Annotated in this window: 46 protein-coding genes (2 of these 46 running past the window's edge); 25 read left to right on the top strand and 21 right to left on the bottom strand. The window is 58.4% G+C overall.

The features are described from left to right. Both I2E13_RS00775 and vsr read right to left on the bottom strand, forming a co-directional pair. Positions 1-658, bottom strand: the 5' portion of a protein-coding gene (locus tag I2E13_RS00775; protein ID WP_158556493.1) for an AraC family transcriptional regulator. It extends 272 nt beyond the left edge of the window; 658 of the gene's 930 nt are visible here — the first part of the coding sequence; the start codon lies at positions 656-658; its stop codon lies beyond the left edge, outside the window. 497 nt (positions 659-1155) lie between these two features. Then, positions 1156-2145, bottom strand: a complete 990-nt coding sequence (gene vsr / locus I2E13_RS00770; protein WP_124786526.1) for a DNA mismatch endonuclease Vsr — start codon at positions 2143-2145, stop codon at positions 1156-1158. Positions 2146-2293: 148 nt separating this feature from the next. On the opposite strand from vsr, the gene I2E13_RS00765 reads away from it, so the two are divergent. After that, a complete protein-coding gene (locus tag I2E13_RS00765) occupies positions 2294-3079 on the top strand; it encodes an ABC transporter ATP-binding protein (RefSeq protein ID WP_271817554.1) in 786 nt (261 codons plus the stop codon). Beyond that, on the top strand, positions 3069-5273 hold the full coding sequence (locus I2E13_RS00760; protein WP_195403900.1) for an ABC transporter permease: 2205 nt from the start codon (positions 3069-3071) through the stop codon (positions 5271-5273). The genes I2E13_RS00765 and I2E13_RS00760 overlap by 11 nt, the downstream gene beginning before the upstream one ends. A gap of 329 nt (positions 5274-5602) precedes the next feature. Here the strand turns inward: I2E13_RS00760 and I2E13_RS00755 are convergent, their stop codons facing one another. Next, positions 5603-6568: a response regulator transcription factor gene (locus tag I2E13_RS00755; RefSeq protein WP_158558644.1), complete on the bottom strand. Its 966-nt coding sequence runs from the start codon at positions 6566-6568 to the stop codon at positions 5603-5605. A gap of 329 nt (positions 6569-6897) precedes the next feature. Between I2E13_RS00755 and ptcA the strand changes: the two genes are divergently transcribed. The 4 genes from ptcA to I2E13_RS00735 all read left to right on the top strand — a co-directional run bounded on the left by ptcA (position 6898) and on the right by I2E13_RS00735 (position 13072). After that, complete coding sequence (ptcA, locus tag I2E13_RS00750) at positions 6898-7971, top strand: putrescine carbamoyltransferase (RefSeq protein ID WP_117736104.1); 1074 nt, start codon at positions 6898-6900, stop codon at positions 7969-7971. A 132-nt stretch (positions 7972-8103) separates the two neighbouring features. Continuing rightward, positions 8104-9543, top strand: a complete 1440-nt coding sequence (locus I2E13_RS00745) for an APC family permease (RefSeq protein ID WP_117774343.1) — start codon at positions 8104-8106, stop codon at positions 9541-9543. A 367-nt stretch (positions 9544-9910) separates the two neighbouring features. Continuing rightward, positions 9911-11116, top strand: coding sequence for an agmatine deiminase family protein (locus I2E13_RS00740; RefSeq protein ID WP_117635777.1), 1206 nt, complete (start codon positions 9911-9913; stop codon positions 11114-11116). Between the two features lie 546 nt (positions 11117-11662). Beyond that, a complete protein-coding gene (locus I2E13_RS00735) occupies positions 11663-13072 on the top strand; it encodes an APC family permease (protein ID WP_117774345.1) in 1410 nt (469 codons plus the stop codon). Positions 13073-13107: 35 nt separating this feature from the next. Here I2E13_RS00735 and I2E13_RS00730 read toward each other — a convergent pair whose 3' ends face one another. Both I2E13_RS00730 and I2E13_RS11180 read right to left on the bottom strand, forming a co-directional pair. Then, positions 13108-13299 (bottom strand): hypothetical protein, encoded by a 192-nt coding sequence (locus I2E13_RS00730; RefSeq protein WP_117629864.1) that lies wholly within the window; start codon positions 13297-13299, stop codon positions 13108-13110. Positions 13300-13699: 400 nt separating this feature from the next. After that, positions 13700-14503 (bottom strand): helix-turn-helix transcriptional regulator, encoded by an 804-nt coding sequence (locus I2E13_RS11180; RefSeq protein WP_271817553.1) that lies wholly within the window; start codon positions 14501-14503, stop codon positions 13700-13702. A gap of 178 nt (positions 14504-14681) precedes the next feature. On the opposite strand from I2E13_RS11180, the gene aguA reads away from it, so the two are divergent. Together aguA and I2E13_RS00715 are read left to right on the top strand one after the other, a co-directional pair. After that, positions 14682-15803, top strand: a complete 1122-nt coding sequence (gene aguA, locus I2E13_RS00720) for an agmatine deiminase (RefSeq protein ID WP_195403899.1) — start codon at positions 14682-14684, stop codon at positions 15801-15803. A 189-nt stretch (positions 15804-15992) separates the two neighbouring features. After that, positions 15993-17543 (top strand): RNA-binding domain-containing protein, encoded by a 1551-nt coding sequence (locus tag I2E13_RS00715; RefSeq protein ID WP_195403898.1) that lies wholly within the window; start codon positions 15993-15995, stop codon positions 17541-17543. 81 nt (positions 17544-17624) lie between these two features. Here the strand turns inward: I2E13_RS00715 and I2E13_RS00710 are convergent, their stop codons facing one another. From I2E13_RS00710 to I2E13_RS00690, 5 genes are all read right to left on the bottom strand, one after another. Then, on the bottom strand, positions 17625-18269 hold the full coding sequence (locus tag I2E13_RS00710) for a GNAT family N-acetyltransferase (RefSeq protein ID WP_195403897.1): 645 nt from the start codon (positions 18267-18269) through the stop codon (positions 17625-17627). 363 nt (positions 18270-18632) lie between these two features. Then, entirely contained in the window at positions 18633-19664 is a 1032-nt protein-coding gene (locus I2E13_RS00705; protein WP_118258846.1) for a 3-deoxy-7-phosphoheptulonate synthase, read from the bottom strand. Positions 19665-20233: 569 nt separating this feature from the next. After that, entirely contained in the window at positions 20234-22090 is a 1857-nt protein-coding gene (locus I2E13_RS00700) for an ABC transporter ATP-binding protein (RefSeq protein ID WP_195403896.1), read from the bottom strand. Further along, positions 22090-24456, bottom strand: coding sequence for an ABC transporter ATP-binding protein (locus tag I2E13_RS00695; RefSeq protein ID WP_195403895.1), 2367 nt, complete (start codon positions 24454-24456; stop codon positions 22090-22092). Before I2E13_RS00695 ends, I2E13_RS00700 begins: the two co-directional genes overlap by 1 nt. Next, on the bottom strand, positions 24453-24902 hold the full coding sequence (locus I2E13_RS00690) for a MarR family winged helix-turn-helix transcriptional regulator (RefSeq protein ID WP_117821380.1): 450 nt from the start codon (positions 24900-24902) through the stop codon (positions 24453-24455). Before I2E13_RS00690 ends, I2E13_RS00695 begins: the two co-directional genes overlap by 4 nt. A 550-nt stretch (positions 24903-25452) precedes the next feature. On the opposite strand from I2E13_RS00690, the gene pflB reads away from it, so the two are divergent. The 8 genes from pflB (at position 25453) to I2E13_RS00650 (ending at position 33992) form a co-directional block, all read left to right on the top strand. Next, positions 25453-27504, top strand: a complete 2052-nt coding sequence (pflB, locus tag I2E13_RS00685) for a formate C-acetyltransferase (RefSeq protein WP_195403894.1) — start codon at positions 25453-25455, stop codon at positions 27502-27504. Positions 27505-27589: 85 nt separating this feature from the next. Beyond that, on the top strand, positions 27590-27841 hold the full coding sequence (gene grcA3, locus I2E13_RS00680; protein WP_117583521.1) for an autonomous glycyl radical cofactor GrcA3: 252 nt from the start codon (positions 27590-27592) through the stop codon (positions 27839-27841). Between the two features lie 438 nt (positions 27842-28279). Continuing rightward, the gene (locus I2E13_RS00675) at positions 28280-29134 is read left to right on the top strand and encodes a DegV family protein (RefSeq protein WP_195403893.1); all 855 of its coding nucleotides are present in this window, start codon (positions 28280-28282) and stop codon (positions 29132-29134) included. 187 nt (positions 29135-29321) lie between these two features. Beyond that, positions 29322-30140 carry a pyruvate formate-lyase-activating protein gene (gene pflA / locus I2E13_RS00670; protein WP_195403892.1) on the top strand — a complete coding sequence of 273 codons (819 nt, stop codon included), beginning with the start codon at positions 29322-29324 and terminating at the stop codon, positions 30138-30140. 580 nt (positions 30141-30720) lie between these two features. Beyond that, a complete protein-coding gene (locus I2E13_RS00665) occupies positions 30721-31554 on the top strand; it encodes a serine hydrolase (protein WP_195403891.1) in 834 nt (277 codons plus the stop codon). Between the two features lie 78 nt (positions 31555-31632). Beyond that, positions 31633-32373, top strand: coding sequence for a 5'-methylthioadenosine/S-adenosylhomocysteine nucleosidase (gene mtnN / locus I2E13_RS00660; RefSeq protein ID WP_195403890.1), 741 nt, complete (start codon positions 31633-31635; stop codon positions 32371-32373). A gap of 38 nt (positions 32374-32411) precedes the next feature. Next, positions 32412-33002 carry a ribosome biogenesis GTP-binding protein YihA/YsxC gene (gene yihA, locus I2E13_RS00655; protein ID WP_006234871.1) on the top strand — a complete coding sequence of 197 codons (591 nt, stop codon included), beginning with the start codon at positions 32412-32414 and terminating at the stop codon, positions 33000-33002. A 357-nt stretch (positions 33003-33359) separates the two neighbouring features. Continuing rightward, positions 33360-33992 (top strand): helix-turn-helix transcriptional regulator, encoded by a 633-nt coding sequence (locus tag I2E13_RS00650; protein WP_195403889.1) that lies wholly within the window; start codon positions 33360-33362, stop codon positions 33990-33992. A 237-nt stretch (positions 33993-34229) separates the two neighbouring features. Here the strand turns inward: I2E13_RS00650 and I2E13_RS00645 are convergent, their stop codons facing one another. After that, positions 34230-35243, bottom strand: a complete 1014-nt coding sequence (locus tag I2E13_RS00645) for a hypothetical protein (RefSeq protein ID WP_195403888.1) — start codon at positions 35241-35243, stop codon at positions 34230-34232. Positions 35244-35365: 122 nt separating this feature from the next. On the opposite strand from I2E13_RS00645, the gene I2E13_RS00640 reads away from it, so the two are divergent. Further along, positions 35366-35608: a helix-turn-helix domain-containing protein gene (locus tag I2E13_RS00640; protein ID WP_195403887.1), complete on the top strand. Its 243-nt coding sequence runs from the start codon at positions 35366-35368 to the stop codon at positions 35606-35608. A gap of 202 nt (positions 35609-35810) precedes the next feature. On the opposite strand, the gene thrB is transcribed toward I2E13_RS00640, so the two are convergent. Both thrB and thrC read right to left on the bottom strand, forming a co-directional pair. Then, positions 35811-36692 carry a homoserine kinase gene (thrB, locus tag I2E13_RS00635; RefSeq protein WP_195403886.1) on the bottom strand — a complete coding sequence of 294 codons (882 nt, stop codon included), beginning with the start codon at positions 36690-36692 and terminating at the stop codon, positions 35811-35813. A 203-nt stretch (positions 36693-36895) separates the two neighbouring features. Continuing rightward, positions 36896-38413 (bottom strand): threonine synthase, encoded by a 1518-nt coding sequence (gene thrC, locus I2E13_RS00630; protein WP_195403885.1) that lies wholly within the window; start codon positions 38411-38413, stop codon positions 36896-36898. 103 nt (positions 38414-38516) lie between these two features. Here thrC and I2E13_RS00625 point away from each other — a divergent pair, with 103 nt between their 5' ends. From I2E13_RS00625 to I2E13_RS11175, 3 genes are all read left to right on the top strand, one after another. Beyond that, the gene (locus tag I2E13_RS00625) at positions 38517-39905 is read left to right on the top strand and encodes an aspartate kinase (protein WP_195403884.1); all 1389 of its coding nucleotides are present in this window, start codon (positions 38517-38519) and stop codon (positions 39903-39905) included. 172 nt (positions 39906-40077) lie between these two features. Next, entirely contained in the window at positions 40078-41103 is a 1026-nt protein-coding gene (locus tag I2E13_RS00620) for an aspartate-semialdehyde dehydrogenase (protein WP_195403883.1), read from the top strand. A gap of 743 nt (positions 41104-41846) precedes the next feature. Further along, positions 41847-42425, top strand: coding sequence for a methylated-DNA--[protein]-cysteine S-methyltransferase (locus I2E13_RS11175; protein ID WP_195403882.1), 579 nt, complete (start codon positions 41847-41849; stop codon positions 42423-42425). A 144-nt stretch (positions 42426-42569) separates the two neighbouring features. Here the strand turns inward: I2E13_RS11175 and I2E13_RS00610 are convergent, their stop codons facing one another. Next, a complete protein-coding gene (locus tag I2E13_RS00610) occupies positions 42570-43805 on the bottom strand; it encodes a chloride channel protein (protein WP_195403881.1) in 1236 nt (411 codons plus the stop codon). Positions 43806-43990: 185 nt separating this feature from the next. Further along, positions 43991-44629, bottom strand: coding sequence for a GyrI-like domain-containing protein (locus I2E13_RS00605; protein WP_195403880.1), 639 nt, complete (start codon positions 44627-44629; stop codon positions 43991-43993). Between the two features lie 271 nt (positions 44630-44900). Here I2E13_RS00605 and I2E13_RS00600 point away from each other — a divergent pair, with 271 nt between their 5' ends. Both I2E13_RS00600 and I2E13_RS00595 read left to right on the top strand, forming a co-directional pair. Further along, the gene (locus tag I2E13_RS00600; protein WP_117816947.1) at positions 44901-45602 is read left to right on the top strand and encodes an ABC transporter ATP-binding protein; all 702 of its coding nucleotides are present in this window, start codon (positions 44901-44903) and stop codon (positions 45600-45602) included. A 5-nt stretch (positions 45603-45607) separates the two neighbouring features. After that, positions 45608-48373 carry an FtsX-like permease family protein gene (locus I2E13_RS00595; protein ID WP_229057753.1) on the top strand — a complete coding sequence of 922 codons (2766 nt, stop codon included), beginning with the start codon at positions 45608-45610 and terminating at the stop codon, positions 48371-48373. Between the two features lie 116 nt (positions 48374-48489). Here the strand turns inward: I2E13_RS00595 and I2E13_RS00590 are convergent, their stop codons facing one another. The 4 genes from I2E13_RS00590 to I2E13_RS00575 all read right to left on the bottom strand — a co-directional run bounded on the left by I2E13_RS00590 (position 48490) and on the right by I2E13_RS00575 (position 52877). After that, the gene (locus tag I2E13_RS00590) at positions 48490-48810 is read right to left on the bottom strand and encodes a multidrug transporter (protein WP_117635687.1); all 321 of its coding nucleotides are present in this window, start codon (positions 48808-48810) and stop codon (positions 48490-48492) included. 448 nt (positions 48811-49258) lie between these two features. Continuing rightward, positions 49259-50179 carry a helix-turn-helix domain-containing protein gene (locus I2E13_RS00585; protein WP_195403879.1) on the bottom strand — a complete coding sequence of 307 codons (921 nt, stop codon included), beginning with the start codon at positions 50177-50179 and terminating at the stop codon, positions 49259-49261. Between the two features lie 392 nt (positions 50180-50571). Continuing rightward, the gene (locus I2E13_RS00580; RefSeq protein ID WP_195403878.1) at positions 50572-51651 is read right to left on the bottom strand and encodes a 6-phosphofructokinase; all 1080 of its coding nucleotides are present in this window, start codon (positions 51649-51651) and stop codon (positions 50572-50574) included. Between the two features lie 140 nt (positions 51652-51791). Further along, positions 51792-52877, bottom strand: a complete 1086-nt coding sequence (locus tag I2E13_RS00575; protein ID WP_195403877.1) for a carcinine hydrolase/isopenicillin-N N-acyltransferase family protein — start codon at positions 52875-52877, stop codon at positions 51792-51794. A 161-nt stretch (positions 52878-53038) separates the two neighbouring features. Between I2E13_RS00575 and I2E13_RS00570 the strand changes: the two genes are divergently transcribed. The 3 genes from I2E13_RS00570 (at position 53039) to I2E13_RS00560 (ending at position 55505) form a co-directional block, all read left to right on the top strand. After that, positions 53039-54424: a M18 family aminopeptidase gene (locus tag I2E13_RS00570; protein ID WP_195403876.1), complete on the top strand. Its 1386-nt coding sequence runs from the start codon at positions 53039-53041 to the stop codon at positions 54422-54424. 216 nt (positions 54425-54640) lie between these two features. After that, positions 54641-55021: a translation repressor RelB gene (locus I2E13_RS00565; RefSeq protein WP_195403875.1), complete on the top strand. Its 381-nt coding sequence runs from the start codon at positions 54641-54643 to the stop codon at positions 55019-55021. Then, positions 55014-55505 carry a PIN domain-containing protein gene (locus tag I2E13_RS00560; protein ID WP_195403874.1) on the top strand — a complete coding sequence of 164 codons (492 nt, stop codon included), beginning with the start codon at positions 55014-55016 and terminating at the stop codon, positions 55503-55505. The genes I2E13_RS00565 and I2E13_RS00560 overlap by 8 nt, the downstream gene beginning before the upstream one ends. Positions 55506-55741: 236 nt before the next feature. Here the strand turns inward: I2E13_RS00560 and I2E13_RS00555 are convergent, their stop codons facing one another. Together I2E13_RS00555 and map are read right to left on the bottom strand one after the other, a co-directional pair. Continuing rightward, entirely contained in the window at positions 55742-56677 is a 936-nt protein-coding gene (locus I2E13_RS00555) for an NAD(P)-dependent oxidoreductase (RefSeq protein ID WP_195403873.1), read from the bottom strand. Between the two features lie 130 nt (positions 56678-56807). Next, a protein-coding gene (gene map / locus I2E13_RS00550; protein ID WP_117584149.1) for a type I methionyl aminopeptidase crosses the window boundary here: on the bottom strand, positions 56808-57671 show its 3' portion. Its footprint extends 24 nt past the window's final position; the window shows 864 of its 888 coding nt (coding positions 25-888); its start codon lies off the right edge, out of view; its stop codon occupies positions 56808-56810.

Here is a 57671-nt window from a genome sequence, read left to right as displayed (position 1 = left end):
ATGCCATCTGGGGCACATCTATAGCGGCTGCATAGTTTGCGCGGATAAAGTCCAGGATTGCCTTGAACTGTACGTCGCGGCTGGTCATCCAAGAGGCGCCGTCGGAAGAAAAGAGCGGTTCGGTCTTGGCGTTAATCTGAATCCAGAGCTCTGACAAACTATTTCGAAGCGCCATCTCGTTCTGCGGCTGTTGAAGGTCGTGGCTAAAGGAGCTCTTCAGCAAATCGATAAAGGGCATATCGTCGGGATTGGTGGGCGACCATTTGAGCACATCGACGCCTCGACATTGAAGCAATGGGTTGATGTAGCGCTTTTGGAGACGTCCCGCGGGATCGCCGAGCATCGACGGCTGAAAGATATGCAGCATTTGAATGGCTGGCGCCGAATTGGGTGATTGCAGCGTGCTGTGCAAAACGCCGCCGTTGATAAAGCCGGCGGACCCTTCCTCAAAGCGTACGTGCTCATGAGCCGCGTGCGTTCGATAGTCAATCGCTCCCTGCTCCATGTAGAAAAGCTCAACTTCGGAATGCCAGTGCCAGGGGACGGAATTGCCCGGATAGCGAGCGAATTCTGCGCGTTCGGCAATATAGGGCCAGTCTTCGGCGGTCTCGGGAAACGCTTCCTCGCGTCCTCCGCGGTGCAATTCTATGTGATCCATGTTTCGCATGACATCAGTATAAAGCGCGATGGGCTTAGATTGCTCTTGCCTGTTCGGGGAACGCCTTGTCTAGGGATGCTTGGAGCTTTTCGAAGGATGCTCGCAGGTTGAGGCTCTGATCGGCTGAGCGCTTTTGCTGTGAGGTTGGGGAGTCGAGGAGGCCGTTTCTCTGTGTCGGGGGGAAGGAGAAAAGGTTTGCATGTGTTAGGGATGGCTGCTGTGCTGCGTCATTGGAAGAATGCATGCTTATGCGGCCTCCTCGATGTCCACCAAAAGGTTGCGCACGGGGTGTGCTGCTAGGTCCCGTGCGTTGGCTGTATTATGACGCGGCTGCCGCAAAGAAGCGCTAAAGAAAGGCTTAACCTGGTTTGGTGTTACGATGAAACTGCAGGTCAGAGGTATCGAGTAACACTCTTGAAAGGTTTTGAGCTTAAGGGCTTTCTAAGGTTTGTGACGTGGATGTGGCGCGGACGTGCGGAGCGTGTGAATGCTCGCTGTTAGCGCTGCGACTCTGCGGCGCGCACCTGCTCGATGACCCTTTCCATCGTGGCGTCGATGCGGTCTTTTTTGAGCTCGCATTCCCAGATGGTTATGGGCGTCCAGCCCATTTGAGTGAGTGCAGCCACGGCAGCGCGGTCGCGCTCGACGTTGCGACGGAACTTTGCCTCCCAAAACTCAACATTGCGCTTTGGCTGGCTCGGATTGCACTTAGGGCAGCGATGCCAAAAGCAACCATTGACAAAGATGGCGATCTTGCGGCCGGGGAAGGCGATGTCGGGCTTGCCGGGAACCTTCCATTCCAAGCGATAGCCCGTAAGGCCCGCGGCGCGCAGGCGCTGGCGAACGAGCAGCTCGGGCTTGGTGTTGGCGCGCTTGTTGCCCTTCATGGACTTTTTGATGGCGGCGCGACGGCGCACCAGTTCACGCTCGTCGGCGGAAAGGTCCGAGGTATCGATGCCGTCGAGCAGACCTGGCTTGGGGCGTTTTTTGCTACGGCGCTTAGGTGCGCGCTTTGGTTTGGCGGCGGGGTGTTCGGTCGTGGCGGCCTCGGCGTCGTTGGCAGCGCCATTGGCCTCAAGCCGGTCTTCCTTCAACTCAATCAGAGCATCGATAAGCCCTTTGTCGGCGGGCATCCATTCCACCGTGGCAAGCGAGGTGCGCGGAATCCAGCGGATATCGAGCTGGCGGTCGTGCTTCTGGGGCTCATCGGATTCATCGGCGAGCGAGCAGTAGTAGCACTCCATGGAGAGATGGAAATCGGGGTAGTCGTACTCAACGGTGTAGAAGTCACGCAGGTTGGTGACCTTCACCTGCAGCTCTTCCATGAGCTCGCGGCGCACGGCGTCTTCGGGCGTCTCGCCGCGCATGAGCTTGCCGCCTGGGAATTCCCAAAGTCCCTGCATGTCGCCGTAGCCGCGCTGCACGGCAAGCAGCTCGTCGGATCCTTCCTTGCGAATGATCCCAGCGGCAACATGAACAGTTTTCAACAGGAGTCCTCTCTCAACATCAACAAGTGACAGGCTAGCTACCCGTACCTTACACAACGGTAAGGCAAGCGTAAGCCATATCGATGGTAGCCGACTCGTCTTCTTGCGACTATAGATGCCGTAGACTAATCGCAAGAAAGGACTCGGTATGCAAACCACGCACATGGCGACCCCGGTACTGGAGGTCGCGCATCTCGAAAAGGTATATGGAGCGCTGGGCAACGTGACCCGCGCGCTCAACGACGTCAGCTTTACCGTCAACCGCGGCGAATTCGTTGGCATCATGGGCGCCTCGGGCTCGGGCAAGTCGACGTTGCTCAACTGCGTCTCGACCATCGATAGCGCCACAAGTGGCACGATCCGCATCAACGGCCAGGACGTGACGCGCATGAAGCAGGCCAAGCTTTCGCAGTTTCGCCGCGAGGAGCTCGGCTTTATCTTCCAGGATTCCAACCTGCTCGATACGCTCACGGCACGCGAGAACATAGCCCTGCCGCTCACCATCGCCCGTGTGAATTCGGCCGAAATCTCGACCCGCGTGCAGGACGTGGCCGCGCGTCTGTCCATCAGTCAGGTGCTCGACAAGTATCCCTACCAGATGTCCGGCGGTCAGCAGCAGCGCGTTGCCGCGGCTCGCGCGCTCGTCACCGACCCCACTATGATTATGGCCGACGAGCCCACCGGCGCCCTCGATTCCAAGAGCGCCCGTTTGCTGCTCGAGAGCCTGGAGGCTCTTAACCGCCGTCTACGCGCCACCGTGCTCATGGTCACGCACGACAGCTTTGCCGCCAGCTACACGAGCCATGTGCTGTTTATTCGCGACGGCAAGATCTTCACCGAGCTGCGCCGCGGCGACACCGATCGCCGAGAGTTCTTCGACCGCATTATGGAGGTCGTTGCCATGATGGGCGGTGAGGGCTCCGATGCTCTGTAAACTCGCTTGGGGTAACGTCCGCCGCGCCGGCCGCGACTACCTCGTCTACCTTTTGACGCTCACCCTGGGTGTCACGGTCTTCTATGCCTTCAATACCGTCTCGATGCAGGTCGACATTGCCGGAATCGATGAAGAGGGCTTGGCGCAGGTTATGGGCAGCATGCTCGGCGACCTGACGTACTTTTTGGCCGGTGTCATGGCCTTTTTGATGGTGTATGCCAATAACTTCATCATGAAACGCCGCAAGAAGGAGTTTGGCCTGTATCAGGTGCTCGGCATGGGGCGCGGACGCGTCGCCACGATCATGGCGCTCGAGACGGTGATTGTCTCGGTCGTGGCCTTTGTCGCCGGCATTGTGCTGGGTGTGGGACTCTCCCAGCTCATGACGTTCTTTACGGCCTCGCTTTTTAAGACACAGATCGCCAATTTCCACTTCTTTTTCTCGGTGCATGCGTTCAATCTGACCCTTGCCTGCATGCTCGTAATGTTTGTGCTTACGCTACTGCTGAACCTTCGCGCCGTGCGTCGTACCAAACTCATCGAGCTTATGGGTGCCGAGCGTCGCAACGAGAGCATCAAGACGCGCAACCCCTGGATTGCGATTGCCATCTTTGCCGTGGGCGTGGTGCTTGTGGGTGTGGCCTATTACCGTCTGCTACGTGATGGGTTCCCGCTAACCGCGACGGACAGCAAGCTGCAAGAGGCCATGAACCAGTTTGGCATTACGACCGCTATGGTTACCGTGGGCACCTTTGCCCTGTTCTGGGGACTCTCGGGCATGCTCATCAAGCTGCTGCAGAGCCTGCGCGGCGTGTATTGGCGCGGCCTCAACATGTTTACCGTGCGCCAGCTTGCGGCCAAGGTCAACACGGTGTGCTTTTCGATGGGCGTCATCGCGATGCTCCTGTTTTTGGCCATCACCTCGGTGACGTGCGGTATGTCGATTGCCAATGTGATGAACGAAAACCTGGAGCGCTATAACCCTGTTGACGTGTCACAGACGTATGTCTATTACACGCCCGATACGCTCGACTACTACAAAGAGTACGTCAATCCGTCTGATGAAGCCGATCGCATGGTGCCGGCCGATACAACGGTCGATTTGTACCCCGCATGGCACGGCAGGGACAGTTCGGCGGACAACAACGACGAGACCGGCAAGAAGGTCGATATCGCCGATGTTGCCGGTGAGCATGTGCAGATCGATTCGTATCTGAGTTACCCGTTTGGCAGCTCGAATCCTTCGGTGACCCCAAGTGAGATGTGCAAGATCATGGGCGAAAAGCTTCCCAAGGCGTTCGGGGGTAGCAATGCCGATACGATGGGTCTGTTTGTGACGCCGGCGAGCCAGTACAACAAACTGCGTCAGATGATGGGTGAGGAGCCGGTGCACATCGGTCACGACCAGTATCTGCTCACGTGTGATATGGGCGGCGAGCTGGTCGACCTGTACACCAAGTATATGGCTGGTGGCCATGCCCTTACCTTGGGCGGGCATACGCTCAAGCCCGCAACCGATAAGTCGGACGAAGATACGGCGGCCATCGCCAACTCGGCGATGGGCAGTAATCCGGGTACCGTCGTCGTTGCCGACGAGCTGTTGTCCCAACTTAATCTGCAGCCGTATTCCAGTAGCCTGCTCGTTAACTACAAACAGGGGATGGATACGACCGAGGCAGACGAGAGCATTAAATACACTCTGCTCGACGATCTGCTCGTTGACGGCAAGAAGCCGGGGTCGTGGGGAACCTTCATCACACGCTCCGAGATGTACACGCAAGCAGCGCAAATGAACGGTCTTATTAGCTGCCTAGCCATCTACATCGGCTTTGTATTGGTCGTTGCATGCGCGGCGATTCTGTCGATCCAGCAACTCTCCAACGTGGCCGATGGCAGCCGCAGCTATCGTGTGCTGGCACAGATCGGCTGCGACGACCGCCAGATTCGCCATTCGGTGATGGCGCAGCAAGCGGTATTCTTCCTGTTCCCGCTGGCAGTGGGCCTAGCGCACTCCTTTCTGGCACTTAAGGTGATCATCGAGCTGGTGAGCATATTCGGAAATATGAGCATCGGCGGCACCGTGGGCCTCACCTGTGCGATCTTCCTGGCAGCCTATGGTGGCTACTTCCTGGTGACGTACCTCATGAGCGCCGGCATGGTACAAGCTGCCATCGCCACCCGCTACAGCGAGTAACAAGCGGGCAAAACCGTCGCAAAACCAACGCGAACAGCCGCCGCGAACGGGGTCCGGACCCTTTTCGCGGCGGTTTTTTGTCTATCGGATGCCTCTCAGATGCAAGTGAGTAGACTTTTTTGGACTTGTCGAGCACACCGCGCCAAACGCTCAATAAAACCGCAGGTCAGGGCGGTGGTGTTTTGGGGCGTGCTCGGCATCCCGCCAAAAGCCTACTCACTTGGTTTTACTGCTAGAAAACCGCCGCGAGGGAAAGTAGCTCCCTCGCGGCGGTTTTGGCATTTGCCCAGATAAAACCTGCCAAAATAAACCTGTCCCTTTTTGGTAGGTTATCGTTTCCAAAAGTGGAGGATGAGCGTCGTGCGGTTTTGCTGCTCAGTTTTGACCAGGATGTTGTGGATATGGGTCTTGACGGTGCCCACGGCAAGGAAGAGCTCGTCAGCGATCTCTTGGTTCGATTTGCCCAACACAACCAGACGCATGACTTCGGTTTCGCGGTTGGAGAGCTTGTAGGCGTTGCGATAGAAGGGCATCTGCTCTTCGATGTGTCGATCAAGATCGCTGACGTTCTTTTCCTCGGGCGCCTCCTGCATGCGAATCGAAAGCACGTGATAGGCATAGATGATCAGCAGAATCGCAAAGTAGCACGCAAAGATGTTCTCGCTAAAGTTGCGCTCGGACAGGTACAGCTGCAGCCAAGAGGGTGCCAGGCTCATGGGAACAACAAGGATGTTGTAGAAATCCTCGGCAACGATGCACCCGACCAGAATGGCGCCGATAATGAGGTGCTTTCGTTGATTGTTGACGCGCGCCTTAAGCTCGACCTGCGTGCTTTTATGCGCCGTCCAAAAGATATACAGTCCCACAAATACAAGGAATACCTGACGCATCGTGTAGTAGAGCCATTGATGCATGGGGCCGTAGGGGACAGCGACAATGACCAGCAGCTCGCTCAGGAAGAACGTTGCGACGGGAATAACAAACTGCTTTTTTGAATGTTTGTCGAGCAAGTCCATGGCAATGAGCCAGATAAAAGCTTGTGAAGCGGTCGCCACAAGGGTCCGCAACACAGGCATGGTAATTGAGTAATAGTCGCTGGCTGGAAAACTCTGGTTTTGCAACGTGTATTCAAAAAAGAAGATCTCGGTCATCTCGATGGCATAGCAAATAAAAACGCCGCTGCCATAGATAAAGAAGCGTCGACGAGACGAGGCATAGGCGGCAAGCGAAAGCACTGCCGTCACAATACAGATCACGAGTATCGCTAGGGTATAGAAGAACATCAGGGTGTTCATCTGCCACCGTCCCATCTCATTTCATCTATGGCCGAGCCCTGTATACCTTGTGGGATATAGACGTCTCAACCCTTCGTTCCATTGCGGATTAGGCGCCGAGATACAGCATAGCCGTATACCGTTCGCGGTTCTAGATAGTAAACCCCCTGCAAGCTGGCTACCTGCGGGTTTATATTGGTTTAGAGGGGGTGTAACTCCGTGAACGGTCTTTAATCCCGAATAAACTAGGTAAAAATTGCATACGGGTGAATGATGGTCTTGTCAACACGAGGCGTGATGTTCGAGCGCCTCATAGCAATAGTCGGCACGACCGGCGGAAAGGAATCGACATGGCGCTGCCTAAGGATTTCATCGACACCAACGACTTCACCAAAGAGCAGATCCTGGCTATCGAGGATCTTGGCCTGGCAATGAAGAAGGCCATCAAGGTTGACGGTTATTATCCGCACCTGCTCCGCAACCAGAGCCTTGGCATGATCTTCCAGCAGGTTTCCACCCGCACCCGTCTTTCCTTCGAGACCGCTATGACCGACCTCGGCGGCCATGCTCAGTTCTATGGCCCTGGCACCATCCAGCTCGGCGGTCACGAGTCCCTGGGCGACACCGCTCGCGTTATGGGCTCGCTGCTCGACATCATGATGGCTCGCGTTGACCGTCACAAGGACGTCGTCGGCCTCGCCGAGGGCTCCGCTGTGCCCGTCATCAATGGCATGTCCGAGTTCAACCATCCCACGCAGGAGATGGGCGACCTCATGACCATGCTCGAGAACCTCCCCGAGGGCAAGAAGATCGAGGACTGCACCCTGGCCTTCATCGGCGACGCCACCCAGGTCTGCGTCTCCCTCATGTTCATCGCCTCCAAGGTCGGCATGAAGTTTGTCCAGTTTGGACCCAAGGGCCACCAGATCCCCGACGGCGGCCTGCACGTTGGCACCGTTGAGGAGCGCGCCGAGTTCGGCAAGCAGATGATGGCCATCGCCGAGGAGAACTGCAAGGTCTCCGGCGGCTCCGTCGTCATCTCCGACGACATCGAGTGCATCAAGGGCGCCGACTTCATCTACACCGACGTGTGGTATGGCCTGTACGACGAGGAGGTCTCGGGCGAGAACTACATGGACGTGTTCTACCCCAAGTATCAGGTCACCATGGACATGATGAACTTCGCCGGCCCCAACTCCAAGTTCATGCACTGCCTGCCGGCCACTCGCAACGAGGAAGTCGTCGACGAGGTTATGGACGATCCCGAGCGCTCCCTGTGCTGGGTCGAGGCCGAGAACCGCAAGCACTCCATCCGTGCTCTCCTCGCTGCCCTGGGCAAGCGCACCCCGCTCAACGACGAGGGTGTCGAGTACTCCGCCAAGGCCGAGCTTCACGCCGCTCTCGAGGCTCTCGAGCAGCTCTAAGCCTTAAGCCTGCTAAACGCACGTTTGCGGGCGGCGGATGCTCGTCTCCTGTCGCCCGCTCACCGAGGCTCAGGCAATTGCCTTAGTACCTTGGGCCTCGGATCTGTCCAAGACTGAGCGAAGGAGCTCATCATGAGCGACGGAAAGAAAAAGCTTTCCTTTTTGACGGTCATTTCGACCATCATCTGCGTCGTCTTCGTTTGCGAGGCCGCCGCTCCTGCTGCTGCCATTGGCAACCAGCAGTTCTTCTGGTGGATCTTCCTGATCCTGACCTTCCTGCTTCCTTATGGCATGGTTGTTGCCGAGCTCGGCACCACCTATGACGGCGAGGGCGGCATTTACGACTGGGTACGCGATGGCCTGGGCGACAAATGGGGCGCCCGCATCTCGTATTACTACTGGGTCAACTACCCGCTGTGGATTGCCTCGCTGGCTACCATGTTCCCCGACATTTTGGGCATGGTCTTTGGCGTTGAGTTCAACTTGATCGCCAAGATGGGTATCGATCTTGCCTTTGTGTGGATCGTCTACCTCATGGGCCGCTCCAAGGCGGCCGACTCCGAGTGGGTCCTTAACGGTGGCGCCATCATCAAGGTCGCCGTCGCCGTTATCGTTGGCGCTTTGGGCATTTGGTATGCCATGGAGAACGGTTTTGCGAACGACATGTCCGCTGCCACCTTCCTGCCCGAGCTCACCAACACCAACGCTCTCGGTTACCTGTCGATCATCATCTTTAACTTCATGGGCTTCGAGGTCATCTGCACCATGACCGATGACATGGCCGATCCCGCTCGCGATATTCCCAAGGCTATCATCGTCGGTGGCCTGTCCATCGCCGTGATCTACCTGTTCGCTGGCTTTGGCATCGGCGCTGCTGTGCCGGCCGATTCCATCGACCCCGACTACGGCATGATTTATGCAGTCCAGACCATGGTGGGCGACTCCATGATCTTTAAGGTCATCTGCATTGCCTTCCTGATCACCCTGTTCGCCAACATGGCTGCTTGGTCCTTCGGCGTTAACTCCGTTGCTCGCTACGCTGCCGAGCACGGCAACATGCCCAAGGTCTTCGCCTCGATGATCTCTGATGACGACATGCCCAACGGTGCCAACCTGGTCAACGCCGTCGTTGCCTCCCTGGTGCTGTGCCTGCAGCTCGTTCCCATCGATGCCATCTCCAACGGCGTCTTCTGGATGCTCTTCGGCACCTCCGTCGTCTTCCTGCTGCTGACCTACATCCCGATGTTCCCGGCGTTCCTCAACCTTCGCAAGAACGACCCCGACCGCGAGCGCATCTTCACGTTCCCGTTTAAGGGTGCCATGATGAAGGTCATGCTGGCCATCCCTTGCATCGAGCTGATCCTGGCCATCGTTGCAACGCTGGTGCCGTTCTCTGCCGCTGAAATTGGCGACAAGCTCCCGATGATCGTTATCTTCATCGTGCTTCTGCTCATCGGCGAGGTTGTCCGCGTCGTCAGCGCTAAGGGCCGCGAGACCGAGTACAAGGGCCTCACTCCCGAGCTGGCAGCTCAGCGTCTCGCTGAGGAGGCCGCCGAGGCCGAGGAGAACTAGAGCACCCGGTTCTGGTGCTCCAACCCTCCTCGCGTACCAACGTGCGCTTCGTCGGGCTTGTCGCTCCCGACTCCAGGCACTCTAGCCTCTTCGAGGGCGTGCCCAAAGCGACAAATTTGCTCACTATTTCCTGGGGCGGGTGCGAGCGATAGCTCCGGTAACCACCGCCCGCCCCAACCTCTCTCTCGTATCCTTCGTGCGTTTGTCTCCACGCACTTGGTTACGTTGCCGCTCGTCGGTGCGGCTCCGTGAAAACCGGCACCGGGCGCCCCGACCTTTGCCGGGGGACGGGCGCCCACTATCTCTTGGTTTTAGGCTGCGGGTAATCCGCCCGCGGCAAACGATCGTTCGATTTGGAGGAAATCTTATGCGTACGATCACCGAGTCCGAGTCCACCCCCAAGGCCGACGGCTTCTTTATGCCCGCCGAGTTCGCCCCGCAGGATCGCGTGTGGATGGGCTGGCCCCACCGCACCGACACCTGGGCCCACGGCGCCAAGCCGGCTCAGAAGCAGTATGCCGCCATCGCCCGCGCCATCTCCGAGTTCACCCCGGTCTATATGTGCGCCAACCAGGTCGACTATGCCAACTGCAAGGCCGTCTTCGAGAACGACGAGAACGTCACCGTTATCGAGATGACCACCGACGACGCCTGGTTCCGCGACACCGCCGCCACCTACGTCATCAACGGCAAGGGCGAGAAGCGCGCCAACCACTGGCACTTCAACGCCTACGGCGGCCTCGTCGACGGCCTGTACTTTCCGTGGGACAAGGACGAGCAGATCGCCCTCAAGATGGCTGAGCTCTCCGGCTGCCGTCGCTATCGTCCCGACGACATGATCCTCGAGGGCGGCTCCATCACCGTCGACGGCGAGGGCACCCTTGTCGTGACCGACCAGTGCCTGCTTTCCCCGGGCCGCACCTGCTCTGCGGTTCTGGAGGAGGAAGAGGATCCCGAGTCCATCTGGCCCAAGTTCCACAAGAAGTTTGAGCCTTGGAGCGAGGAGCTTCGCGCCTACATGGACGAGCACCTCAAGGATTACCTGGGTGTCGAGAAGGTCATCTGGGTCAAGGAGGGCATCGACCCCGAGGAGACCAACGGTCATATCGACGACGTTGCCACGTTCATCGCTCCGGGCGTCATGGCCTGCATCTGGACCGACGATCCCGAGTATCCGTTCTACGAGCAGTGCCACGCTGCCTACGAGACCCTCTCCAACGCCGTTGACGCCAAGGGCCGCAAGATGAAGGTCTACAAGCTCTGCATGCCCGTGAACCCGCTGTTCATGGACCAGGCCTCCTGCGACACCATCGACGCCGACGAGAACGCCGAGCCGCGCGTCCCCGACGAGCCGCTGATCGCGTCCTACATGAACTACCTGGTCACCAACCACGGCGTCATCGTCCCGCAGTACGGCGACGAGAACGACCAGCTGGCCGTCGACACGCTCCAGAAGATCTATGACGAGGTCTGGGGCGAGGGCGTCTACAAGTGCGTCGGCGTCCAGTCCGAGCAGGTCGTCTTCGGCGGCGGCAACATCCACTGCATTACGCAGCAGGAGCCGTCCGCGTAATTGTCTGGCTTCCCGAGGCACGGCACCTTGCCCTTCAATCGTCGGGCATGACCCTTAAGGTCTATGCCCTCCTCTTTCAGGGCAATCTGCCGCACCTCGGAAACCCAGCCGATCAATCGGACAGTCGATGAATCGCACCGTGACCATCTCGGGGCATTGATGGTCGGTTTATTCGATGTCTTGGTCGGCTGGGTTTTTCTTTGGGCACTCCGTTGCCTCCACTTCGGAGTGCCCGCCTCTTTGATTGAGTACGCGTCTGATCTGGGATTTATTGCGGGTTAGGCCAATTGTTCGCTTGAATATCCCAGGTCAGACGCGTCTTCAATTGCTGATAGTTTCCGGTTGCGAGCGCGACCGTTTTGATCGGAGTATCTATGTACCAGCGTATCGTTATCTACATGCGCCTGTTCCGCGAGCGTTGGTCCAACAATTGCATCCTCTCTTCTCTTTGGGATGGCACCTGCACCGGTGACGCGGCCTGCAACCCTACCTTGGGCTGCGCCTTCGGTACAGATGCCATCCTTTTTGCTGTAGGGGGAGCGTGTCGTGGCAGGTAAAAAGTTCTCCCTGTTCGAGGTCATCCTCTCGGTTATCTGCGTTGTCTTTACCATCGAGGCGGCCGCTCCGGCATCTGCCATGGGTAACGTGCAGTTCTTCTGGTGGATCTTCCTCATCATTACGTTTTTGCTTCCCTATGGCCTGGTGGTGGCCGAGCTCGGTACGGCGTTCGATTCCGAGGGCGGTCTGTACGATTGGGTTCGCCTGGGCTTGGGCGACCGTTGGGGCGCCCGCTGCTCCTGGTGCTATTGGGTCAACTTTCCACTGTGGGTGGCAAGTATCGCTTGCATGTTCCCCAGTGTCATCAATGCGGTATGGGGCATCGAATTTTCGCTTGGGGTCCGAATTGCCATCGAGCTTGCCTTTGTGTGGGGCGTCACGGTCATGGCAATGCAGCCGGTGGCCGAGGCCGATTGGGTCATGGATGGCGGCGCCGTCATCAAGGTGCTCATTACCGCCGTGGTGGGAATCGTCGGCATCTGGTTTGCCTGCAATAACGGCTTTGCCAACGATATGTCGTTTAAGACCTTTGTCCCCGATCTGGGAGACACTAACTCACTGACGTATCTTTCAATCATCCTATTCAACTTTATGGGCTTTGAGGTGGTCGCGACCTTTGCCAGCACGATGAAGAATCCATCGCGCGATATCCCCAAGGCGGTTATCGCCGGTGGCGTTGCCATCGCGGCGATCTACATTATCTGTGGCATCGGTATTGGAGCCGCGGTTCCCACCGAGCAGCTTTCACTCGATTCGGGCATTGTGGACGCGGTTGCCGCCATGGTGGGGCGCGCTCACCCGCTGACGATGGTCGTGGGCGTGGCCTTTTTGGTGACGCTGTTCGCCAACATGATCTGCTGGAGTTTTGGCGTCAACAACGTGGCGAGCTATGCCGCGCGCCACGGCAACATGCCGCGCCCCTTTGCGCTGGTGTCCAAGAAGACCGGCATGCCCAACGGCTCAGCACTCATTAACGGTTGTTTTGCCAGCTTGGTGCTGCTACTTCAGATTCCGCTGGGCGAAGGTTCCGACGTCTTTTGGGTCTTCTTCTCGATGAACGTCGTCTTTCTGCTCATGAGCTATATCCCGATGTTCCCGGCGTTTTGGCGCCTGCGTAAATACGACGACCGCCCACGTGTGTTCCGCGCGCCCTTCGAGGGCAAGGTGCTTGCGGTAGCGCTTGCGGTGCCGGTGGTAGAGCTCGTGCTTTCGATTGTTGCGACAATCGTGCCGCTTAACAGCTCGCCCGCCGAGATGTCAAAGTTGCCGATCCTCATGGGTGTGGTGATCGGCGTGTTGCTGGGCGAGGTTTCGCGCCTCATATCGCGCCGCGGCCGCAGCATCGACAATCCCGGCGTTGGCGCAAGGGGGACAGGTCGCTTTGCGCCAAAACAGTAGCGCCGCGAGTTGTGCGGTGCTAGTTGCATCTTGGATTACTGCTCACGCTGCTCGGGATCAGATGCGAGCTTGGGTGCAAAGTAGGGGACGTGGCCCAGGTAGGGGCAGCTGTCCTCGCGTGATTCGACGACGCAGGGGATATCTTCGTAGGTGAGTGAGTCGCTCAGGCGGGCGATGGTCTTGGCGGCAGGAGCGACGAGCATCTTGAGCGGTGCGATAGGCGCCATGGCATCTCCTTTCTTGCATGCGACCCGTGTTTTGGCGCGAATGTATACGCCGCCAGTCTAGCATTCCGCCGAGGAGAGCTCCAAACCACCACAAAGGGGATGGGCAGATGCAAGTGAGTAGACTAATTTGGATATGCCGAGCATATCGCGACAAATGCTCAATAAAACCGCAGGTCAGAGCTGCGGCATTTTGGGACGTGCTTGGCCTCCTGCAAAAAAGCCCACTCACTTGGTTTTTTCTGTTAGAAGACCGCCACGAGGGAAGGCAGCTCCCTCGCGGCGGCTGACATTTGCCCAGATAAAACCTGCCAAAATAAACCTGTCTACTCTTTGAGCCAGAGCCGACACTAATTCAAATGGCGAAATCGAAGGGCGTTCTCTGCATGGAGGGCGCCCTTTTTTATCGCGGGATGTTTTGCGTGGCAGTCATGAGGCCCAGGCGGTTGCTGACGCCGAGCTTGCGATAGATGGCGTTGACATGCTTCTTGACGGTTGACTCGCTTATGAATAGCTCGTTTGCCATCTGTTTGTTCGTTTTGCCGTCGAGCATGAGCCGCATGACTTCGGCTTCGCGCGGTTGGATATTGTGTTCTGTAATGAAAGCATTTAGCTGGTTTGTGTCTTCTGTCTGGGTGAGTTTAATGCCCCGAGGATAGAGGTTGGCGAGCGCGAGGCTCGCGTGCCGAGCGACTTCGAGCAGGATTGCGAGCTCGGTGTCGGTGAAGTCTCCGGCCGTGCGTTCGCGAAACAGGGTGATGCTTCCAAGTGGTAGGTTGTTGTGAGCGAGCGTGGCCGTACAGCCAAAGTAGACGCCCTGCGGTTCCATCCATTTGCGATAGATGGGCGTGGCATCGCGTCGCTTGACGTCGACGAGGTCGAGGTCGCGGTAGACGCCGACCTTATGTAGGTCAAAGCTCCATGTTGTATAGTCCATCGCGGCGTAGCGGTTGTAGTAGTCGCTCAGCGCGCGGTCGTCCATTCCGCTGCTTGCGGGGTGGACGTAGCATGGCGCATCACTGCTCGCCGCTTCGATCAGGTCGAACATGGCGATCCGATGGGGCACGAGCCCTATCGTTCCCTCGAGGGTCTCCTTTTGCAGCTTATCGACACCGTGTGATGCGTGGATTGCAAGCGCGAGCTCGTTGAGAGCAGTCCAGGTCGTACTGTCCAACTCAATAGTCTGCTGTTTATTGCATGGGGGCATAGGGCGTCCTTTCCATTGCGGAACCCAGTATGTCATGTTCTCGGCCTGAATAGAACTTTAGGTCAGCGAATGGTATACCGTCGATCGCTGAAAGGGGCTCGAGGGACCATTGAGAACATCTCGGTGCGGCCGCATCATGGTCTCGTCAAGCAAAAGCACCGAGATTTAGGAGCTTGAAATGAAGACCATCTACGAGAGTGAGTCCACACCTAAGAAGGACGGGTTCTATATGCCCGGCGAGTATGAGGAACAGGAGCGCACCTGGATTCTGTGGCCGCACCGCTCCGACGTGTGGCGCTGCGGCGCCAAGCCGGCGCAAAAGGTCTTCACCGAGATCATCAAGACCATTGCACGTTTTCAGCCCATCACTGTGGGCGTCAACACCGAAGACTTCCCCGCGGTGTGTGAGATCTTCGACGGCGTTGAGAACGTGCGCGTTATCCACATGGAGTACAACGACAGCTGGATTCGCGACCCCGGCCCGGCGTTCCTTGTTAATGACAATGGTGAGGTTGCTCTTTCGCACTTCCACTTTAATGCTTACGGCGGTTTCATTGACGGCCTGTATTTCCCGTGGGACAAGGACGCTTCTATTGGCCTGCAGGTGGCACAGCTCGAGCAGGTTAACCGCTATCGTCCCGAGGATTACATCCTCGAGGGCGGCTCGTTCAACTGTGATGGTCAAGGCACCGTCGTGACCACCGAGATGTGTCTGCTCAACGAGGACCGCAACCCGCAGTACACCAAGGAGCAGATTGAGGAGAAGCTTTCTGAGTATCTCGGTATCGAGAAGGTTATCTGGATCAAGGACGGTATCGATCCGTACGAAACGAACGGTCATGTGGACGACGTCGCATGCTTTAGTGCGCCCGGCGAGGTCTGCTGCATGTGGACCGATGATCCCAACCATAAGTTCTACAAGGAGTGCCAAGAGGCGTATAAGACGCTTTCCGAGACGACGGATGCCCGTGGCCGCAAGCTCAAGATCCACAAGGTGATTATGCCTGCGACCTCGGTATATATGACCGAGGAGGAGGCATCGACCATCGATCCGGTCGAGGGTGTGCTGCCGCGTACTCCCGAGGACGCCTTTGAGCCCAGCTACCTCAACTTCTTGCCCATCAACGGGGCGGTGCTGGTGCCACAGTTTGGCGACCCCAACGATGCCCAGGCACTCAAGGATATCCAAGCCGCCTATCCGGATCGCGAGGTCATCGGCATCATGACGCGCGAGGTCATCTATGGTGGCGGCAACATCCACTGCATCACCCAACAGCAGCCCAAGGCGCGCTGCAAGTAGAGGCGGTTGCAGGCACACGGGGTAGTGTCGATATGACCTGGGGCCCGCTGGCGCACACGCTGGCGGGCCCTTTTGCGTGCGGCGGGCAGCGTTGCACGCGGGCACTCGGGTCTAAGCGAGGGTACCAGGGGCCTTGCTTATCGTCGATAGTTGGTCTAGAATCGTCGATAGTCGATGATAGGGGGTAGCATGCAGCTTGTTGAAAGTGAAACCGTGGAGTTCAAGTGCACATTTACCCCTAAGCTGCTCAAAGCCGTGGTGGCGTTTGCCAATTCGAATGGCGGTACCTTGTATATCGGAATCGACGATTTTGGCAGCATCGTCGGCGTGGACGATATCGATGCCACCATGCTTCAATGCTCTAATGCAATAACCGATGGCGTGTATCCCGACGTTTCTGAAATCACGACGGTCTCCGCATTGGACATCGATGGCGTAGCGTTGGTGAAAATCGAGGTGGAAGCGGGTCCTCACAAGCCGTACTGCCTGTGCTCGAAGGGATTTGTTCCCGCCGGGGTATATCGGCGCCTAGGTCCTGCCAACGTGCCCATCGAGATGGCCCAGATCCGCTCGATGATCAAGCGCACCGACGGCGATTATTTTGAGACCGCGCGCTCTCATGAACAGAGCTTGACGTTTTTTGAAGCCGAGCGGGTCTTTAGGCGCGCGGAGATTACGTTTGACCAAACCTCTCAAAAGAATCTCGGCCTTATCGATGAGCTGGGCTTTTACACCAATTTGGCACTGCTGGTCTCTGACCAAAACCCCTTTGCAGTCCGCGCTGGCCTCTTCAACGACGATGCGTATACCGAGTTTATCGACCGTCAGGATGGCGAGGGCTCGATCTTCAGGCAGATAGAGGATATCGAACGGTTCCTCAATATATCGAACGCAACGCGTATGTACTTTGTGCCGGGAAGGCTCGATCGCATAGATAAGGACGACTATCCCCGCGAGGCTGTTCGAGAGGGAATTCTGAACTTGTTTATCCATCGCGACTACGAATCTTCGGTGGCGTCTCTTATCAAGATGAGCCGTACGGCGCTTGAATTTACCAATGCGGGAGGGCCGCAGCACATCAGCGTCGAGGAGGCGCTTGCGGGCGGCTCGGACGCTCGGAATCCAAAGCTGCAACTGCTCTTTTTGCGTCTGGGGATGGTTGAGGCGTTTGGAACGGGCCTCAAGGGGATTCGTGCGCTCTATGAGGCGGAAGGGTTGGAACCCGAGGTCTGCGCCTACCCTGCAATGTTTAGGTTGTCGCTGCCCAACGTCAACGCCGTGCGCAATTCCTATCTGACGCCTCGTGGCAATAGCGGTCCCAACTTGCGTGGGGATTACAGCGATTATGAGCAGCTCGAGCGGGAAGGGGCGTTGCCGCCCGATGTTTCGCAGGCGTTTGCATCCGTGCGAGCGCAGCGAGAGGGGCGCGTGTCGATGAATGGCGACTGCGGCCACGAGGTGCGTGCCAAGCTCGTGGAGGAGCTTGGCTTTGATGTTGCGTGCAAGGCGTCCGCGATGCTACAGGATGTCTCGGACGAGCGACGTGGTGGATACGCTCGCACCTTGATTCGCTTTGCCCTTGAGCGGCCCCGCGGTTTTACGCGCCAGGATGCTTCGGACGCCCTGGGAACTGGGCGCGACGTGACGCTGCGGGTTATCAACGGTTTGCTTGAGGAAGGCGCACTCGTTAAAGAGGGGCGCGCTCGGGCGACGAGATATCGCGCTGTCGGACAGGTTTAGGGACGGGCGGTCCGGCCCCTGGGTTATTCCTGGGCAGAGGCCAAGGGCCGGGTGCCCGGCTCGCCTTGATTGAAGGGGTACTTAGAGCGTGTCTCCGTACATATAGACGATAAATCCGTCGCCGGTGTCCTGGCTGTGATCCTCCAGGATGCGCTTCATGTTGAGGTGCTCGTAGAACTGCCAATCGGAGTTGCAGTCGCTCATCAGGAAGAATTTGGTGCACCCGGCTTTGGCGAGTTCGGCGCGCGCAAGGTCGATGAGCGCACGGCCGAGCCCCTTGCCCTGCCATTCGGGCACGATGATGATCAGGTTGATCTGGCCCTGGGCATATTCGTTGCCCGTGGCGGCAAAGCGGTCGGCTGTTGCCTTCTCGCGGCTATCGCCAAAGAGCGAGCCTTCGAGCTTGGCATCGGCGGTCTTTGCCATCTCGGTTGCCTGGGCGAACATCTCGTTGTAGCAGGGCTCCCACGTGGGATTGGTGCGTGGTTTGCCGTCTTCGAAGATGCCGATGCAGCAAGCGGCGATGATGCGGCCTTCAGCTTCGGCAACGAGCGCGATGGGGGAGCGCTGCAGCTGCATGGCGATGTTAAAGCGCGCACAGAAATCGGCGGCTTCGACGTCGCCTCGGTTGCGCAGCGTGTTGCACCACAGCTGGTTGTAGATGGCGGCGATGCCGGCCAGGTCATCGAGCGTGGCGGCACGCAGAGTTACGTTGTCAAGGCTCATGGGGGCTCCTTCCAAGTTGGGTCAGGCCACTTCTGAGTGTGACATGGCCGCAGGGCGCCCGCATCAATCATTCGGCAGACGAGCCCCGATACCTCGGGGACGGAGAGGTGGCAATTGGGTAGTCATTGGGGATGTTCTTAAACGACCAGTCAAACAAGAGCGTCCCCAACGACTACCTAGCTGCCAGATTTGGCAACGCCGATGTCTTGGTAGTGCCAGCGAGCGACGTCCAGGGCGAACAAGTTGGCATGAAAAAGGCAAGGCATAGACCTTCTGGTCATGCCTTGCCTTTTGAATGACAAATTGTCGCCCTGGGCGGCGCGCAGCGTCGAGCCGTTACGCGGTTTGGTAAAACCGCGTAACCTAGATCCGCTCTGCGATCTCGTGGATGAGGTAATCGGTCTTTTCCCAGCCCAGGCACGGGTCGGTGATCGACTTACCAAAGACACCGCCATCGACCGGCTGGTTGCCGTCCTCAAGGTAAGACTCGATCATAAAGCCCTTGACCAGCTTGGAGATGGACTCGTTGCGGCGGCAACTGTCGAGCACCTCCTTGCAAATGCGGTACTGCTCCAGCGGGCGCTTGCCCGAGTTGTCGTGGTTGCAGTCGATGACCGCCGCCGGGTTGGCGTAACCGGCATGCTCGGTGTAGCGCTCGGCCAGGCGCTCCAGGTGCTCGTAGTGGTAATTGGGGTAGGTACGACCGTCGAGACCGATGTAGCCACGCATAACGGCGTGCGCGAGCGGGTTGCCGTCGCACTCGACCTCCCAGTTGCGGAAGATAAAGCTCTGATGTGCCTGGGCGGCGTAGATGGAGTTGAGCATAACGGTGGTGGAACCGGCGGTGGGGTTTTTCATGCCCACAGGCACCGAAATGCCGCTCGACACCAGACGATGCTCCTGGTTCTCGACCGAGCGCGCGCCCACGGCGACGTAGCTCAGCAGGTCGACGAGGTACTGGTAGTTGGACGGGTAGAGCATCTCGTCGGCGGTAAAGAAGCCAGTCTCCTCGATGACGCGCAGGTGCATGTGGCGGATGGCCTTAACGCCTTCAAGCAGGTCATCGGGCGCCTCGGGGTCGGGGTTGTGCAGCAGCCCCTTGTAGCCGGTGCCCTTGGTGCGCGGCTTGTTGGTGTAGACACGCGGAATGATGATGAGCTTGTCCTTGACCTCTTCGGCGACCTTGGCCAGTCGGTTCATGTACTCAAGCACCGAGTCCTCGCGGTCGGCAGAGCACGGGCCGATGATGAGCACCTTGCGTGCGTCCTCGCCGGTAAAGACCTTGGCGACCTCGGCGTCGAATGCCTGCTTTTTGGCGGTAAGCTCGGCGGAAAGCGGCATTTCCTCGCGGATCTCCATGGGGATCGGCAGCCTGCGCTTGAATTCCATGGCCATATGGGGCCTCCTTTATCAATTAACGGCAACAATTGGCGAATTCTCGAATGCTCGGCATTATCCGCTGTCGCACGCTAAAGTGCAAGTGAAACTTGCCGAAAAGGGACGGGTTTATTTTGGTCGGTTTTATCTGGGGAAATGTCGGCGCTCGCCGGAAGGGGAGGGCCAACGTACGGCACGCTGGAGCAAGTTGGATCTTCTGCGGCATACCCTGTGGACAAAAAATGGCAAATATGAGTACTGTTGCTAGCGTAGTATCATATCGATCTTACAAGATAATAGACACAACAGTAAATATGTTCATTAACGTTGGCACACAGAAGCATGCTACCGGGCATTTTGATCAATTTGAAGGCATATCTAGGCTGCAATGAGGTCGTTTGGGGCAGTTTTGGCTGTTACTAAAAAGGTGACAGTACTCATATTTGCCATTTTTTGTCCACGGGGCCTTGAGGGAGGGCGTCAATCAGGTCCCAGGGGAGGCGGTTCGAGGGCTGCAAAACAAAAACGGGGACGCAGATTGTCCTGCGTCCCCGTTCTCGGGCGTTATTCGTTCCCTGCGGCAGAATTTACGCCGCTTCGTCGAACTGCGAATTGTACAGGTCGGCGTAGAAGCCGCCTTGGGCGAGCAACTCGTCGTGCGTGCCCTTCTCGACGATGTCGCCGTCGCGAATCACCAAGATCACGTCGGCGTTGCGGATCGTGGACAGGCGATGCGCGATGACAAAGCTCGTGCGGCCCTGCATCAGCGCATCCATGGCGCGCTGAATAAGCTCTTCGGTACGGGTATCGACGTTGGAAGTCGCCTCGTCCAAAATCAGCGCCGGACGGTCGGCCAAAATGGCGCGGGCGATGGTCACGAGTTGGCGCTGGCCCTGTGAGAGGTTGGTGCCCTCCTCATTGATCATAAAGTCGTAGCCGCCGGCGAGCGTATGGATAAAGTGGTCGCAGCGTGCGGCGCGTGCAGCGGCCTCGACCTCGGCGTCGGTCGCATCGGGGCGTCCGTAGAGGATGTTCTCGCGGATGGTGCCGTTAAACAGCCAGGTGTCCTGCAGCACCATGGCAAACTCGCCGCGCAGCGCCGCGCGGTCCCAGTCGCGCACGTCGACGCCTTCGACGCGCAGCGAACCGCCGTCCACGTCGTAAAAGCGCTGCAGCAGCTTAATGAGCGTGGTCTTGCCGGCGCCGGTGGGCCCGACGATGGCGATGGTCTGGCCGGGCTGCGCCTCGCAGCTAAAGTCGTGGATGATGGTCTTGTCGGGCGTGTAGCCAAACTTGACATGGTCAAACTCCACGTGGCCGGGGCGCTTTTCGGGAATCTGCGCGTTGGCCTTCTGCTCCTCCTCGGGCGCGGCTAGGAACTCAAAGACGCGCTCGGTGGCGGCTGCCATCGACTGCATCGTGTTGCTCACGTTGCCCAGCTGCTGCACCGGCTGCGTAAAGTTGCGCACGTACTGGATAAAGCTCTGGATGTCGCCGGGCGTGGCATTGCCGGTCAGCGCGAGCTGCGCGCCCACCACGACGACGCCCACGTAGCCCATGTTGCCCACCAGGCTCATAAGCGGCATCATCAGGCCCGACAGGAATTGCGAACGCCAGCCGCTAATAAAGAGGCGGTCGTTTTGACGGTCGAACTCCTCGATCGAGGCCTCGGCGCGGTCGAACACCTGAATGACGTTCTGGCCGGCAAAGTCCTCCTCGATAATGCCGTTGACGGTGCCCAGGACCTGCTGCTGCTCGCGGAAGTACGGCTGCGAGAAGTGAATCATTACGGTCAGGATAATCGCGGCTGCCGGCAGCGTGAGCACGGTGACGCCGGTGAGCGGCAGACTGATCGACAGCATCATGACGAGTACGCCGATAATCTGCGTTACCGACGTGATGAGCTGCGTCACGCTTTGGTTGAGCGACTGGCCGAGCGTATCGACGTCGTTGGTGATGCGGCTGAGCACGTCGCCCTTGCTGTGGCCGTTGAAGTAGCTCATCGGAACGACAGCGATCTTGGCGGCGATCTCCTTGCGCATGCGGTAGCAAATCTTTTGCGTGACGCCGGTCATAAGCCAGCCTTGGATGAGGCTGCAAATAGAGCTTGCCAGATACAGGCAGAGCAAAAAGCCAAGCGTCTTGGCGATCCAGGCAAAGTCAACGTCGCCGGTACCGTTTACCTTGGCAACCAGGCCCTCGAACAGCTTGGTCGTAACCTGGCCAAGTACTTTGGGCCCCACAATGTTAAAGATGACCGAGCACACGGCAAAGGCGACGGCGGCAAACACGGCAATCTTGTGCTGGCCGATATAGCCGAGCAGCTGCCTCATGGTGCCCTTAAAGTCCTTGGCCTTTTCGCCGCGACGCATGCCGCCCATGCGGCCCATGGGACCACGCTGGCGGGTGGGCTTGGGAATCTGAGTCTTGGTCTCGTCTGCCATTAGCGCTCGCCTCCTTCCATGACGGCTGCAATTTCTTCTTGGGTAAGCCCCAGCTCCTCGGCGGAAAGCTGCGACTGTGCGATCTCCAGGTACGCCGGGCAGCTGCGCAGCAGCTCCTCGTGCGTGCCGGTGCCCACCACGTGGCCGTCGTCGAGCACGATGATTTGATCGGCGTGCATGATGGTCGCGATGCGCTGGGCCACGACCACGAGTGCGGCGTCGGTAACGTTTTTGGCCAGCTCTTCGCGCAGGCGCGCGTCGGTCTTGTAGTCGAGGGCGCTAAACGAGTCATCGAACACCACAACCTCGGGCTTTTTTGCCAAGGCGCGGGCGATGGCCAGACGCTGGCGCTGACCGCCCGAGACATTGGAACCGCCCTGGCTGATGGGGGAGTTGTAGCCGCCCTCGCGCTCGGCGATAAAGTCCTCGGCCTGTGCGATGCGTGCCGCCCGGTGCATGTCCTCGTCGCTCACCATGTCGCCGGCAAACTTGAGGTTGCTCTCGACGGTGCCCGAGAACAGACGCCCCTGCTGCGGGATGTATCCAATGCGGCCGCGCAGCTCGGAAAGGGTCATGTCGCGCACGTCGATGCCGTCGAGCGAAATGCTGCCGCCCGTGACGTCGTATAAGCGCGGGATCAGCTGCACGAGCGTAGATTTGCCCGAGCCCGTGGAGCCAATGATGCCGAGCATCTGACCGGCATGCGTGGTGAAGTTCACGCCGCTGATGACATCGGCGCGGGCATCGGGATACTGGAAGCTCACGTCGCGGAAGCACAGCTCACCGCGCGGCGCGCTGGTCGCAGGCAGTTTGGGCGAGGCAGGGTCGTTGATGCTCGTGGGACAAGTGATGACCTCTTCTACGCGCTCGGCTGCGACCTCGGCGCGGGGCAGGATGACCGAAACCATGGTGAGGATCATAAACGCCATGACGATCTGCATGGTGTAGGAGATAAACGCCATCATGTTGCCGACCTGCATCACGCCGTCGGACACGCCCTGCGCGCCAAACCAGACGATAAGCACGGTGATGCAGTTCATGACCAGCATCATGAGCGGCATCATAAAGCTCATGGCTCGGTTGGTGTAGAGCTGCGTGGTCATCAGGTCGAGCGAAGCCTTGTCAAAACGCTCGAGCTCATGCTCCTCGCGGTTGAACGAGCGGATAGGCATAAGGCCGTCGAGCAGCTCGCGGGCGGTAAGGTTCACGCGGTCCACGTAACTTTGCATCTTTTTGAACTTGGGCATGGTGAGGCCCATGAGCACGCCGACGACGGCCGAGACCGCGATGATGGCAACGGCGATGGTCCACTCCAGGCCGGTATGGTTGGCCAGGACGCGCATGACGGCGACGATGCCCATGACGGGGGCCATCAGACACATGCGGATAAACAGGGTTGCGGCCATCTGGATCTGCTGAATGTCATTGGTGCAGCGGGTGATGAGCGAGGCCTGGCTAAACTTGCCCACCTCGGCCGGCGAGAAGTGCATAACCTTGTTGAAGGTCTCGCGGCGCAGGTCGCGGGCGATGGAGCAGGCAGTGCGCGAAGCAACGGCACCGGTCAGGATGGTGGCGACCAGCGACACCAGACACAGCCCAAACATCGTGGTCGCCATGCGGCCCAGGTAGGCGTTCTGCACGTCGGCGGGGTCGATGCCCTGTGCCTTGTACTCGTCCTGTACATAGCTCACGGCGCGTTGGGTCACGATGGAGCCCGACATGGAGCCCATTTTGTCCGCCATATCGTTGGCGCCCTCGACGAGCTTGCCCTGGTCGATTAGGCCGCCTTCAACGCCTAGACGCAGACCCTTCATGGTGATCTTACCGCCGTCGGCATCAATCTGCTTTTGCATATTCTGCGCCGCTGCGGCCTTCTGCTGCATCTCGGCGAGCTGCTCGGGCGTCATCGCCGCCATTTGCTCGGGCGTGGGCATGGCCTGAGCGGCGTCGCTGTCTTTCTCGCTGGACGTGCCGGTCATGTCGCCCATGGAGTCGGCGTCGATGCCCTGGTTGAAGGCGAGCACGACGGTCTCAGGCAGGCTCATAATGTCGGCAATCTTGCTGCCGTCGGCACGCTCTTCCTCGGTGCCCTTGTACGTTCGAATGCCGTTCTTGTCTGCCTTGCCAAACACGGCCTCCACAGCTTTGGCGTCCTTGGCGCGCATAAAGAGTTCGAGGTCGTCGAGCGATTCGGCGCGAATGGTGTCGGGCACGGGCGAGGCAATGCCGCCTTGCTGCACGCCCACGTCGACGATGTCGCTCATATAGGTAGGCAGCGCCAGGTCGGCGTTGCAGCTGATTACGATAAGTACGATAGCTGCGAACAGTGCCAGGACATGCTTTTTAAAGAGCTTGAGAATCCTCACTCGGCATCTCTCCTTTCTTGATTGCGGTCGATAATTTCGTTGGCACGTCTTAGAAGGCGCACCATCTCTTGGGTATCTGTTTCGCCGAGCTGCTCGAGGAAAGCCGCGGTGCGCTCCTCGAATTCCCGGCGTTTGATTTCGAGATCCTGGAATCCCTTGTCGGTCACTATGACGTGTACGCGACGACGGTCGGTCTTTGAATGCTCGCGCTCAATCCAACCCTTGGCCTCGAGGGCGCGCAAGATATTGGCGATGCGGGCGCTCGAGACCCAGGCACGATCAGCGAGTTCGCTCGGCGTGAGCGAACCGCCAGCGAGCATGAGGGCGCGCATGACGGCCATCTCGCCGCTGAGAACTTTGTCCACAAAGCGCGAAACGCGCTGGTGAATGCCGCCAAACTCAGTAAGGAGCTGACGTCCAAGCTCATGGAAATCGGTATCTTCCACCGAAAACCCCTAACACTAGAAACTATTTTCGGTGAAAGATGATACCCTTGCACGCGCACCCTATACGGTAGATTTTGGGTCATGCCTAGAAAACAACCTTTAGGCGACCTCCGTACACCGTCGGTATCAGCAAAGTAAGGGGTAGATCGTAAGGCATGTCCCAAAGCCTACTCAGAGGCACTTTACTCTGCTAAAGCTGGCATAACAGCTAGAGCGAACGTCGTACAAAGGCAAGGAAAAATACCAAACAAATCGGTGAACGGTAGTTGCTCGCGCTCGCATTTCCTGCGGATTTGTTAAAAACGCCCTAATGGTATAAAAAAAGAAACATATAACAGCCCTGATGAAGGGGGTGGCTATGTTATCCTTCTCAAACGGGTGAAATCTTGGGTTTTGGGTTGCAGTTCCAAGGTGGACAAACGTTTTTCCCTGTACCAACGTGTGGTGAAGAACGGAAGAAGCCGGTAGTGCAAGCCGATAATTCAAGAATTCAATAAGCAGCGGTGTGAGAGAGCGCCGCATTACACGTAACTAGGAGCGTGGTTACACAATGCAGGAGGCATGGGAAGGCTTCAAGGAAGGCATCTGGACGGGAGAAGTTGACGTCCGAGACTTCATCCAGAAGAACTACACCCCCTATGAGGGCGACGAGTCGTTCCTCGCCGGTCCGACCGAGCGTACCAAGGAGCTGTGGGGCGAGGTTCTCGACCTGCTGCTCAAGGAGCGCGAGCAGGGCGGTGTCCTCGATATGGACACCAAGACTGTCACGGGTATCGTGAGCCACCCCGCTGGCTACATCGATAACGCCCACCGCGAGAAGGAGACCATCGTCGGCCTCCAGACCGACAAGCCGCTCAAGCGCGCGCTGCACGTCAACGGTGGTATCCGCATCGCTTGCCAGGCTGCCAGCCAGCACGGCTACAAGGTCGACGAGAGCGTTGTCGAGCGCTACACCTTCGAGCGCAAGACCCACAACGCTGGCGTCTTCGATGTCTACACCCCCGAAATGCGTGCTTGCCGCTCGGCTCACATCATCACCGGTCTGCCCGATGGCTATGGCCGCGGCCGCATCATCGGCGACTACCGTCGTGTTGCCCTGTACGGCGTCGACTACCTGATCAAGGACAAGGAGGCCCAGAAGGCTTCCACCCCGACGGTCATGACCGCCGACAACATCCGCGATCGTGAGGAGCTGCAGGAGCAGATTCGTGCCCTCGGCGAGCTCAAGATGATGGCCGAGACCTATGGTTTCGATATTTCCAACCCTGCTACCAACACGCAGGAGGCCATCCAGTGGATGTACTTCGCCTACCTCGCTGCCGTCAAGGAGCAGAACGGCGCCGCTATGTCCATCGGCCGTACCTCCACGTTCATCGACATCTACGCTGAGCGCGACCTTGCCAACGGTACCTTCACTGAGGAGCAGATCCAGGAGTTCGTGGATCACTTCATCATGAAGCTCCGCATGGTCAAGTTTGCCCGTACCCCCGAGTACCAGGCCCTGTTTACCGGCGATCCGCAGTGGGTCACCGAGTCCATCGGCGGCATGGGTGTTGACGGCCGTACGCTCGTTACCAAGATGAGCTACCGCTACCTGCACACGCTCGAGAACATGGGCACCAGCCCCGAGCCCAACATGACCGTTCTGTGGTCGACCCGTCTGCCCGAGAACTTCAAGAAGTTCTGCGCCAAGACTTCTGTCGCCAGCTCCTCGATCCAGTACGAGAACGACGATCTCATGCGCGTTTACCACGGCGACGACTACGGCATTGCCTGCTGCGTGTCCTCCATGCGCATTGGCAAGGAGATGCAGTTCTTCGGCGCCCGTGCCAACCTGGCCAAGTGCCTGCTGTATGCACTCAACGGCGGTGTTGACGAGGTCTCCAAGAAGCAGGTCGGCCCCAAGTATCGCGCCGTCGAGGGCGATACGCTCGATTACGACGACGTTGTGGCCAAGTACAACGACATGATGAAGTGGCTCGCTGGCGTGTACGTTAACTCGCTGAACATCATTCACTACATGCACGACAAGTATTGCTACGAGCGCATCCAGATGGCTCTGCACGACAAGCACGTGCATCGCTGGTTCGCTACGGGTATCGCTGGCCTTTCCGTCGTGGCTGACTCCCTGTCTGCCATCAAGTACGCCAAGGTCCACCCCGTCCGTGACGAGAACGGCATTATCGTCGACTTCGAGACCGAGGGCGATTTCCCCAAGTACGGTAACGACGACGACCGCGTCGACCAGATCGCTCACGACGTTGTGCACCAGTTCATGGAGTACATCCGCATGAACGACACCTACCGCAACTCCGTGCCCACGACCTCGGTTCTGACCATTACCTCCAACGTCGTGTACGGTAAGAAGACCGGCTCCACGCCCGACGGCCGCAAGGCTGGCCAGCCGTTCGCCCCGGGTGCTAACCCCATGCACAAGCGCGATAGCCACGGCGCCATCGCTTCGCTGTCTTCGGTTTCCAAGCTCCCGTTCCGCGATGCTCAGGACGGCATCTCCAACACCTTCTCCATCATTCCGAGTGCGCTCGGCAAGGAGGATCAGGTGTTCTTTGGCGATATCGACCTTGATCAGCTGGGCGAGTAACTATTGTTGGTGCTATACTAACAATAACGATTACTGATTAGTGCGCCGGTTTCGGCCGGCGCCTATTGATCGAAGGAGACACATTATGAAGGTTTCTGAAGTTTCCGAGACTCAGGCCGATAACCTGGTCCACATGCTCGACGCTTACGCCGAGAAGGGTGGCCACCACCTGAACATCAACGTCTTCAACCGTGAGACGCTGCTCGACGCTCAGGCTCACCCCGAGAAGTACCCGCAGCTGACCATCCGCGTTTCCGGCTATGCCGTGAACTTCCACACGCTCACCAAGGAGCAGCAGGACGAGGTCATTTCGCGTACCTTCCACGACAAGTTCTAAAGGGATTTAACTCCCGCAGGATCGCCGGGGCTGTTTGGGTTACCTCCCAAAACGTCCTCGGACATGCAAGAAACCCTCGCTGCGCACTTCGTGCGGCGAGGGCTTCTTGCGTCCTGCGGAATATTTTGGGAGATAGCCCAAGCAGCCCCGGCGGGGTCCTGTGTAGCCACCCTTTAGGCGGAACTCTCCTAATGGGTTGAGCGTTCTGGATTCTTGCTTGCTACCGTTTATCGCGTATAGCTACCGTTTGCGGAATAAGCAACACTCCTTAATAAACCGTGTAGAATCTCAGATAAGCACGGAGTTTTCCAGGGAGACGCTGTCCTTTGTTGTGTGCAAGGGGCGGCGTCTCTTTGGCGCTTGGAGGCCGTTCTGCAGCAGGACGGCGGACGTGCGTCACATATTCAAAAGCCAACGTCGAGATGGGTTGTGATGATAATGGGCAAGTACGTAATCGTGGTTGAGTCTGGTTCGGATGTGACGCCGGAGCTCTGCGAGCGCTATGGCATCGTGCGCGTGCCCATGCATGTCACGATTGGTGACGAGACCGTCGAAGACGGATCGATCGACCCGCTTGAGATTTACTCTCGCTGCAACGAGTTTGGTGTGATGCCCAAGACCAGCGGTTGCTCGCCGGCGGATTTTGCGCATGTGTACGACCGCATCCACGCCGAGCGGCCCGATGCGACCATTTTGCATCTTGCGTATTCCGAGGTTACGACCTGCTCGCATCAGTCGTCGAAGATTGCGGCAAAGGGCCGCGACTACGTCTTCTCCATGGATACGCGCTTTGTCTCGGTGGGCCAGTCGCTAGTTGTCGTCGAGACCGCCAAATACATCGAGGCTCACCCCGATGCCACCGTCGACGAGATTTTCGCCTTCACCAATTCCGTCATGGACCGCGTGCTGCTGGGCTTTGTTCCTACCGACCTTGCCTTCCTTAAGGCGGGCGGTCGCTTGTCCAACGTCGCGTTCTTAGGCGCCCATCTGCTCAAGATTAAGCCCTGCATTGAGGTGACGGGTGGCAAGTTCGTGGCCACCAAGAAGTTCCGCGGCTCTATGCTCAAGTGCGCCCGCGCCTTTATCGATCACATGGTTGAGAAGGGCGAGATCGACTATTCGCACATTGGCTTGGCGTATTCGGTGGGCCTTTCCGAGGAGCTGCGCGACGATATGGAAGTCTATGCGCACGACCTGGGCTTTAAGGACGTTACCTGGACTCAGGTCGGCGGCGTCATCTCGAGCCACTGCGGCCCGACCGCCTTTGGCGCGGTGCTTACGCTTAAGGCGTAGGGCCTGGCGTCTATCGATTTCTATTGCTTCGGCGGCGAGCGGGTTGTGACAACCTTCCCGCTGCTTTTGCGTGGAGTCAAATAGGACGATCAAATTGACCGCTAAACCGTTTCGCCATCAGGCGTATGGGCTAGAATGGCTCTGGCATTTTAATTGACAAAAACCAAAGAGAGGCAAGGTTGCGGGAATGGCTGAGATGACGCTTGAGGGTGTGGATGCTCATCCCGAGGACTCTGCGTATGCCCTGGGTCGCGTGCATTCGATCGAGACGATGGGAACGGTCGACGGACCCGGCATCCGCTTTGTGGTGTTTGTTCAGGGCTGTCCCATGCGCTGCGCGTATTGCCACAATCCCGATACCTGGTCTGTTAACGGCGGCACGATGGTGACCGTCGAGCATCTCATGGACGAGTTCCAGAGCAACCATGAGTTCTACCGTAGCGGCGGCATTACCGTTTCGGGCGGTGAACCGCTCCTGCAGCCCGAGTTTTTGGCCGACCTGTTCCGCGTGATGCACAACAACCCCGATGGCCGCGTACACACCTGCCTAGACAGCTGTGGCTATGCATTTGATCCCAAGCATCCGGAGAAGTTCGATGCTGTTCTCAACGAGACCGATATGGTGCTGCTCGACATCAAGCATGCCGATCCGGTTGAGCATAAAAAGCTGACCGGTTGCGATCCTGCGCGCATCCTGGCGTTTGGCGATGAGCTTGCCCGTCGCAAGATTAAGGTTGTTATTCGCCACGTGGTGGTGCCGGGCATTACCGACACGGTGGAGGAGTGTGAGGCGCTCGGCCGCCTGATTGCCCCGTGGCATAACGTGGTCGGTCTGGAGATGCTGCCGTATCACACCATGGGTATCGTCAAATATGAGCAGCTGGGGATCCCCTATAAGCTCGAGGGCGTGCCTCAGATGGATACCGCGCGCATGCCCGAGCTGCGCAACGCAGTCATGACGGGCATGAAAAAGCGTCGCGCGGAACTCAAAAACGCCATCGGCTAGCAGCACTCATTGGGGACAGACTTAAATGAGTGCCCCCGGGCACCTAGTTGATTGCTAAAGAGCCCCGTCAAGTTGCGGTGGAATAGTTCTTGTTTATCGGCTAATACCGCCCAAACAGGAACTATTTCACCGCAGCTGCGTTTTGGGCGGAGATGCGCAACAGAATCGGTGTTTTTGCATAGATACGCCTGTATTTTGTTTATAGACACCTTAAACGCGACTGAATGTCTTCGGTAAGAAATGCCTGCTCGGTATTATGCTGCTCGTATATGAATGGTAGCAGTCAGGAGACCACGTGCGAAAGGGCGCATCGCGGGACGGGTATGTGCCGCAACATGGCAGCAGATATGAGACGAAGGGCACGTCTTCGCGTGGCCTTGCAGACGCTCGCATCCGCGGGGTGAAGATTGCCGCCATTGGGATGCTAACGTTGGCGGTTATTATCCTCGGAATTACCGCCAAAACCTACGCGTCGGAGCGAATGGCGCACCCAGATGCGTCAACGGTACAGATGCAAAACAAAAAGGTCTCTGAATCTAAAGCCACCGCAAGTCAAACCCTGTCGACAGCGAGCCTCAAGATGAGGCTTTCGAAGGCGGACTTTAACGATATTCCCTCAGGCGATACCGTGCAGACCTTCTCACTGGCTGAAGACCAGATCCCCGCCCTGGAGGATGAGAGCCTCGCCGCGCTCCAAGATGCCCTTGATCAGGCCCAGGAATTGGGCGATGTGGGCGTGGTGTTTTACGATCTGTCGAGCGGCAAGGGCGTGACGTATAACGCGGACGCCGAGGTGTACGGTGCGAGTAGCTACAAGGCACTCTATGCGTTGTTCATCTGCGAATCTCTGGTCGAGACGGGCCGGGCCTCACTCGATGATTCCCTTGGCACCTATGGTGGCTACAACATGGGCTGGCAGACGGTGCGCGACCTGATCGAGGCCGCGGTCGTTAATTCGGACAACGATTCGTTTATTGCGTTACGCGCGGCGTTTGACCGTGTCGGTTACGAGGATTGGATTGTCGGTCTTGGCATCGATTACGATACCGCACTCGATCCGATGAGCGATTTCCCAACCTATTGCGCGCGCACCTCGGCCAAGTTGTGGCGCGAGATGAGCGAGTATTTGAGCTGTGATACCGAGACGTCGCAATGGCTGTCGGGTCTTCTGGCCTCTACGACCCAATCGTTTATTCGTGACGGCATTGCGGACGACCAAGCCTTGGTGCGCAACAAGGCCGGCTGGATTAGCGAGGCAGGTTGCAATGCGACATGCGATGCGGGCCTCATCGATGTCGACGGCGACACCTACATTATGAGCATCATGACATCGATGCCATGGAGTGACCGTTCGAGCGAGGTCGTGGCCACCATCGCCAAGGCGCTCTATGATACCCGAGCTGCACTGGCTTAGCGTGTTCGTTTGGCGTTGGCAAACAAAATGCTGGTACCATACCGTGGTTGAGAATTTCGAATAGGTTTGGGGAATGGCATGGCTACCATCGCGATTATCGGTGCGCTCGAAAAAGAGATCATGCAGATTAAGGAAGAGTTGAGTAACGTTTGCATGGTACAGGAGGCGGGCTTGAACGTTGTGACCGGCGGGCTCGACGGCCTGACAGTTGTCGCCACAACGGCGGGCATGGGCACGGTGAACGCCGCCGCTGCAACACAGCACCTCATTAGCAAGTATGCTCCGCAGGCTGTTGTGTTTTCGGGCATTGCGGGCGGTTTGAACCCCAAGCTCCATATCGACGACGTGGTCATTGGCAAACGCCTGCGCTATCTGGATACCGATACCGCGCTTATCGCCGAGTCTGCACCGGGGCTCGAGGAGTTTGGCTCGACGCCTGCGCTGGTAGATATTGCTGCCGATGTGCTTGCTGAGCGTGGCTTTGTCGATGCTTCGACAAATGCAGCCGCTTCGAACGAGGGCACCAAGCAGTTCCTGGTCGGCACGATTGCCACGGGCAACCGTTTTGTGACGGGTGCCGCCATGCGCAACGACGCTATCGAGGCGACGCATGCCGATTGTGTTGGCATGGAGGGCGCGGCGATTGCCCATGTCGCAACTAAAAATGGTGTCGATTGCCTGGTGTTGCGCGCTATCAGCGATAATTGTGACGAGGCGTACGATGCGATTTGCGACCGCGAGTTCGACCTGTTCGAGTATGCCCGTACCGCGAGTGGCATTACGCTCGATATCGTTCGCCGTATCGCTGCTATCTATTAGCGCGCTCTTTTGTAAGAACCTACGACCAAGGAGTGTCCATGGCCGATTCCATTAACTACCAGCTTGCCAAGTTCGTTGCCAGCTACGGCAAGGTTTCCCAGATTCCCGAGTCCACCTGCCCCGAGGTGAGCTTTGTCGGCCGCTCCAACGTGGGCAAGTCGTCGATTATGAACAAGCTTTTTGGCCGCAAGAACCTGGTCAAGGTTTCCAGCACGCCGGGCAAGACGAGCAACATCAACTTCTTTGAGGCCGACGACGTGCATTTCGTGGACCTGCCGGGTTACGGTTTCGCCCGTCGTTCCAAGGCCGAGCGCGACCGCTGGGCAGAGCTTATCGGCGACTTCTTCGACTCGGAGCGCAGCTTTAACTTGGTCGTCTCGCTGGTGGACATTCGTCACGACCCCAGCAAGCTCGATCACGACATGATCGACTATCTGCAGGGCAACGAGTTCAACTTTATCGTCTGCCTCACCAAGGCCGACAAGCTCAGCCGCACCCAGCAGGCCCGCCAGGCAGCAGCCATCAAAAAGCAGCTCAACGTCCCGGCCGAGAACGTTATTATCACGAGCTCCCAGACCGGCACCGGCATCGACGAACTCAAAAAGCGCATCGCCGAGGCCTGCCTCTAATCAGGTTAACCCCCCAAAGCTCCTATCTATATCACCTCAGGGATAGTTATTGGTAAACTATCACTGAGGTGATATTTTTTAGGAGACCTAGGTATCCAATATGCGCTTATGAGTGGGCGTGCGTTTTCGGCAATTAAATTCTGTGATTGGAAGCAGGCATCGGGTTCCGAGTATTATCCCAAGCGTTATGAGCGAGAGCAGAACGCACGGCGCAAGTACTTGGACACAATTAATGGATTCGACTCTGAGGGCACCTACATCAGGGATTTAATGGCGGGGAGGGTCGATTAAGTGATCAAAAAGTTAATGGATTGTGGGCCGAGTAGGACATACCCCGTCTACTACCTCGAGGATGCAATGAACAACCTCGGTGACTGCTTTGACTATGCCGTTAACGATTATGGAGCAGAAGGATCGGAAGTTGCTGAACTCTTTTGCCTGAGCGGCGTAGCTCGCGAGTTCGAACGCGGCAACGCATGGGTAGTGTCGGGAAAATCGGGCGTTGAGCTGTTCGCGCTTATCGCCGAAAGGTCCGGTTACCAAGCAGGGTCGATGCCGGATCGTACCTATCGATTTGAGAAAACACCGGAATACTGGACGGGCTGGATATTGGCGTATCTACAGTGGCGCCTGGGAGAGTCTTTTGAAGACCTGCTGCATGTCGCTCCGTTTGATGTGCTGCATAACCTGTATCATCCCTGGCACGAAGCCTCGGAGGAACGTGTGACGCGTCTTATTTGCGACATGGCGAAGAAAACACCTCGTCAAACCAAACTGGCGCTAGCAAGAAAGCGGCTCAAGAAAACCCAACAAGACCTGGCATACGAATCGGGCGTATCACTCCGCTCAATCCAAATGTACGAACAACGCCAGAGAAACATCAACGAAGCCTCGGTAACAACCGTAAGGGATATAGCAAAAGCCCTACGCTGCAACATCGAAGACCTCCTAGAGCCAGTCTTCGAATACAAAGAAACCAGCGCCGCCTAAAAGAGATGCTGGCCGCTGATTGCTCAAGTTGTGGTTCACCAAGGGCAATTTGAGCAGCGAGGCCGGCTGTCTCGTTGGGGCGTGCAGGCCTTGTTGATATTTAAATCCGCTTTCATATTGAAATGCCCCGCCAAGCTAAAGTGCTCGGCGGGGCAATTTTCGATTGACGATGCTGCCAGGGGTTGAGTTTTAATATGTCGCGAGTAAGAGGCGTCTGAATTTAGTAATCAAAGAAAATTATTCAATTCGAGCGCTTAGCCAGTACTCTCCATTCGAAGCTACGATTGCGTACGTAATTCCATTTTTGACAGTTGGCGTATCTACGCAGGCAGCACCAACTTCCTTGGCGTCTGAAAACGAAAGTGTTGGATCGATTGCTTGTATAGTTGCCAATGCTGTCGCCGCGGCATAGTCGGAGTTTTCGAAGTACATGACTATGTTTTTGAAGCAGTTTTCGGATCCAAGATAGCTGAATAGTAGTTGGCTGCTCGAGTCCGAGAAAAAGCCTCCAATACCGGCAAGCGTAGAGCCATTTTTTATCTGAAGCTCGAGTCCCGTGCCGCTATCGTCTAGCTCGTAACTCGCCTTCATACTGCTGCAATTGGGGATATCGGAGAATTCCTCGTTAAGTCGTTCAATAAAGCCTTCAGGTGAAATTGAAAACGATCCGTCGCCAAGAAAGGAAGTAATTTCCTTTTCGTTGCGAGTGTCAACGACCTCTCCGCATTTTTCGCATTCTCGTATTTCCTTTGAGGTGGCGTCTACGTAGTCAACTTCGGTAGTCCACGAGCCCGGTTGATGCCCAAGGGGTTTTCCATCGGTTTTACCACAGCGTTGACAGGTCTTCGGAACCGTGCACGTTGCTTCTTCCCATTCATGTCCGAGCGGTTCCCCCTCGGTTTTGCCGCAACTTTTACAGGTGCGAGGGCTTGTACAACTCGCATTGGTCCAAAGCTTGTGGGTGCAAAACAATTGGGGGAATAACGTGGGCAAACAGAAGACGACAGCAACTATTGCAGTAGCTGCAATAGCCGCCCGTTTTTTACCGCCTAATTTATGAATGGCTCTCGTTAGAAGTGAGTCGCCCCCTTCTTTTTTGCATGCGACGTCATCTTCATTTGATGACCGATCTTCAGGGGAGGGGGCATCGTCAGCACCATCAGAAAGCTGTTTCCCTTCGATATCTGGCGTCTGTTCGTATGATGCGCCGTGCATTTGCTCATCGTTGGGCTCTTTCGTCTCATTATCCATGTTTGTTGAGTCCCCTCTCTCGTTTAGATTTCCGATGTGAACAATCGCTGTAAGTTAAGCGGCAAGTAACATAAATATATCCCAGTTTGGGATATAACAAAACGGAATATAGCGTAAACGGCATGAACGTTGATGCTAATAGGACATGCGGAAAATGCCTCTCCCAGATTCGTCGAGAGCAAGGTATCACTCAGGTTGAACTCGCAAAGAAACTGAGGGTACCTCAGTCGTTCATCTCGAAAGTCGAGACTGGGGAGCGCAGCCTTAGGGTTTACGAACAGTTCGCCTATGCAGAGGCACTTGGAATTACCGTCAGAGTCCTCGTGCAAAGACTTGGGGCGGTTCTGAGCAGCGGAGATAAATAGATTGCGCCGCGAATCGGGCGATAATTAAATCAGCGAATGCGATATCCTGCCGAGGCTGCGCAGGTCCCCTTGGGGCTTCCCCTGAAAACAATCCGCAGATCGAATTGCCCCGTCGCGCGAAGCGTACGACGGGGCAATTCATGATCGAGGACGTTTTCAGGGGAAGCCCCAAGGGGACCGGTGAGAGCAATGAGGCAGGGCGCTACAGGTACTCGATTTGAGCGCCCTCCGTGTCGCACGTCAGAATATGCGTATCACACTTAGGGAACTGCTCGCGCAGCTTGACTTGCAGGAACTTTGCCACGATGGTGTCGTCGGTTACAGCCATGAGGGTCGAGCCCGAGCCACTGATCCAGATGGTCTTAGCGCCGCCGTTAAGGCAGGTGTCACGCACGGCGTTGTAGTCGGGAATCAGGCGACGGCGATACGGCTCTTGGATGCGGTCGTCGTTGGCGGCGGCAATCAGGTCAAGGTCGCCGGTCTCCAGGCCGCGCGTCATGCCGGCGATGCGGCCCATTTGCCATACGGCGGTGGAGAGCGGAATTTCCTGCGGCACGACCTTGCGCGCCTCGCTCGTATGTACCTCGTAGGGCGGAATCACAGTAATAAAACGAAGCTTGTCGCTCACCTCGTAGCGCAGGCACTGGGGGAGCGAATCGGTCGGTGTAAAGGAGCAGACGGCGCCGCCCAGGATAGCAGGGGCGACGTTATCGGGATGGCCCTCGACCTCGGTGGCAATGCGGACGAGTTCGGCGCGGTCGACGGTGTGGCCCGTCAGTGCGGCGGCGGCCATGATGCCAGCGACGACGCAGGTGGAGCTGGATCCCAGGCCGCGAGCGACGGGTACATCGGTTTGAATGTCGATGGTGACGGGGAATGCCGGCTCGCCCCATGCAGACAGTGCATCGACAAAGCTAACGTAGACCAGATTATTCTCGTTCTGGAACTCCTCGGGGCAGCCCGTGATGGTGAGCTTGTCGGCGCGCTCGAAAGTGAAGTGCGAGTAAAGGCTGACGGCCATGCCGAGGGTGTCGTAGCCGATGCCTAAGTTGGCGCTGGTTGCTGGGACGGTGATCTTGATCATGTGAGTCCTCCTGGCGTGCCTGGCTGTTTAGTTCGCTGCTCGGGCAGTCCTGCGCAAGACGGAAAGCACATTAAGTGCTTTCCTTTGCGTGCGGAACTCGCGACGAACTAAACAGCCAGGCACGCTGTGCGCGTTCGTCATCATCCCGGTGGGTATCTGATAAAAGAAGGTGCGCCGGCTTTCGCCGGCGCTTAATAAGGGATCTAGTTGGTGCTCATTCGTTTTGCTGCGGACTCGACGTAGCTGGCCATGTCGGCTACGTCGCAGACGTCTTCAAAACGGACGGGCTTGGACTCGAGCTCGGCGAGCTGTGCCGGGGCGACCGTATCGGTTGCCTGCTCGAGCACGCGCATGGCCTCAAAGTCGTCCTCGGGAACGTCGAGGCCCAGGGCGTCGCAGCAGGCGCGCGGGAACTTGTAGGGGCTGGCGGTCGAAAGCAGCACGCGGGCCTTGGCGCCCTTGGCGGGAGCGACCTTTTCAAAGACGTGATAGCCGCAAGCGGTGTGCGGGTCGATCGCGTAGCCGTTCGCATCCCAGCAGCTCTTGATGGCGGCGCGGACCTCGTCCTCGCTGGCCCAGCCGCAGCCAAACACGCTCTGGATCTTGGCCAGCAGGTCGGCGGGAACCTCGTAGCGACCCGTCTGGGCAAGCTGCTCCATAAGCCCGGCAACGAGCTCGCAGTCGCCGTCGGACAGGAAATAGAGCATGCGCTCCAGGTTGGAGCTAATAAGGATGTCCATCGACGGTGAAATGGTCGTGAAGAACGGGCGGTTACGGTCGTAAACGCCGGTGGTCAGGAAGTCGGCAAGCACGTTGTTCTTGTCGCTCGCCACGACGAGCTTGGCGACGGGCAGACCCATGCGCTTGGCGTAGTAGCCGGCCAAGATATCGCCAAAGTTGCCGGTGGGAACACAGAACTCAACAGCGTCGCCAGCCTCGATAGCGCCGGCGCGCAGCAGCTGCGCATAGGCGGCAAAGTAGTAGACGACCTGCGGCACCAGACGGCCGACGTTGATGGAGTTGGCGCTCGAAAGCACGGTGCCGGCTGCCTCTAGACGCTCGGCAAGCTCCTTATCGGCAAAGATGCGCTTGACGGCGCTCTGAGCGTCGTCAAAGTTGCCGCGGATGCCGCAGACGGCGACGTTGTCGCCCTCCTGCGTGGACATCTGCAGATTCTGGACGCGGCTGACCTTGCCCTCGGGATAAAAGACGGTGATGCCCGTGCCCGGAGCGTCGGCAAAACCGGCGAGCGCGGCCTTGCCGGTGTCGCCCGACGTGGCGGTGACGATCATGATGCGCTCGGCGCCGCCGTCCTTGGCAGAGGTGCGGGCCATAAGGCGGGGGAGCATCTGCAAGGCGACGTCCTTAAAGGCGCTCGTGGGGCCGCCAAAGAGCTCCATCACATAGGTCTGAGGGGCGTCGGCGCCCGGTGCGGCGTCGAGTTTGACGAGCGGCGTGACCTCTTCGCTCGCAAACGTGCCGTGGTATGCCTCATTCACACAGGCCGAAATTTCTTCGTCTGTGTAATCATTCAGTAACATTCCCAACACATCTTGAGCGATTTCAAAGTACGATTTATCTGCAAGCGAGCTGATATCGAGTTGCTGGGTGCCCAGCTCGTCCGAGACAAACAAACCCCCGTCGGGAGCGATGCCGGTACGGATTGCCACCTTACTTGAGCACGATAAAGTGCGTCCTCGTGTACTATGATAAGTTCCCATATAACACTGCTCCTCGGATGCCTTGGTCCCAATCGGTGAAACCATGGTATCAGAGCGCGCAAAACAGGTTTGCAGAGGCTTTTAGAAAGGTAACCTCAAGCCCATGATAAAAATTGCCAAGTTTGGCGGCTCGTCGGTCGCCGACGCCGAACACTTTAAGAAGATCAAGGCCATTGTCGATGCCGACCCGGCCCGCCGTTTTGTGGTGGTTTCTGCCTGCGGTCGCCGCTTTAAGGGCGACACCAAGGTGACCGACCTGCTCTACCTGGTTAACGCGCACGTTAAGTACCACGTGTCGTGCGAGGAGCTGCTCGAGGACATTGGGCAGCGCTATTTTGATATCGCTGACGAGCTGGAGCTCACCTATCCCATCCGCGAGGAGTTCGCGGCCTTTGCCGAGCGCGCCCGCTCGGGCGGCTACTCCACCGAGGAGCTCGTGAGCCGCGGCGAGTACTTCACCGCTCGCCTGATGGCCGAGTACCTGGGCCTGCCGTTCCTGGATGCCGCGACGGTCGTGGCGTTCCATCACGACGGTACGCTCAGCATGAATCGTACCTGCGAGCTGGTGCAGGAGTACGGTCAGCAGGGCGGCTTTGTTATGCCCGGCTTCTATGGCGCGACGCGTGAGGGTCAGATTAAGCTACTCGATCGTGGCGGCGGCGATATTTCCGGCTCGATCCTGGCCAAATGCCTTGGTGCCGACCTGTATGAGAACTGGACCGACGTTTCGGGCTTCTATTCCGCCGATCCGCGTATTGTTCCCGAGGCTCAGCCCATTGCCCGCGTTACCTACGAGGAGCTGCGCGAGCTTTCGTACATGGGTGCAAGCGTCCTGCACGAGGAGGCTGTGTTCCCCGTGCGCGAGGCTGGTATTCCGCTGGTCATCAAGAACACCAATGCGCCGCAGGACCCCGGCACCATCATTAGCGAGACGGCTGACGAGGGCGAGGCAGAGCCCATCATTACCGGCGTGACCGGCAAGCGTGGCTTTGTCGCCATCAACGTTGCCCGCGACCGTACCAAGCCTCGTGTCGGCTTTATGCGCCGCGCGCTTTCGGTATTCGAGCGCTATGACGTTTCCGTTGAGCACATGCCCACCGGCGTCGACCGCTTTGGCGCCGTGGTGCAGGAGCAGGACGTTCACGATTCGCTGTACTCGCTTGTGGGCGACATTCAGCAGGAGGTCGAGCCGCTCGAGATTGAGGTTGTCGAGGGCTTGGCGCTCATTGCGACCGTCGGCCGTAACCTGCGCGGCCGCGCGGGTATCTCGGGCCATCTGTTTGGCATGCTTGGCCAGGCCGGCGTGAGCGTGCGCATGATTTCGCAGAGCTGCGACGAGATCAACATCATTATCGGTGTCGAGGAGAAGGACTTCGACCTGGCGATTCGGACCATTTACCGCGCCTTCTCCGACGAGAACGGCATTGTGAAGGTCTCTGACCTGGAGGCTCCCGCGCCGGCCGATCCCGCCCCGGCCGCGCTCAAAAAGTAGCGACTGCTCGGTAGATTTTTGGTCATGTCTCAAAAATCTACGGCGAGGCGTTTCGTTTCGGTTTCGTTTCGACGGGGCGGGTTTCGTGCCCGCCCCGTTCTTGTATACACTGGCAACAATAATCGGCCTGCTCGGCGTGCGGGCAAAAGCCAAAACCTTTAAAGGGGGAAGCATGAAACAGTACACGGTTGCTATTTTGGGCGCGACGGGAGCCGTGGGCACCCAGATGCTCGAGTGCCTCAACGAGCAGGAGTTTCCGGTCGGTAAGCTCAAGCTGCTGGCGAGCGCGCGCTCTGCGGGCAAGACCGTTGAGTTCTGCGGCGAGCAGATCGTGATTGAGGAAGCTTGCCCCGAGGCTTTTGAGGGCTGCGACATCGTGCTCGGCGCTGCCGGCGACGATATCGCCAAGGAGCTGCTGCCCGAGGCCGTCAAGCGCGGCGCCGTCGTGGTCGACAACAGTCACGCCTTCCGCATGGATCCCGAAGTGCCGCTGGTCGTGCCCGAGATTAATGCCGACGATATCAAGTGGCACCACGGCCTTATCGCCAATCCCAACTGTGCGACCATCATCGGCCTGGTTCCCACCTGGCCGCTGCATCAGCTTGCCGGCGTGAAGCGCATGATCGTCTCGACGTATCAGGCGGCTTCGGGTGCCGGCGCTCCCGGTATGGCCGAGCTCGAGGCTCAGCTGGTCGCTCTGGGCCGCGGCGAGGAGATTCCCGAGCCGCGTGCATTTGCCGCCCAGCTGGCGAGCAACCTGATTCCGCAGATTGGCGGCGTCAAGGAGGAGGGCTTTACCTCCGAGGAGATGAAGCTGCAAAACGAGGGCCGCAAGATCATGCACCTGCCCGAGCTGCGCGTGAACTGCACTTGCGTGCGCGTGCCCGTGCTGCGTTCGCACTCCGAGAGCATTACGCTCGAGTTTGAGTGCGATATTACGGTCGAGGAGGCCCGTGCTGCGCTGGCTGCCGCTCCCGGCGTCAAGCTGGTTGACGACATGAGCGCCGAGGATGCGCACGACCGTTTCCCCATGCCGATGGATACGTCCGACCAGGATCTGATTTGGGTCGGCCGCGTGCGTCGCGACATCTCGAACCCCGAGGCCGCGCGCGGCATCACCTTCTGGTGCTGCGGCGACCAAATCCGTAAAGGCGCGGCAACCAACGCCGTCCAGATTGCTAAGCTGCTCTGCGAGTAGTGCGACCTGTCCGGCGGGGGCCGGGCTTAGTTTTCAGAACGTCCTCGACCATGTGCGGCGCCTTGTCCTGCTCCTTCGGAGCTGCGGACAAGGCGCCGCACTGGTCTGCGGAGTGTTCTGAAAACTAAGCCCGGCCCCCGCCTGCGGCGACGCTGCTGCGAGCGGTCTGCGATGGGGCCGTTGTTGGTTGGGGCCGCTGGGCTGATGTGGGGGCGCGTGGCTGTTGCGGGCCCTGGTCCCGGCGGCGGCCTCGGCGCTTTGCGCCTGCCGCCTTGGGGGACTTTGGGGCGCGGCCGGCAGCTGCGGCGCGTTGCGCCTGCTGCCTGCGGGGACTTTGGGGTCGTGCGGCAGCTGTGGCGCTGTCGCGCCTGCTGCCTTGGGTGACTTTGGGGTTGGTGCGAATCGAAGGTGAATGGTTTCCCGGGATGTGAGCGACCTATTTTGGACCCTTGAAGCATCGGCATATTTTGGTCGCTATTTCCTGCGGTTTTATCGCATGAATCCTGCTGTTTTGCAATCAAAAAATGCGGATGCTTCGGGGCCCTATTTTTACTCGTTCACTTCTCGGAAAACCATTCACCTTCGTTTTTGCCGGACATCGTTTTGGGCATTGCGACTCGGTGTCGGCTGATATTGAGAGGGAAAACGCCCTCCCTTGGACAATCGGGTCTGTCCGGACGTATCTGCGGGGTTGTCTGCACAATTCGCGGTATTATGTTGCGGAGTTTTGAAAGGAGCCGCCGGTGGTCACGACGACATTTGCTTCGCCTTTGGGCGAAATCTTGCTTGCCGCTGATGGCCGCGGTTTGACGGGGCTTTGGTTTGAGGGGCAGGAGCACTTTGGCTCTACGCTGCTCGAAGAAGATGCGGAGCACGTTGAAGGCGCCGATGCGGTTTCCGGTACCGGTGGGATGTCTTCGGTGAGTCCGGCAAATGGCGCGGCTTCTTCGGTGCTTGAGCGTTCTTGGGCTTGGCTGAATGCTTATTTTGCAGGGCAGGAACCTCGGTTTACGCCGCCGTTGCATATGATTGGCACGGCGTTTCAGCGTGAGGTTTGGTTTGAGCTGCTTTCTATCCCGCGTGGCGATGTCGCTACGTATGGCGAAATCGCCCAGCGTGTTGCGGCTCGACATCGTGTGCCGGGAAATGAGGCTCCCGTTGTGTCCCCGCGTGCCGTGGGGGCTGCGGTTGCGCGTAATCCCATTTCGATTATCGTGCCGTGCCATCGCGTGGTTGCCGCTGACGGGTCGCTCAACGGATATGCCGGTGGCCTCGACCGCAAGGAGTGGCTGCTTCGGCTTGAGGGTGCGTACGAGGAATAGCGCTCGAACGCTTTGCATAACTAGGACGCCGCAATAGAACGGGACACGCTTTCCGAATGGCGTCCCAAGCGGAAAGCGCATCCCGGAATACAGCCTCAGAGTGGCATGCCGTTTCCGGTTGAGACCACCTGCTTGGACATCTTTCTACGCGCGCTCTTGTAGAGCGTAGATCGACTTATCCATGTTGAACAGGTAGGCCACGACGCAGACGATGAAGAACGCCGGCAGATTACCGAAACAAAAGACCTCGCAGCCAATGAGGATCGGCGCGAGTAGCGTGTTGGTGGCGCTGCCAAAGACGGCGGCGTATCCCAGCGCGGCGCAGAGCTCGACGGGCATGCCGAGAATCCCGGCGAGTACGACACCCAGGCTGGCTCCGATGGAGAACAGCGGCGTGACCTCGCCACCTTGATAACCCGCGGCAAGCGTGGCGATGGTGAGTGTGAATTTGAGCGCCCAGTCCCAAGGCATGATGGCGACCTTGCCGTCACCGTTGAGCGCCGCCGATATCAGGTTGGTGCCAAGGCCGCAGTATCGCCCCTGCCACAGCACGAACAGAATCGCCGACAGCGCAAGGCCCATAACGGCAACGCGTATGTAAGGGTTGGGGAGCAGCCGCGCTGCAAGGGTCTTGGCATGGGCAAGGCACCAGGCAAAAGCTCCACCGACCATGCCAAACGCGATACCCAGCAGCGCCAGCCGTCCAAGACCGGGGAGGTCGAGCGCATACGAGGCGGTAACGGCGACCTCGAACTTCTCGAGCCCCAGGGCGCCCGAGGTCATGCTTGCGGCAAGCGAAGCCGTAAGCGCGGGGAACAACGCGCGGTATTCAATGCGTCCGGCGACCAGCACCTCGATAGCAAAGACCGTGGCGGCGAGCGGCGTTCGAAAGAGTCCGGCAAAGCCAGCGGCCATGCCGATAAGCAAAAACGTGTTGCCGGGGTCTCGGAAAGGTAGACGTCGGCCGATCCAATACGAGACGGTGGCGCCGATCTGCACCGCTACGCCCTCGCGTCCCGCACTACCGCCAAAGAGATGCGTCCCCCACGTGCTCAGCATAATGAGCGGCACGAGACGCGGGGAGATGGCGTCTTCACGCCCGTGACCTACGTCGAATACTAAGCTCATGCCCCGATCGGTGCCTTTGCCCCAGGTGAGGTAGGCAAATACGATGGCCAGACCCGCGAGGGCGAGAAAGGGAAGGAGCAGTGCGACGTGCGCGTCCCGGAAGGCGCCGATTGCCAGGAGCACACGACCAAAAAGGGCGCAGATGGCGCCAACGATAACGCCGATAGGGATTCCGACGGCGCCCATGAGCACGAGACCGCTGTAGGTGTTGACCAGGCGTTTGATTCTGCTCGAAGCGCTGCTTTCTGACATTTTGCTTTCCGACACTTGCTCTCTTGATAGAAAAAGAGCTGGAGTTGCGCATCGTTGAGAGGCTTTCCAGCTTTAGCAAAACAAACTTATAAGATGCGACGGGCCGCGTCAAGATAATTACCGGACGGCCTAGGAGGCGGCTGGTTGGCTGGCTTAAAACCTAGCGAGTGAAATGACGCCCCACGCTATTCAGCGCGCTTGATAGGATGACGAACCACGGTCTTAAGTTTCTCCGGTGCGCATTTGCGTGGATCGGAGAGATAGATTTCGTGATGTAAACGGGTGTCTGAGAAGTCGGGAACATAGCCCAGCTCGGTCGTGTATTCATGCATAGCGTCTACGGTCGCCGGTTCGTTGTCGTAGGGCCCGGTGTGCATGCATTGAACGCAGAGACCCTCGTCAACTTTAAGCAGTTCGACGGCGGAAAAGTCCAGGTTCTTTTTGGTCGCGGCTTCCGCGACTGCCCAGTCAAAGTCATCTCGGGTGACGAAATCAGGCAGGCGGATGCACGAGATAAAGTTGAAATTGTCCTTGTGTACATAATCGATGTCGCCGCTCGGGGACTCTTGCCACCAGAAACCCTCGAGCGGCGGTACCACAAAGTCGAAATAGCCCTCGATACTCCTTGAGCCTTTCTTCGACATCTTGACGGTATAGGCGATGCCGTAAAGTAGCGGCAGGGCGTTTTGATACTCGCCACCTTCGGTATTTGGGTCGCCCTTTCCGCGAACGGCAACGTAGCTCATAGGCGGGACTGTTACGATGCTCGGCTTGCTTGCAGGTTTGTAGAGCTCCTTGCATTCCTTCTTAAAGTCGAACGCCATGTTGGCCGCCTTTCTGCGTATTGGCCTGCTTAGATAGTTGAATCATATCATAGAAACGAACAGCTGTTCGAATGATTTGGCTGACAGATTGAGATGCGTGCGTTGTGTTTGGCGGTCGGCCTGACCCCGTTGATGATTTCTCGGCCTCCCCGGCGCCCTATCTATAGCTGCCGTTTCCCCATATAAAACCTGCCAAAATAAACCTGTCCCTTTTTGGTAGGTGGGAAATGGGTAATACTAAAGAGTTATCCGACCAGATGGGAATTAATCGATGGCCTATATCGAATTCAAAGACGTCATCAAGGCATACGGCGAGGGCGATGCCCGCATCCACGCGCTCGACGGCGCGAGCTTTACGGTCGAGCGCGGCGAGCTCGCCATCATTTTGGGTGCTTCGGGTGCCGGCAAGACCACGGCCCTCAACATTCTGGGCGGCATGGACACGGCAACTTCTGGCACCGTGACGGTGGACGGGCGTGACGTGAGCTCTGCCAACGAGGCTCAGCTTGTGGAATACCGTCGCGCTGACGTCGGCTTTGTCTTTCAGTTCTACAATCTGGTCCCTAACCTGACGGCGCTTGAGAACGTCGAACTCGCGGCGCAGATCTGTCCCGATTCGCTCGATGCCGAGCAAACGCTTCGCCAGGTTGGCCTGGGCGACCGCCTCGCTAACTTTCCGGCGCAGCTTTCGGGCGGCGAGCAGCAGCGCGTATCCATCGCCCGCGCGCTGGCTAAGAACCCCAAGCTGCTTTTGTGCGACGAGCCTACGGGTGCACTCGACTACAAAACCGGCAAGCAGATCTTGCAGCTGCTACAGGACACTTGCCGCAAGCAAGGCATTACGGTCATCATCATCACCCACAACTCTGCGCTGGCGCCCATGGCCGATCGCCTGATCCGCTTTAAGAGCGGCCGCGTGGAGAGCGAGACGGTCCAGCAAAATCCTGTGCCTATCGAGACGATCGAGTGGTAGCGCCCATGAATCAGGACCGCCAAAACAGCCAACGCCGCGACGCGCAGAGCACGGAGCGCGAGCAGGATTTTACGACCTACCGCACCGCCCAAAGCTCAAACGATATGGTGCCGACGGTTTTTCGCCGTGGCATCTACCGCACGATTCGCGGCAGCCTCAAACGCTTCTTGTCTATCGTCGTGATCACCGCGCTTGGCGTGAGCGTGATGTGCGGCCTTAAGGCGGGCTGCGAGGACCTGTGTGATTCGGTCGACGCCTATTTTGACCAGCAGAATGTCTATGACATCAACGTGCAGTCGACCTATGGTCTGACCGATGACGATCTTGCCGCGATCCAAGAGGTCGATGGCGTCGAGACGGCCGAGGGCATCTATACCGAGACCGCCTATACCGCCGTGGATACGACGCGCGAGCGTGTCGTCGTACAGAGCCTCTCCAAAGAGAATATTGACCAACCGGTGCTAGTACGCGGCGAGCTGCCCGAGACTTCGGGCGAAGTGGCAGTGACCTCACGTTTTTTGAAGGCTTCGGGCAAGAAAATCGGCGATACGGTGAGCTTTGCCGCCAACGATGCGAGCTCGTCGAACCAAAGCGCCAAGGACCAGTTTGCCGATGGGGACTACACCATTACGGCTGAGGTCCTCGATCCCACTGATGTGAGCTCCGACTCGACAGTCAACGCCTTTCGCGCTGCTTCGACTGCGGACTACAAGTTCTACGTGAGCGAGGATGCCGCGACATCTTCTTCCTACTCCGCTGTCCACGTGGTCGTCGAGGGAGCCAAGAGCCTCAACTCCTATTCGGATGCCTACTCGGCAAAGATCAATGAGGTCAAGGGCAATATCGAGAAGATCCGCGAGGGACGTGAGAAGGCGCGCGCTCAGGAGCTGACGGTCGACACACCGGCGAGCTTGGACGCGGCTGAGCGTCAGGCGAATATGGTCTTTGGGATCGAGCAGGACAACATCAATCGCATGGCCGAGGGCAGCGACGAGCGTGCGCAGGCGCAAGCCGACCTGGACCAGCGCCGCGCCGCCGCCGACCAGCAGTTTGCCGATGCCCGCGCCGAGCTCTCTGACCTGGGCGAATGCACCTGGTACATCCAGGACCGCGGCAATATCGCAAGCTACTCGAGCGTCGAGAGCGATAGTTCTTCGATCGAGGCCATCGCCACGGTGTTCCCGTTCATCTTCTTTATCGTCGCCGTGCTCATCAGCCTCACCACCGCCACGCGCATGGTCGAGGAGGAGCGCACGCTCATTGGCCTGTACAAGGCGCTCGGCTATTCGCGCGGGCGTATCCTGTCCAAATATGTGGACTACTCGCTGTGGGCGTGTCTGATCGGTGGCGTGCTCGGCAATATCATCGGATTTGTGGGCCTGCCGCTGTTCCTGTTTACGGTGTTCGACGACATGTACTCGCTGCCCCAGATGTTGCTTTCGTACGATATCGTGTCCTCGATTGTCTCGGTGGCGCTGTTTGCCGTGGGCGTGGTGGGCGCTACGATTATCGCCTGCCGCCACGAGATGGCCGAGACGCCGGCTTCGCTCATGCGTCCCAAGGCGCCGCGCGCCGGCTCACGCATTCTGCTCGAGCGCATCGGCTTTATTTGGCGCCGCATGGGCTTCTTGAACAAGGTGGCAGCACGTAACCTGTTCCGCTACAAAAAGCGCGCCTTTATGACCACCTTCGGTATCGCCGGCTGCACGGCGCTCGTGATTTGCGGTATGGGAATTCGCGACACGTCGGTGGCGCTTTCGCCCAAACAGTACGGGCATATCACGCGCTATGACTTGCTGGCGGTCGCCAATCCCGACGATTTTTCGCAGACGTGCGCGGCATTGGATGAGCGCAGCACGGCCAATGATTCCAACGTGACGGTGACCTCGATCCTGCCGATTATGACCGACAACGTCACCTTTACGTTTGGCGGCAAGAGCGAGACCGTGCAGCTCATCGTGATTCCCGACGACCGCACGGGTGACTTGGGCGATTACGTGCGCCTGGAGGATGAGTCCAAAGAACCGCTCGCCCTGCGTGACGGAGACGTGTATTTGAGCAAGAGCTCTCAGCTGGTGCTGGGGATCAAGCCGGGCGATACGGCACACGTCCAGGATTCGTCGCTCAATGTTGCCAAGGTCAAAGTCAGCGACATCTCGCTCAACTATCTGGGCAACACGCTTTACATGACGCAGGGCACCTATGAGCGCGCGTTCGGTCGAAGTGCACGCCTTAACGGCGTCTTTGTGCTGCTTAAGGGTTCGTCGGCCGACCAGATTGCGTTTAGCAAGAATCTTAAGAGTGACGGTTGGCTTACGATTTCGAGTACGTCCGAGCATTGGGAGAATTATGAGGCCAACTTCACCATCATCAACTCGGTCGTGGTGCTTGTGACCTTTATGGCGGCGTGCCTGTCGTTTGTGGTGGTGTTTACGCTGTCTAATACGAATATTTCGGAGCGCGAACGCGAGCTGGCGACCATCAAGGTGCTGGGCTTCCGCCGTGGCGAGGTGCATCACTACGTCAACAAGGAGACGTTGATCCTCACAGCGATCGGCGCTGCGCTGGGCGTGCCGCTGGGCGGCTTGCTGGCCGAGAGCTTTACCTACATTTTGCAGATGCCGTCGCTGTACTTTGACGTCGAGGTCGAGCCGCTGAGCTATGTGCTGTCCGTTCTGCTGGCATTTGGCTTTACGTTTATCGTCAACCTCGCCACCAACCGTACCCTCAACAAGATCGACATGGTCGGCGCCCTCAAGAGCGCCGAGTAACCTGCCAAAAAGGGACAGGTTTATTTTGGCAGGTTTTATCGGGGCAAACGCCGGACAACCATTAGGTGGCCCGGCGTTTGCCCCGTTTTGCTGGGGATGTCTGTCGTTCAGTGCTCTTACTGGCCAATCCAGTGTTGCGCATAGCTCTTAATGTCCTCGGTAAAACCGTCAAGGTCGTCAAGGGTGATCACGCTGTCGATAAGCAAATTGGCTATCTCGCGGTGCATTGTGCTGCGGCGAATGTCGTTTGCAATTACGCCTGAGGACAGCTTGTCTCTATTGAGGCGCTCTTCTAGTGCCCAAAATCTACTGGACGCTTCACTGTCGCCGTTCAGTATCTCAACGTACTGGCCGATGAGCTTTTCCATATAACGTTCTTGCCATTGAGGAAGCATTTTCTTAAACAGCTTCCAGTCGCTTTCGGCTACGTCGCGCATATGTCCTCCGCTCGTCAAACGGGCTTTCCATTTGCCTTTCATTCTATTTGGTTTTCGCTCACAGGCGTGGATGAGAGGCTCTCTTTAGCTTTCGAGATTGGGCTTGAACGGGTCGTATGCCACAAAACGGGCCTATCTGCTACGTTTGCTACCACACCCTCGACCGTGACAAAGATTGTGAAATTAAAAACGCAGGTAGAGGGCTTGTCAATTTTCGGAAAAGGCGGGTATGGTCGGCCCTCTCGGGTTAAACGTAGTAAATGGGCCCTTTTCTTGGCGCGCGGTCAGCTCAATGCTAATCTCCGTGCCGGAACTGACCCAGTTGTTTGTCAGTTGCGGTGATATACGGACCGTTTGGCGCTTTGGAGCCTCAAAACAGTCCCTATTTCACCGCAACTTGGAAGGGGCAGGCGGTGTCGGATGAGTGGCGCTGGCTGGTTGGGGCGGTTTAGGCCTGTTTGCGGCACTTCCATTGTTTGCGGCACCAGCGCATGAGCGCCTTTATGATGGGAATCGTGATGAGGATGATCCATGCAGGATGGGGCTGTCCCAAACAGAGCCACATGTAGAGGAACCAAGCGATGGCGGCTGCCGGGTAGATGACCTCGATCAGCTTAGACAGGTGGCGCCGATCGATGAAGTCACCAATCGCGTAGTAAACGGGAATCAAAAAGACGAGGAAAAGCCCCATGCCCCATGTGCCGTAGACAATGCCGAGCGCCAGATAGGCGAGAGTGACAAGTGCGGGGAAGGGGAATTTGTTCCATGCACGTCCGACCTTGGTGTGGAAATGCTTGCCATGATGGTCGAGCTTGTCGTGTGCTTCCTTCCAGCTGGAAAACGTCTCGCCGTCGATGGTGACGGTGCCGTCATCATTGGTGCGTACGCTATGTCCATCGTCCTCAAGCGTATCGATATGCACGCCGCCCGGCCCCACATGCACCTCTTCGTCCTTGCGCTCGTTGGTCACATGGATGCCGCTCCAACCAACATGGACTTCCTCGCCTTTATTGGGATCAATGACGTGGATACCGCGCGCGAGGGAAATATCGACAAGTGGTTTGTCGCCGCAATCGGCGTGCTCGGCAGAATCCTCAGCCTCGTCAGCCGCATCCGCCGTCTCGGTGTCGGCGCTACCGTCCTCCGGGTCGTCGGCATCGTTAGCCGCCTCCCCATACAGCAGCTCATCCAGCGACACGCCATACAGCGCGGCGAGCGCAATAAGGTTATCGGTATCGGGCGAGGATTCGCTGCGCTCCCATTTACTGACAGCCTGACGACTCACACCCAGCTGGGCGGCAAGCGCCTCCTGAGAAAGCCCGGCAGCCTTGCGGCGATCGACGAGGCGCTGTGCCATCGCAAGATCCATGGTGGTTCCTTTCGTTTGATGGTCGAATCGAATGAGCCGAGTATGCCGAGAACAACCGGTAGCGACCACCATTTCTAGTTAGAATCTGCCCCAACCCTACCGCAACTACCGGTAGCAACCCCTAACGACCAGCCATTTCAGGACAAATGTCAGTGCTACTCTCAGCTAAGAGCCTGCAACATCCCAAAATCTCAGCCCACGCACTTGCAGCAAGAAGACGAATAGCCTCGGCCTCCCTAGTTACCGCAGGAGGCCCCAGGGCTTTCCTCCCAAATCTTTCCGCAGGACGGAAGGACCCCGCCGCGCGAAGCGCGCAGCGGGGTCCTGACATGTCCGAGGACGATTTGGGAGGTAAGCCCTGGGGCCTCCGATGGGGGCAGTTCCAGCCGAGGCTATTCGTCGCCGAAGCTGATGCCCAACGCCTTGGCCTCGCGCACCAGATCGCTCTGGGGGTCGACATATTTGAGCTTGCCGGCGACCTCCTCGAGCGGCATGTGGCACATCTTGCCGTCACGCAGGGCAATCATGTAGCCAAACTCGCCGCGTAGGCAGCCGAGCGCTGCCTCGACACCGCACTGGGTCGCAAAGATGCGGTCCTGGGCGTCGGGCTGGCCGCCGCGCTGCGTGTGGCCGGGGATGGCGACGCGGGTCTCGCGACCGGTCTTGGCCTCGATCTCCTTGGCGATGTCGTACACGATTGACGGGCTCGTACGCTCGGCGAGCTTCTTCTTGTACTCCTTCTTGGACAGCGCCGCGTCCTCCTTGGAGATAGCACCCTCGGCGACGGCTACGATGGTAAAGCGGCTGCCGGTCTCCATGCGATGCTCGATGGTCTTGATGACGTTATCCATGTCGTAGGGGATTTCGGGAATCAGGATGACGTCCGCGCCGCCCGCGACGCCGGCGTACAGCGGGATCCAGCCAACCTTGTGGCCCATGATCTCGATGACAAACACGCGGCCGTGACTCGAGGCAGTGGTGTGGATGTCGTCGATGCACTTGGTGGCGACGTCGATGGCGCTCGTAAAGCCAAACGTCAACTCGGTGCCCCAGGTGTCGTTATCGATGGTCTTGGGCAGGGCGATAACGTTGAGGCCCTCTTCGCGCAGACGGTTGGCGGTCTTGGTGGATCCGTTGCCGCCCAGCATAAACAGGCAGTCGAGCTGCAGCTTATGATAGGTGTGGACCATTGCGGGCACCTTCTCGACGCCATCGGCCTCGGGAACATCCAGGCGCTTGAACGGCGTACGGCTCGTGCCCAGGATGGTGCCGCCGCGGGTGAGGATGCCGCTAAAATCGGCGGGCGTCATAACACGGAATCTGCTGTAGATAAGGCCCTGGTAGCCGTCCTCAAAACCATAGATCTCGATAGGCTCTTCGCTATTGGTCATGAGCGTTTTGACAATGCCGCGCATGGTGGCGTTGAGCGCCTGGCAGTCGCCGCCACTGGTAAGAAGACCGATCCTAAGCATGATGAATCCTTCCGGGCAAGTTATAACATGCGCATAAGTTTACCCCCGCACACTGTTGATACGGGGGTAAAACGTGTTAGCTCAAGCGTATAGAAATGTAAGCAACGTCAGGCGAGCGTAAGGTCGATGGGCCTGGCTCCTTACAGCGCGAAGGCGTCGACGTCGCCCCAGTGGCGGCGCAGCGTGATGGCGGCAGCGGGCTCGGTGTTGTCAAAGACGACCGACCACTGCGTGTTGCTGGTGATGTCTTCCGGATTGGGCTCTTGCGCTGCAGCGCGTAGGGCCTTCCAAGCGACTGCCTCATCTTGGGCGCCGGCATGGGCGTCAAGGACATCGGCGATTGCGACGGCGCGCTCTTTACCATGGCCCAGCTCGCCGTTCTTTTGGTTGGGGAGCACCTCGTCACCATAGCAGGCGTAGAAGTTCGTAACCTGGCGTACAGGAGTCGCCTTGCATGCACGGTCGGGGTCGCGCGGATCCCACTCCACCACCCGCGCGTCACCGGCGGCGTCGTTGATAAAGAAGTGGTAATCGCGTCCGGCCATGGCGTGCATGTCGTAGGCAGAAAGCAGGTCGACGGCCTCCTGCGTGGTGGCCGCGCGGTCGAGCACCAGACGGATGGCGAGCGAAGTGTTGATGACGGGGCGCTGTGTGTCCTGGTCACAGGGCTTGGAATCCAGGGTGAGCACGGCAATGGACACGCCGCATTCGTTGACACCGTCGAGCTGGGCAAACGGGCCCATCAACGCCGCGGCGCGTCCGGCGACGGAGTCAAGTGGAGTGTTGGCGCCCAGGTTATTGAGGGCCGCAAAGCCGATGGAGGCATAGCCGTCGCGCGGGTGATTGCGCACCAGCAGCGCCGAGGTGTCGTCCTTAAAGTCGTAATTGCGACCGGTGCGCACGCGGCCTTCGGCATCTACGGCGACAAAAGCGCTGCAGGCAAACTGGGGTGCCTGGACATGTGCCGGCACGCCGGGGAGCACCTGCGCCACCACGGCATCGATGTAGGCCTGGTCGTCGCGCACGCCAGCGGCGATGATGCGGTCAAGGCCGTAGTCGTAAGCAATGTCGATTGCGTACAGGTCATAGCCATCCGCATAGTCGGTCAAGCGTTTGAGTGACGCGACGGACTTGATTTGTTTGCGATAAACGATACCGGTGGCAGCGGCAAGGCCGACGGCGGCTCCCGCGACACCGCAGGCGATGGCAATGTTACGTGGCTTCATGACGACTCCTCTCGTCCTGTTAGTGCAATTGTCGCAAAAGGAGCGCGGACATGATGACTCAACTTGGTGAGCGGCGCGGAATTAAGCACGGAATGAAGAGTGCGGCGCTGGCGCGGCGGGGTATGCTGGAGGGGACCATCAACCCAGCGAAAGGGGAGAGCATGACGGATCAGGAAACGCCCGAGCGCGCGCATGTGACGGCCGACGATATCGAGGCCGCCAACGACCTTATCGACTTTATCGAGGCATGCCCCAGCATGTTCCATACGGCGGCGACCATTATGGCCGAGCTCGACGAGGCGGGCTTTACCTACCTGCCCGAGAACGCGGCGTGGGATATCGAGCCGGGCGGGCGTTATTACACGCAGCGCAACACCTCGAGCGTTATCGCCTTTAAGGTGGGCGAGGACCTGGCCGCGACGTGGGGCGAGGACGGCGTTGCCGGTGACTATCATTTTCAGCTCACGGCGTCGCACAGCGATTCGCCGACGTTTAAGGTCAAGGCCGTGCCCGAGCTCGATGGTGCGGGCGAGACGCTGCGCCTGAACACCGAGGCCTACGGCGGCATGATCGACTACACCTGGTTCGATCGCCCGCTGGCGCTCGCGGGTCGCGTACTGGTGCGCGAGGGCGACCGTATTGAGAGCCGCCTGCTTGCCACCGAGCGCGAGGTTGCCATTATTCCGAGCCTTGCCATCCACATGAACCGTGGCGTTAACGAGAGCTTTGCTCCCAACCGAGCCGTTGACCTGTGCCCGCTCATCAGCGCTGGTGACCTTAAGCAGGGCGACTTTGACGCCCTGATCGCCGACGAGCTGGACGTTGAGCCCGAGCAGATTTTGGGCCGCGACCTGTTCCTGGTCAATCGACAGGATGCACGTATTTGGGGCTGGGCCGACGAGTTTATCTCGACGCCCAAACTTGACGATCTGGCCTGCGCCTACACCTCGCTGCAGGCATTTTTGGGTGCCGAGAATGCGCACGACGTCTCGGTCTACTGCTGCTTCGATAACGAGGAGGTTGGCTCCGAGACCAAGCAGGGCGCCATGTCGACGTTCTTGGCCGACGCGCTGCGCCGCATCAACGGGTCGCTGGGCTTTGACGACGAGTCGTATCACCGTGCGCTTGCCGCTTCGATGCTCGTGAGCTGCGACAACGCGCATGCCGTGCACCCCAACCACGCCGAGAAGTGCGACGCCCATAACCAGGTTGTGCTCAACGGCGGCATCGTCATCAAGGAAGCCGCCAACCAGCACTACTGCACCGACGCCTTTAGCCGCGCGGTGTTCCAGGCCATTTGCGATGACGCCGATGTACCCACGCAGGCCTTCGCCAACAAGAGCGATATGGCCGGCGGTTCTACCCTGGGCAACCTGTCGAACATGCAGGCGAGCATGCATGCCGTAGACGTGGGCCTGCCGCAGCTGGCTATGCACTCGAGCTACGAGACCGGCGGCGTGCGCGACGTGATGTACGCCATCCGCGCCCTCACCGCCTTCTACGAGCGAAACCTAACCATCAACGGCGCCGAAAGCGTGGAGCTCTAAAACCTGCCAAAAAGGGACAGGTTCATTTTGGCAGGTTTTATCTGGGCGAATGCAAGGGGTGAAACCGAACTAGATCGGTGATGCGTAGCCGCCGAGGTGCAGTGCGCCTCGGCGGCTTTTTGTGTACAGAGTACGGCTAATGCTTATAAGTGCTTTACATGCTTTACGTATCTACCATAGTATTTTATGATAGTTTTGAAGTACTAAGGAGGGGCTATGACCACAACCGCCGCTCAGATCAACGTACGTCTCGATGCCGATCTTAAAAGGAGTGGGGACGCCGCTCTCTCCAAGGCCGGTATGACGCCGAGCCAAGCGGTGCGAGCGCTCTGGCAGCTTGCAGCGTCGCTGGCCGATCGCCCCGGTGCGCTCGAGGATATCCTGCTGCCCAGTCGTGCCCGGGCGGAACAGCGCGAGCGCGAAAAGGCCGCCAAACGTAAGCTCGAGCTCATGGATCAGGGGTCGAAGCTGTTCGCTGCCGCTTGCCGTGAGTCGGGAATCGATATGGTCAAGGCTCAGCCATCGGACGACGAAGAGCTCAAACGGAATGCCTATGCTGATCGCTATGGCGAGGAGATGAGCTGGCTCTATGAGTGAGACTCCAAAGCGCATCTTGGTTGACACCAACGTGTGGCTCGATTACTTCATTCCCTCACGACGTGGTCGTTCGGTGGCGATTGAGTTTTTACGCGATGCATGCACGGCACAGGCTGATTTGCTGTACGCGGCGACATCGTCCAAAGACCTGTTCTATTTGATTTCAAGCGAACATAAGGCATGGTATCGGCGCGAGCATGGTTCGCTTTCCCAAGATGCCGCTGCGGCAGCGACATCGCTTGCATGGGATTGTCTTAGCGTGCTGTCGCAGCTTGCCACGTCAGTGCCCTGTGACCTGAGCGACATCTGGATGGCGAGCAGGCAGCGTGAGCTCCATAGCGATTACGAAGACGATTTAATCATTGCGGCAGCGATACGCGCTCAAGCAGATCTACTGGTCACCAACGATGTCAAACTCTGTTCACACGCACCCGTCGCAGCAATGAGCGCAGAAGACGCAAAGAATTACTTAGCAACGCTCTAGCAATTTGAAGATCCCGCAGGTCGAATAAAAGTCAGCGAATGCCCCCAGGCAGGGCCGCGCCAGCCAGTCCCTACAGGTTGAACAAAAGTCAGCGAGAGCCCGTCTGGGCGAGCAAGGTGCCTTGAAACAAGGCGGCATTGACCTTCTGGTCATGCCGCCGAAGTTGAAAGGCAGATTGCCGTCCAGACGGGCTCGCAGCGTCGGCTCATTACGCCGTTTGTAAAACGGCGTAATTCTTAGTGTTCGATCCAGCAGCGCAGGGTCTCGCCGGCCTGCAGGTGACGCAGATTCTCCGCGGCGATGTCGACCACGTTGTTGAGCGTGGCGGCCAAGTGGAACCAGCCGGAGATGTGCGGCGTGATGAGCATGTTGGGCGCATCCCACAACGGGCTTGTCTCTGGCAGCGGCTCGGGGTCGGTGACGTCGACCGCGGCGCCGGCGAGATGTCCTGATTCCAGGGCGGCAACTAGGTCGTCGGCAACCACAAGATCGCCGCGGCCGCCGTTGGCAAAGAAGGCGCCCGGCTTCATCGCGGCGAAGAACTCGGCGTTCGCCAGGCCGCGGGTCTCGGGTGTGCTGGGCATAAAGGATGCGACGACGTCTGCCTCGGCCAGGCGCTCGGGCAGGGCATCCATGCCGTCCATGTCCTCAAACACAATGGGGTAGACGAGCGGATGGCGCTTGATGCCGCGGACGTGTGCGCCCATGCTGCGGCAGAGCGTGGCAAAGTGGCCGCCGATATCGCCCGCGCCCAGCACCAGCACGTTGGCATTTTTGAGCGAGGTAACCGGCCCCAAATCCTCCCAGCGATGCTCGCGCTGCAAGTCGTGATAGCCGGGCAGGCGCTTCATCATGGAAAGGACCATGGCAAACATGTGCTCGCTCACGGCCTGGCCGTAGGCGCCCACCGAGCAAGACAGTTTGGCGTCGGCTGGCACGGTGCCGGCGGCAAGGTAGTCGTCATAGCCGGCGGTCTGCAATTGCAACAGCTGGAGATGCTCGCATGCCGTGAGCATGTCAGGGTCGATGTTGCCCAGGATCACGTCGGCATCGGCGACCTGCTTGCGCGCGGCGGCGTCGGCGCTCGTGTAGATAAAGTCCTCGCCCGGAGCGCTCGACTCAAGAATTGCGCGATGACGGTCGTTGACGGGCAGCAAAACCAGGATGTTCACAGGCAGTCCTCTCCGCTCAACCTGCCAAAAAAGGGACAGGTTTATTTTGGCAGGTTTTATCGGGCAAACGTTCAAACAAAAACGCCGGATGCAAGACGAGCGTGCCCGTCAGCATCCGGCGCATCCACGGCTACCAGCTCAGCAGCTCGTAGCCGTCCTCGGTCACCACGAGCTGTACCTCGCACTGGGCCGAATCGCTGCCGTCCTTGGTGCGCACGCACCAGCCGTCGCCCTTGCTGATCTTGATGTCGGGCGCTCCGGCGTTGACCATGGGCTCGATGGTAAAGACCATGCCCGGCACCATGATGGTGTCCACATCGGGCGCCTCGGTGGTAAAGCCCACAAACGGGTCCTCGTGGAACTCCTTACCGATGCCGTGTCCGCCGTACTCGCGCACCACGCTAAAGCCGGCGTCCTCGACGGTCTTTTGTACTGCCTCGGCCATAACGGAGAGCGGTAGCCATGGCTTGACGGCTGCCAGACCCGCCTCCACGCTGGCACGGGTGACGTCGACCAGGCGCTGGCGCTCGGCCGAGACCTCGCCGATGCAGAACATGCGGCTCGAATCACTAAAGTAACCGTCCAAGATCGTGGAGCAGTCTACGTTGATGATGTCGCCCTCGTGCAGCACGTCCGTATCGCAGGGAATGCCGTGGCAGACCACATCATTGATCGAGGTGCACACGCTCTTGGGGTAGCCCTCGTAGTTGAGGTCGGCCGGCGTGCCACCGTGCTCGACGGTGTAGTCGTAGATCATCTGGTCGATCTGGTTGGTGGTCATGCCTGCGGCGATATGCTCGCCCACATAATCGAGCACGCCCACGTTGATGGCTGCCGAGCGCTTGATGCCCTCGATATCGGCGGGAGTCTTGTAGAGCGTGCGAGGCAGAACCTCCCAGCCTTCTTCCCACAAGCGCTCGAGGCGCTCATCAAAGGCGCTATGGCATTTCTTGTATTTCTTGCCGCTGCCGCACCAGCAAGCGTCGTTGCGGCC

The sequence above is a fragment of the Collinsella aerofaciens genome (assembly GCF_015554145.1).
GTDB lineage: Bacteria > Actinomycetota > Coriobacteriia > Coriobacteriales > Coriobacteriaceae > Collinsella > Collinsella aerofaciens_AA.
The sequence above is the reverse complement of the archived record's forward strand: the minus strand, read 5'-3'. Positions and strand labels throughout refer to the sequence as shown.

Coding starts and splice junctions, on each gene's coding strand:
- I2E13_RS00765 (WP_271817554.1), top strand. CDS start 2,294: ATGCAAACCACGCACATGGCGACCCCGGTACTGGAGGTCGCGCATCTC.
- I2E13_RS00760 (WP_195403900.1), top strand. CDS start 3,069: ATGCTCTGTAAACTCGCTTGGGGTAACGTCCGCCGCGCCGGCCGCGAC.
- I2E13_RS00755 (WP_158558644.1), bottom strand. CDS start 6,568: ATGAACACCCTGATGTTCTTCTATACCCTAGCGATACTCGTGATCTGT.
- ptcA (WP_117736104.1), top strand. CDS start 6,898: ATGGCGCTGCCTAAGGATTTCATCGACACCAACGACTTCACCAAAGAG.
- I2E13_RS00745 (WP_117774343.1), top strand. CDS start 8,104: ATGAGCGACGGAAAGAAAAAGCTTTCCTTTTTGACGGTCATTTCGACC.
- I2E13_RS00740 (WP_117635777.1), top strand. CDS start 9,911: ATGCGTACGATCACCGAGTCCGAGTCCACCCCCAAGGCCGACGGCTTC.
- I2E13_RS00730 (WP_117629864.1), bottom strand. CDS start 13,299: ATGGCGCCTATCGCACCGCTCAAGATGCTCGTCGCTCCTGCCGCCAAG.
- I2E13_RS11180 (WP_271817553.1), bottom strand. CDS start 14,503: ATGCCCCCATGCAATAAACAGCAGACTATTGAGTTGGACAGTACGACC.
- aguA (WP_195403899.1), top strand. CDS start 14,682: ATGAAGACCATCTACGAGAGTGAGTCCACACCTAAGAAGGACGGGTTC.
- I2E13_RS00715 (WP_195403898.1), top strand. CDS start 15,993: ATGCAGCTTGTTGAAAGTGAAACCGTGGAGTTCAAGTGCACATTTACC.
- I2E13_RS00710 (WP_195403897.1), bottom strand. CDS start 18,269: ATGAGCCTTGACAACGTAACTCTGCGTGCCGCCACGCTCGATGACCTG.
- I2E13_RS00705 (WP_118258846.1), bottom strand. CDS start 19,664: ATGGCCATGGAATTCAAGCGCAGGCTGCCGATCCCCATGGAGATCCGC.
- I2E13_RS00700 (WP_195403896.1), bottom strand. CDS start 22,090: ATGGCAGACGAGACCAAGACTCAGATTCCCAAGCCCACCCGCCAGCGT.
- pflB (WP_195403894.1), top strand. CDS start 25,453: ATGCAGGAGGCATGGGAAGGCTTCAAGGAAGGCATCTGGACGGGAGAA.
- grcA3 (WP_117583521.1), top strand. CDS start 27,590: ATGAAGGTTTCTGAAGTTTCCGAGACTCAGGCCGATAACCTGGTCCAC.
- I2E13_RS00675 (WP_195403893.1), top strand. CDS start 28,280: ATGGGCAAGTACGTAATCGTGGTTGAGTCTGGTTCGGATGTGACGCCG.
- pflA (WP_195403892.1), top strand. CDS start 29,322: ATGGCTGAGATGACGCTTGAGGGTGTGGATGCTCATCCCGAGGACTCT.
- I2E13_RS00665 (WP_195403891.1), top strand. CDS start 30,721: ATGAGGCTTTCGAAGGCGGACTTTAACGATATTCCCTCAGGCGATACC.
- mtnN (WP_195403890.1), top strand. CDS start 31,633: ATGGCTACCATCGCGATTATCGGTGCGCTCGAAAAAGAGATCATGCAG.
- yihA (WP_006234871.1), top strand. CDS start 32,412: ATGGCCGATTCCATTAACTACCAGCTTGCCAAGTTCGTTGCCAGCTAC.
- I2E13_RS00650 (WP_195403889.1), top strand. CDS start 33,360: ATGAACAACCTCGGTGACTGCTTTGACTATGCCGTTAACGATTATGGA.
- I2E13_RS00645 (WP_195403888.1), bottom strand. CDS start 35,243: ATGGATAATGAGACGAAAGAGCCCAACGATGAGCAAATGCACGGCGCA.
- I2E13_RS00640 (WP_195403887.1), top strand. CDS start 35,366: ATGAACGTTGATGCTAATAGGACATGCGGAAAATGCCTCTCCCAGATT.
- thrB (WP_195403886.1), bottom strand. CDS start 36,692: ATGATCAAGATCACCGTCCCAGCAACCAGCGCCAACTTAGGCATCGGC.
- thrC (WP_195403885.1), bottom strand. CDS start 38,413: ATGGGAACTTATCATAGTACACGAGGACGCACTTTATCGTGCTCAAGT.
- I2E13_RS00625 (WP_195403884.1), top strand. CDS start 38,517: ATGATAAAAATTGCCAAGTTTGGCGGCTCGTCGGTCGCCGACGCCGAA.
- I2E13_RS00620 (WP_195403883.1), top strand. CDS start 40,078: ATGAAACAGTACACGGTTGCTATTTTGGGCGCGACGGGAGCCGTGGGC.
- I2E13_RS00610 (WP_195403881.1), bottom strand. CDS start 43,805: ATGTCAGAAAGCAGCGCTTCGAGCAGAATCAAACGCCTGGTCAACACC.
- I2E13_RS00605 (WP_195403880.1), bottom strand. CDS start 44,629: ATGGCGTTCGACTTTAAGAAGGAATGCAAGGAGCTCTACAAACCTGCA.
- I2E13_RS00600 (WP_117816947.1), top strand. CDS start 44,901: ATGGCCTATATCGAATTCAAAGACGTCATCAAGGCATACGGCGAGGGC.
- I2E13_RS00595 (WP_229057753.1), top strand. CDS start 45,608: ATGAATCAGGACCGCCAAAACAGCCAACGCCGCGACGCGCAGAGCACG.
- I2E13_RS00590 (WP_117635687.1), bottom strand. CDS start 48,810: ATGCGCGACGTAGCCGAAAGCGACTGGAAGCTGTTTAAGAAAATGCTT.
- I2E13_RS00585 (WP_195403879.1), bottom strand. CDS start 50,179: ATGGATCTTGCGATGGCACAGCGCCTCGTCGATCGCCGCAAGGCTGCC.
- I2E13_RS00580 (WP_195403878.1), bottom strand. CDS start 51,651: ATGCTTAGGATCGGTCTTCTTACCAGTGGCGGCGACTGCCAGGCGCTC.
- I2E13_RS00575 (WP_195403877.1), bottom strand. CDS start 52,877: ATGAAGCCACGTAACATTGCCATCGCCTGCGGTGTCGCGGGAGCCGCC.
- I2E13_RS00570 (WP_195403876.1), top strand. CDS start 53,039: ATGACGGATCAGGAAACGCCCGAGCGCGCGCATGTGACGGCCGACGAT.
- I2E13_RS00565 (WP_195403875.1), top strand. CDS start 54,641: ATGACCACAACCGCCGCTCAGATCAACGTACGTCTCGATGCCGATCTT.
- I2E13_RS00560 (WP_195403874.1), top strand. CDS start 55,014: ATGAGTGAGACTCCAAAGCGCATCTTGGTTGACACCAACGTGTGGCTC.